The following is a 57,671-nucleotide window of genomic DNA, read 5'->3' on the forward strand; positions in this document are numbered from 1 at the left end:
AATCGATTCTCCATAAAGCTAATTTATTAATTTTATCAGTATTCATCAAGTGCCTATTTCAATTGATTTATTTAGGATATGCCGTAAAGGTGCGCAAGGCTGGCTCCCTGAGCCATGACCGCTATCAAGAGATGGGGTGATGTGAATCAGCTGCGATCACCTACAATTAAGCCTATCTTGTCAGCGTGATAAACCAATTCAGGTCTGTCAATATCAAATAATAAAGTTATGCCCTATCTTCAGTTGGAAGTCATCAGAAACTATTCTTACGCGACTAAAAAATTATTGGCGAAAAGAATCGGCGAAGTATATTCTAAAATAATGAAAGCAGATCAGAACCGTATAACGGTAAGCATCCGTGAACTTGGCGAAGGCTCCATCTGGCGCTGTGGAGATGGGGAACCCATGCCCGCAGCAATTATGATGTGCGATATCAGAAAAGGAAGGAACGAGCAGATCAGAACGGAACTTTCCAGGGCGCTTATTGATATGTGTAATGAGGTGCTGGGACTGGAAACCGGTCAGCTTAATATTGAATTTACCCAGCATAGCGGCGATGAAATGTATCATCAGCGGCTGGGACGCTTTAGTGCGGAATGGACTGCGCATGAGGGATCCCTTTAACGGATCCCCTTAAAACTTATGGCCTTGATTTTCTTATCTGAAGCTAGTAGACGCTCATAACCGTACATGGCCATTTCCAAGGCCCTGTCCTGATTATAGATATCCTTGTAGATAACGAGCTGGCTGTCGATCATTTCACAGGTCAGGTAAGTTATTTTAATCGGAACGGATCTGTTAAGTATAAAATCAGTTGTCTTATCACTTGCAATGGCGGTATGCAATAAAGATCTCACTTTCGGTGAACCATCCTGAATCAATAATAATCCGGCAAGTTTTTCGGCCTGGTCAATCTGGATACAGCCATTACTTAGTGCCCTTTGTGGCAATCGGGCCAACTTGGGTAAGGGCATATCATGGAGATAAATATCGGAAGCCTCGGCAAGGCGAAATAGAATCTTGCCCATTGTATTTCCGCAAGCCTCGGACTGCCTTGCATAAAAGCCTTTTGGAAGCCTTTTTATCTCCAGGAGTTTTTTAGCTGTGATTTCGACGAACCTACCCTTTGTATCATAGATTGCATAATGGTTATTGTCCAGGTAGCCTGGATTCTTTATCGCTCCGGGCAGAACTTCGCCTATAAACATCTTAGCAGTCACGCTGCGATCTGGCACAGCGGTGAGAGCGGCCAATTTACTTTCAAATATTGATGTTGGTGAAGAAGGCTTGCCCACAATAATCTTAAAGATATATACAGCGTCTGCTAGTTTCATCTTTGCGGTAAAGGCAGGAATGTTAATGATCAGACTTGGCGTTTGGCTGGCAGAAAGCCACCTTAAACGCTCCATATTTATCGTCATTTTCTTAACGCTTTCCTCGGGAAACTCATAGCTATCCTCCAGATACTGGCCGCGTACAAGGTGCATATATTTTTGCAGATCATCATATTCTTTTGATAAAGGCTGTACCGCTGCGATTTCGTTATAGAAATCCATGCTTTCCATTAACTGGAGCAAACGGGCTTCCGCATTGAAGTCCCCATATCCTCCATCATCAATCCTGGAAGGGGTAAGCACATTATTAAATTTTCCATAGTGCAGGTGGTTCATAAAAGTGATCATAGCGTCAGTCATCAATACATCGAAAATTGCACGCTGGCCACCCCCTAATATGTCGGGCTCCTTAGATAAAATATTAACTTTTTGATAGACAAGCTCAGCAGCATGAAAATCCTGACGGTTAAGACCAAACTGGGAAACGCAGTCCAGTATCATCATCGCGGGAGCGAGTTGTCTGTTGTGATTTTGCTTTTCCACCCAGACGAGTTTGTAACCTTTTTCTTTGTAAAAGCGTTCTACCGATTTGGGATAGTTCAGCGTGCCCTGGCATGCCAGGAGCTGCGTTTTGGTCTGCTCAGAGATAAACGCATTCTGTTTTTCGCCCTCTTTGGTAAAAGTAATTGCTGGATTCTGCGCCAATACGTTAAAGGATACGTGTGCAAGCAGGCAGATCATCCATATGATGAACACCGTTCTGTGGCTTATTGGGGTGTTTACTGTTTTGAAGATATTTTTCATCTGTTTATTTATTGAAAGGGATGGTGAATTTTATCATAATCTTTGAGCAACAAACTTCAACTTAATCCATTTCTCCTGAAATGATTAAGGTCAGCCTTTCGACTGACCTTGCACATTACCATACTCTGGATAGAAGACGTAAGGCCGTTAATGAATTTATGATATTTCTCGTTGAGCTTTTATAACCTCCTGTATCAGTAAAAAAAGTTCTTTTTTCAGGGTCCTATAAGTTGTTGTTAAATGTGTCATTGCATGTTCCATCTGCTCGTGTTTATCTGCGAGGAATTCTCCACGGTCAAATACCAGGTCCTCAGTTTGCCCTTCCAGATTCTTAAGGTGCTCAATCAGATGGATATCTGCACTATACTTATCCTTTTCGAGCTGTAGCAGTTTAGCACCCGCACTTTTTAGTGCTTCAAGGTATTCAGGCCCCGAAAGGCGTATAAAATAGTCATCTAAAAGGTGGTGAAGGAAAACGGTTTCGATCTTAAAAAAATCTACATCGGATGCCCAATGCCTGGCTATAGCGTGATATTGACGATACGCTGCGGAGGTGCTGTTTATGTCATTCATAATTAGATTATTTTAATTAAAAGGTTTAGGATGGAAAGATCAGGATGGGAACTGGATTATACAGTGAGCACTTATCTTTGAAATATTGCTGAGTGAGGAAATTAAAATGAAAATGCTGATCAACAAGAACCAAAAGGTCGGCCTTCATTTCACTCACCACAACTTCCAGTGTATCCGTAGCCCCGTCTTGATCCAGCATGTTCAGGAAGAGTTTCTTATAGCATATCTGCCGGCTGACTTCTTCATTGAATACTTCTTCTGCCTGACTGGTCTCCATCAATGGCAGGCCACTGGCCGCAGAGTGTGCGATAACCAGATTGGCATCCCAGCAAGTGGCAAGATTTGCCAGAAACTTTACTGTCCCAATGCCACAGAAACGCACATCAGTTAAATATACCATCCGTTTGAGTTCATTCTCAGACCACGAAGAAGGAATGATAAGGAGCGGCACCTGAATCTTATGTAATAGATTATTAATGGCAAGATTTACATTCAGCAAAGCCTGGGGCAGAAATTCATCCAACCCCTTTATAACCATTAAGATTTCGTTTTCACTGGCCAACCTGTACAGATCCCTGGTTTCACAAGAAAGACTCAGCTCCTGAATTACCGGTTTAAATCCCTGATGTAGCATTTTTCTTTCCAAAAGGTTTTTCATCAGCTTGGAATCAACCGCTACAGCATCGTCGATCTCTGGAAACGTTTCTGTCCATCCATATTCATCGGTGGTTAATTTTAGAACCGGTAAATTAGCCAGGATGATATTTACCCCAAGACGTTGTGCCATCACGAGTGCAAATATTGCGGCATGCTCAGATTCCGGACTATGATCGTTAATGATGATAATAGATTTCATTTTGTTATTTGTTTAATCTATACGCTGACAACAAAGGTCGGTATAGCTTAAAGCAAATGAAATGATGTTAGTCACCTTATCGGTTGCGGGTGGTCACGACAGGGCAGTTTAGTAAAGAAGAATATCGAAAGTAATCTTAAAGTTTTTAATCGGCATGGCGATACATTTGCTTATAATAGGCATCTGCCATTCTCCCTGACTCAAATTCGGGGATTACGCCTTTTATACCGTTTTGAACAATATCGAACCACTTTGATGGGTACTCGTAGTAGGTAGGCAAAACTGTTTTTTCAAGAACATCCATTAAGTTGGCATTCTCTTTTTTATCTTTCTCCTCCTGGGATAACGAAGCTTCAGCAGGTTTGATAAGAAAACAGTTTTCGCCATCTATAGCAAACTCAGGAATCCATCCATCAGGAATAGAAAGGTTAATTGCGCCGTTCATCGCAGCGGTCATGCCGCTGGTTCCTGAAGCTTCCCGATACATTTTTGGATTATTAAGCCACACATCAGCCCCTTTTTTTAGTAATGAGGATAAACCGAGTTCATACCCTACCAAAACGGCACAATTAGGGAATGCCTTTATTTCATTAATGATTTGATTGAAGATCTGGTTCGCGCCTATATCTTCTGGATAGGGTTTTCCTGCCCAAATGATCTGTATAGGATGTTTTGAATGCGCTAATAAAATTTCGAAACGCTTCCAGTCATTCATCAGAAGATCTGCCCTTTTGTATCCGGCGAAACGCCTTGCCCATACCAGGGTCAGCACATTTTCATCGAATAGTTTTCCTGTCTGATCGGCAACTTGCTGAAATAGGAGTGATTTTAATTCCTTTTTCCGCTCTAAAAACTCCTGTTCCTTATGCCCGGTCACGCTTTGGGCAATTCCCTTATCCTGCCAATACTTCTGATTCTGTGCATTCGTAATGGAAGTTTGGAAACAGCGTTCGCTTTGCCTGAAAATTTAAGTGCTGCCAATGTATAATTGAATTTTTCACCTTCCAGGCCCAGCACAAATTTAACTTCATGCTCCTGCATATGGTAAAAGAACGACATTTCTCTTAACAGCGAAAAATCATGTTCTTCATTACCCGCAAGCTCAGGAGTATGGGTTGTAAATACCATTCTTTTTTTAATCTCTCCGAGATTTTGATACTTTGAATACAGATAAAAATTAAGTGGCACCGCATGCCCTTCGTTCATATGATAATAATCTGGCTGCAGGTTGAGCTGATCCAACAGCATTCCCCCACCGATCCCCAGAATGATTGACTGCGCAATTCGGGTGGACTCATTTGGGTCATACAACCGGTGAGTAATGCTTCTACTTACTTCATCATTTTCAGCAAGATCAGTACTCAGCAAAAATAAAGGTACGGTACCAAATGTGGCTGGCCGCAATAAAAATGCTTTGACTTTAACGGTGGCACTATGTACCGGAACAGAAATAACAATTCCTGTATCTTCCAGAAACGAATAATCTTTCTGAACGAAAGTGGGAACCATATTGTTATCCTTATCCCTTACCTGATCGTAATAACCATATTTCCACAGCATGCCTATTCCTAATAAATTTTGTTCTTTTTCGAATGCACTCCGTAGATGAGATCCGGAGAGAAAACCAAGGCCTCCGCTATAAATCTTAAGGGATTGATCAATGGCAAACTCCATTGAAAAATAGGCTACACTGGTTTGATATTCTGCATCAGGGCTGTACCCAAAGAGCTCGGTTCTGGTCATAGACAACCTTTTGTTCGTGGATTATTTATTGGAGAATTAAGAAATTGTTAACAAGAACCTATTTATGTATTCAGGATCAAATAATAAGTTCCTTAAAAGTATCTACAAAAACCAATGAAGCCGTCCGCACTAAAGTGTTTCTCATTTTTTAAAGATTTTTTTGATAAACCTTCCCAAAGGCAGATATGGCCAGCGCATCATATTCTTGGAGAGTTCATTAAATAAATACCGGCTGGATATCCAGTTCAATACGCCCAGCCTTAAAAGTAAATATCGATGGGAGAAGCCGATTCCATTTCCCTTCTCATCATTTTCATTTTTACCAGATTTCATTAGTACTCCTTTCAAAGTGAAAATCCGGATGCAGGGGGCCTATGAGATTCATAGGTTGATCGTTGTCGTTTTTATAAGAATGCTTACTGTCCAGGATCAGGTTTGCACCCATGTAAACAATTAGGTTGCTTTTAAATGAAAACATGACCTCTATTTTCTGAATAACATTTTTTACCCCTTTTACAGATTTTGCGGCATGTTCTGCAGCAAGTTTTTTGGCGTAGCTGTCCACCGCTCCTTTAAGGGTAACAAGGCCATCATTCACCGAAATCTCTATTTTCTCTACAGCTATAAAGGAATCGGTCGTGATAGCCAGTCTAACCTCCTCCGCTAGTTTTTTATTCTTTTTTCTCATTATAACTTCCATTATCAATGGGCCAAATTCGCTCCTTCTCATCATAATATTTTGTTTATTTATCGGGCGCCGTTTAATCTCCAGTTTTTTATTTCTGGCATATCATCAAGATGTACACCTATATATTCTTTATGGCTGGCTAATTTATCCTCGCAAAAACGGATGAACTCATCGGCCTGTTGCTGGAACCGGGGAACGCGTTTAACCGCTTCCATAGCTAAATGATACCGGCTCATCTTATTTAATACCACCATGTCGAATGGTGTGGTGGTTGTTCCTTCCTCCATAAATCCCCGGACATGAAACCGTGCGGGATCCGGACGTCCATGAACCAGATCGTGAATAATACGGACGTAACCATGGAATGCAAAAATCACGGGGGCTGTATCGGTAAACAGGTCTCTAAAATATTCATCGCTTAATCCATGCGCATGATATGCCCTTGGAGAAAGGGCCATTAAATCAACCACATTAACAACTCTTACCCGAAGCTTTGGTAAGTGTATACGAAGAATTTCTGCTGCTGCGATAGTTTCCTGAGTGGGTACGTCTCCAGCGCATGCCAGGATCACCTCAGGATCACCAAGATCATTTCCAGCCCATTCCCAAACGGATGCACCGCTTTCACAATGCGCTACAGCTTCTTCCATTCCTAGCCACTGCAGTTCAGGCTGTTTTCCGGCAATCACAACATTAACATAGTTCTTACTACTCAGGCAATGGTCCATTACAGATAGCAGCGTATTGGCATCGGGCGGTAAATAGATCCTGATTACGCTACTTTTTTTATTGACCACCGTATCGATAAAACCTGGCCCCTGATGACTGTAACCATTATTATCCTGCCTCCATACATGAGATGTTAAAAGGTAATTTAACGAAGCGATTGGCTTACGCCAGGGGATTTCCTGAGTGGTCTTAAGCCATTTTGCATGCTGGCTGACCATAGAATCGATAATGGTTACAAAAGCTTCATAACATGGAAACAGGCCATGTCTGCCCGTTAATAGATAACCTTCCAACCAGCCCTCGCAAAGGTGTTCGCTCAATACCTCCATCACTCTGCCATCCGGAGATAATTTCTCATCTGTATCGATAATTTTCTCCATGAAGCAGCGATCAGTCACCTGAAAAACGGCCTCTAATCTATTAGAGTTCGTTTCATCGGGACAGAACAGCCTAAAGTTCTTGTTAGCTGCATTCATGGTAAATATTTCACGCAAAAACTTACCTAGATTACGGGTACTTTCTGCTTCTATTGTTCCCGGATGCACCACTTTGATACCGTAATGTTTGAAATCTGGCAGAATAAGTTCCTTTAACAATATTCCCCCGTTTGCATAAGGTAATGCGCTCATTCTTTTATCCCCAACGGGCGAGAGACTCCTAAGGTCAGCGTTTAGTGTACCGTGCTCATCAAAAAGTTTTTCCGGCTCATAGCTGCGCATCCATGCCTCAAGTGCTTGCAATTTTTCAGGATTCTCCTTAACTCCTGCCAATGGAACCTGGTGCGAACGGAAAGACCCCTCGATAGGCAGATTATTCCCTGATTTGGGTCCGGTCCATCCCTTGGGGGTTCTTAAAATAATCATAGGCCACTTTCTCTGGTGTATCATACCTTCAGCCCTGGCATTATACTGGATTTTCCTGATCCTATCATAAACGATATCCAAAGTAGAAGACAGCTGATGGTGAACATTGTGTGGATGTTCCCCTTCAACGAAAAATACCTCATATCCATAGCCTTTGAATAATTCACTTAATGCTGTATCATCCATGCGGGAAAATATTGTAGGGCTTGATATTTTGTATCCGTTTAGATGAAGTATAGGTAGTACAGCGCCATCTCTGGCAGGGTTTAAGAAAGCAACTGAATTCCAGCTTGCTGCCAGAGGTCCTGTTTCTGCCTCTCCGTCGCCGATCACGCAGGCGGCAATTAGGTTTGGATTATCAAATACAGCGCCGAAAGCATGCATCAGGGAATAGCCCAATTCACCGCCTTCATTGATTGATCCCGGTGTATGTGCACTTACGTGACTGGGAATTCCTCCAGGAGTAGAAAACTGCCTAAAAAGCTTAAGCATGCCTTTCTCATCCATTGTTACCTCAGGAAAAAATTCGGTATATGTACCTTCCAGGTAAGTATGGGCCACTATGGCAGGTGCCCCATGACCAGGGCCGCAGACATAGAGAATATCCGCATTTGTTTCTTTTATCAATCTGTTCAGATGGACATAGATAAGGTTTAATCCTGGAGAGGTACCCCAGTGGCCGAGCAATCTGGGTTTAATATCATCAGGAGTAAGGCGGGTACGCAATAAGGGATTGGCCTGTAAATAAATCTGACCGGCAGATAAGTAATTTATTGCTTGCCAATATTGGTGTATTTTATCGATTTCTGCTTCTGAAATTTCTTGCATGGTATTTTGTATATAAGGCTTGGAACAGATGTACTGAAATAATCTTTGTGTATAATAATTCTATAGGTTGAACCATATGATTAAATAGGTCCGGAAATAAAAAGCATAACCTTATCTGATAAAATCACCCAACAAACCGTTGTTAAATGTATGTACAGTATGTGAATCAAATATCCTCAACTATTCTGAGCCAGGAAATGATAAGGATCATGTATAAAGGAGATATTAACCCCGATATAGGAAATCAGATCTGACAGGTGGTACTATTTACTCGTCCTGATTATAAACGAGCATTGGAACGCTCAGTTGCCCGGCAAGTTTTTTGGTCACGCTACCCTTTAATAACCTACTAAAGAAGCCATGCTCCCGATGAACCACTACCAATAGATCCATGCGTTTTTCGATCATCATTTTTTCAAAAGTGGAAACCTCATTATCTCCGTTTATTTCCCAAAAATGTATACCGGGATAGCCCAGTTCGCGTCTGAGATCATTTATCATATCATAAATTTTTTCTTTTATTATTCCATCTGCTTTCCCGGAAGAAATATGAATTATAAATATTTCGGCCATAAACGGATCTGGATAGCTTAACAAGCTGACTGAGGAAAACGCTGTCCCCTGGAAGGTCACTGAGGTCTGATGCAAAATAAATGCTCCGGATAGGTTCAAATTTTGATCTCAAAGGAATTATTAATACTGGCGCTTGCAGGGAGTCAATCATCTTTCTTGCCTGGTCTATTTTTAAAAAACTATCCATGCTATTATTATCATGGGTGCCCATAGCAAGTAGATCTATCGGTGTATCTGAAATAATTTCGGCAACAACATCATGGAGGCTTCCAGACTGATTTATAATAGTCAGTTGCGGCTTTTTCATATGAGATTGATCCCGTTCCCGCAGGTGTACCCTCAGTTTATTGAGATTTACTTCGCTCCGGTTCTGGATGACCTCCGGGGATTCGACTGGCCACAAAATCAGGCCCGAACTTGGAAGTTCTGACGGAATAGTCACTGCATTACAAAGGGTAATATTAGCCTGGATCTTTTTGGCAAAATCATAGGCATAGGCTGCAATATGGTTTGCATTAGCGGAGAAATCCGTTAACAATAGTATATTTTTAATAGCAGGTATTTTATTCATTCCGTACTTGTTTTATTTTTTGTAAGCACTAACTGTACCGCATACAGTACCACATTTAGCAAAAGTACCCCAACCTATCGTAGTTAGAAATGATATTCCCCACCTTGATTGGTGATGTTTATCACGAGCGGTTGACCATTTTCCATTTTTGAATGACTATCTTACAAGAGTTGATATTCTTTGTTAGAATAAAAACAAAACAATCACCCTTGGTGATCGTTCTACTAATGCTGCTAAAATATTTAGCTGTTAATCAATAAATTATGGAAAATGCCGTATTGTTAAAAGCAATTATTGACAATGCAATTGACGGATTGATCACTATTGATGACCGGGGCGTTGTAGAATCCATAAACCCCTCTGCCTGCAGGCTTTTTGATTATGCTGCAGAAGAAGTAATCGGACAAAATATATCAATACTGATGCCCCAGCCAGATAGATCTTACCATGACCGTTATCTTTTCAACTATAAACAAACGGGCAATGCAAATATCATCGGCATTGGCAGAGAGCTGATTGGCATGAAGAAAAATGGAAGTTATTTTCCATTTCGTCTTGGCGTTAGCGAGGTTAAGTACTCAGGCAGGATAGTTTATGCTGGCTTCATTCACGATCTGACCAGAGAAAAAGAGGCAGAAGGAAAGTTACAGGATTATGCGGCACAACTTGAGGTTCAGGTAGAGGAGCGAACACATTCGTTGAGAATGAGCGTAGATGCATTGAAGCGCACACAGGTAGAACTGAACCAGTCACTTGATAAGGAGAAAGAGCTTGGCCAGCTAAAAAGCAGGTTTGTGTCCATTGCTTCGCATGAATTTCGGACTCCATTAAGCCTTGTTCAACTATCCGCATCCCTGATCGACCGGTATGCAGAATCACTGGATCAAAAGAACATCGGAAAACATGTGGGTAAAATTAAAGATGCGGTACTGAATATCACAGCGATTCTTAATGACTTTTTATCCCTGGAAAAATTAGATAGCGGAATGATCAAGCCATCACTAAGTCACTTTAATTTATCGGAGATGGCAGAAGAAATTACCAGGGAAATGCAGATAGTTTTACGGGGAAAGCAAAAAATCATCTTTAAACACAGGTGTACAGGGCAAAAAATCACCCTCGATCAAAACCTTCTGAAAAACTGTATCATCATTTTAATAGACAACGCCATTAAATATTCGGGGGACGACAGTCAGATTCAGTTTTATACTAAAATAAATGACCATAATTGTACTATCAGGATTTGCGACGATGGGATTGGCATCCCTGAAAGTGATCATAAACATCTTTTCGAAGCCTTTTTCCGGGCACACAATACCGGAAACATATCAGGTAATGGACTGGGATTAAGCATACTATCAAGATATACAGGATTGATGGATGGACAGGTCAGTTTTAAAAGCAGAGTTAACAGGGGAACGTTATTTACACTGACCTTCCCACAAAAGAAAAACCATGAGCAAAAAAGTATTGATAATTGAAGATCATGATGAGATCCGGGCAAATCTGGTTGAAATTCTAGAAATGGCCCGCTATACTGTGTACCAGGCGGAAAATGGTAAGCTGGGCGTTGATATGGCCATCAGTCATATCCCGGATATTATCCTTTGTGATATCATGATGCCAGAACTCGATGGATATGGCGTACTTTATATGCTCAACAGACATGAGCAGACGACAGGCATTCCATTTATTTTTCTAACTGCAAAGGCTGAGCATGCAGATCTTCGCAAAGGTATGGAATTGGGCGCAGATGATTATTTGGTAAAACCTTTCGATGATATGGAGTTGCTAAATGCAATTGATATCCGTTTAAAAAAGAAAGCCGCCAATGATCTGTCCCACAAGAATAAAACTGAGGAGTTCAAAGTTCTGGTTGAGAAAACAGATGGTCTTGCTGAATTCAAGAAGATTATCGGAGAAAAAAAAACCAGGGATTTTAAAAAGAACCAGGTGATCTATTATGCAGATGATCATGGCAAGGGACTCTATCTGGTAACGCATGGTAGGGTTAAAACAATAAAATTGGCAAAAGATGGCAGAGAGCTGATGACCGGGATTTATGCCCAGGGGGATTATTTGGGGATTAATGCCATATTAAATGATAGCGCTTATGCAGATACCGCTACAGCCCTCGAGGATAGTAGTGTTTGCTTAATTCCCTCAGAACAAATGGAAACTATTTTTAATTTATACCCTGAGGTAGCAAGAAAATTTATCCATTTGCTTTCCAGAGACAATAGAGCAAAGGAAGAACAGCTGTTGGAATTAGCTTACCATTCAGTGAGAAAAAAAATGGCCGATACACTGCTCCGACTTTATAAACAGAAAAACTCAAATGACGATTTAATCAACATAACCCGGGAAGACCTTGCCGCTATGGCCTGCATGGCTACGGAAACAGTGAGCCGTACCTTGTCTGATTTCAAGGATGAGCTGCTCATTGATAGAAACGGCACCAAGATTACGGTTCTTAATCATGAGGGACTTTCTAAAATGAAAAATTAAAGTCTTTTAAAGCTAGCATCATAAATACTCTAGCAAAGTATTTTACGGTGTTACTGCTGGCTAATTGTAACCTACCACTAAAAAAGCATTCCTTTATAACCTTCCGGGATGACCATTAAGGGAATATTGGTATGTCTTGCCATTTTTTGAGAGTGGCTGTTATGTAAAACATCCGACGTCAAACTATGTTTTCTATGGATAACAGCCAGGATATTTGAACCGCCATGACTGCTCAACCAGTTTAACCCCTTTTCTATTTTAGATTGGTATACATTTTCGTAATAGATTTTGTTATAAGTAACCTTGGATTTAAGTTCCTTCATAAAAGTTTCTATTCGATGTGGCAACAAATTGTCTTCACGATTGGTAATCACATGGACAATCAGCAATTCTGCATCTAGTTTACCAGCAAGCAGAGCCAAAAGTTGGATAGTTTCCATATCGCTGATATTCAAATCTGTAGCAAAGGCTATCTTTTTAACTGGCTTAAATTCCGAACCCTTTGGAATAAGCATTAGCGGGTATTCGGAAAAATCGATGCTGTCTCTACTACAGCTACCTTCAATTAAGCGTTTCATGTCGCCATTACCGGAAAGGCCAAGGATAACCATTCCGATATCCTTCATCTGAACAATCTCCCTTAGGAGATCATTTATAGGCCCAAGTGAGGAGCTAAAATTAATTTTAGGGATATGCCCCTCACCGTTGCATGAAACAACAAATTCATTATGTAGCTTTTCGGAAAACTTCTCTAACAACGCATCATTGCGATTGATCATTGTCTGGTGGTTTTCTATTGGCCAGATTATCTGTAAGGGAGAGTCAGCATTTAAAGAAGCTGCATGAATTAGTTGGACGTTGGAGCCTAGCTGCTTGGCAAATTTGCATGCATAATCTGCTGCCTGGTTTGCATTTTCAGAGAAGTCGGTTGCTACAAGGATTGTTTTCATCTTTCCATTTATTTAGGGCAAAGTTTGTCAAACCCCTAAAGAGATACCATGATGACCATCACGAAAAAACATGATGTAAGATTTTAAACGTCCATTCAATTTATTATTAATAAATTCAGAACAAACGCCGAAAATGGCACTCAGAAGAACTACACCTGGATGCACCATTGATATTAAAAACACAAAGGCCTTAAAGTTGTCTTATAGAACATGCAGCATAATCGAACTATCACTTACAGCAATACCTATTAACCGGAATTCAAGTAAAGATACAAACATACTCCCCCGAACAACTTGATTTCAGAAACGTGGAACGTCAGCACACCCTTTGCCTCTCCGTCCCGTCCGATATATGCATTAACCCCAACCCTGCCATATATCTGCACTAAACCACCTTTTTTAAGGTATTCGGCAATCCCCTCATTGCGCCAGTACGAACACTCAAAGAATTTGGTAACCTCCCTGCGCTCCTCCCCGCTTCTAAAACTATCATTTACCGCAAGCGAAAAAACCACAACCTTTTTGTCCCCTTGGACAATCCTTGTAACCGCATCTGCGGTCAATCTTCCTACAATTTCCATAACTGCATTTTTTAAGTAAAAACTTGAACCATTTGCTCCCCTTTCCGCCAGTCCAAAAGAATTTTTTCAAAAGAAAAACCGGAAAAAAAGAAAGCAATGAAGACCGTGACCCTTTAAGCTGGTCGGAGAACTAGAATTTACGGGACGGAACCGCGAAGCGGTAAATTCGCTGTTCGTAGCCTGCGGGGGTCACGATATTCGCAGCCTTTCTTTCCGTTTCGATTGAAAAAAATAAATCACCCCCTTCTCTGAAAAAGGCGCTCTGCAATACCCATCACGGCAACTATGGTCGCTGCCTTCGCTTATCGAAAAAAGTTACGTATCTTAATAGCTTATTCGAAAAAATATAGTTTCGTGAAGTAATAGGCGAGCATTTTGGGTAAGGCTTATTGATTTGGACTTTTCTTGTTTATTAGAAAACCAATATCTTAAATGCTTGAGGCAAATTTTGGTTAATTGTTTGATGTTTTATTGATACGTAAAAAATTTATGATAAAAATCTGATGGATGTTATTGGGTAAAAAACAGACGATACTGTTCCCATATATGATGCCGAATTTGAAGAAGAGATAGCAAAAACATTCTTTACTCCTCTTAGAAGCTAGCTTTGTGCTGCTTTGAAAATCAAAGGTAGAAAAATAAATGTTTTTATTGGATGTTAACCCAGAACCTCAGGTTCTTAAAGGCAGTTGAAATTCAATTTCTCCAATGGCTTTGATTTTTAGAATGGATAATCTTCCTCATATTTTTCTTTCAATATAGTTGCCAAAGGTTTTTTAAAAAGCTGACCTTCAGTCCACGCATCAAAATTAAAAATATTTAACACTTGGATTTCGTATTTATCAGTTTTTAGTTTATCAAATGCTTTTTTTGTTTTATTCCAAAGGGCAGTCTTTTCTTTGAAAAGCGTTGGCAAATTGTCTTGTATTAGAAATTTAAACATCAGTTTTTCTAACAAATAAGTTTGATGATTGCTTCCGCTCAAGGTTCTCTTTATAGATCTTATTTCATGTTTAATATAATCATGGTTACCCATTTCAAAATGCACCATTAAGCGTATCAATCTAAAAGTACGGTAAACCGGTAAAGTGTAGTATAATTTGCTCTCCAACAAAATTTCATTTAGTGTAATATGCGCTTTTTCCAAATTGCCTTCTACTAAATAAATTAAAGCGGTATACATGTAAACTTCAGCTTGTTTACTCAGTTCTAACAAATTTAGCTTTTCAAAAAGTATGGTTTTGTTTTGCTCAATCAACAACTTGGCATCGCCAAAATTTCCTTTTTCCAGATAACCAATAGTGATATAAATGTAAATGATGCGGCGCCTGTTAATTTCATAATGATTTCCAATGGATTTTTGTTGTTTCAACTTTTCTATAAAAAAATGCATCTCATCATATCTTTTAATGCTTTTTAAACTGTCTAATATACCTTCAATGGTTAACAGATAATCTATTTCTGTACCTTCAAATACTTGCGAGCGTTCTTCAAAAAGTTGGTTTAGTTCATAAAAAGTTTTCAGTGCCGAGGAGTAATTTCCTATGCTCATAAAATAATATGATTGAAATAGGTAGTGTGTTTTCTTGCTTTCAAAATTTTCTGCAAAAGATTTAGATAACAGGCCTAGCTCGGTAATTAATAAATCGTTCAGTTCTTGCTTTTGTTCTTTTGTTCTTACATTTCCTTTATAAATTAACCTGTGGTGCAATAACTGATAAAGAGAATGATGTTGGAAAGTATGCTGGGAACTTTTCAGCAAACCCTGTAGTTTCATTTGTTTATTGATAAGCCCCTCCTCTGCAATGGTATGAAAGCTTAATGAGTTAATATAGTGCAATTCAAGCGCTGCAGCCCTTAAATGTATGGTCGGTAATTCCGATTTTTCGGCTACAAACTGTATATTTTTTAAACTCTTAAATCCATCTTCATACAACCCCTTTTCAAATAAAATAGGAATTTTTAGTATTTCTATATTTAATTTGATGTTGATATCCTTTTCTGTTCTTACATGCAGCAATGCATTTAAAAGAAGCTTATAGAGGTAATTGCAAGTAACATCAAAAGAAGAATCTAACTGTTTTTGTGAATATGCTTTTTTAGCTTCATTAAGGCTGAGGCCTTTTTGTATTTCATTAAAAAGCCTTAAATAATCTTTCGTTCCCTGTTGTAAATTACTGTACAGCTTAAAATATCGTTTCTCTCCCTTTGACAGTGAATTAATCAACAAAACTAATGATGAAAATTTTGACATAATTATTTAGGATTATTATTTATTGAACAAAAACATAACAAATTTAATATTTAATTTCTACCTAAAATAATTAATATAGATATATTGACAATTTAGGATTATGTTTTTAACCCTATTATTGGTAACGTTGTTAATTGATTTTTTTTTATTTTTATCTATCCGATTATAAACTATTCTATTATTATGATAAAGTTTGAGATTCTCGTTGTGGGAAGTTCCAATACCGATATGGTAATTAAAGCCGGCCATCTCCCATCTGCTGGAGAAACTATTTTGGGCGGTGTATTTTTTATGAACCCAGGTGGCAAAGGTGCAAACCAAGCTGTTGCCGCTGCCCGGCTAGGAGGTAAAATTACTTTTATCTGTAAAACAGGAAATGACATCTTTGGTAAACAATCTGTCCAGCTTTTTGAAGAAGAGGGAATAAATACTTCCTACCTTTTATCTGACCCTAAAAACCCATCTGGTGTAGCTTTAATTACTGTGGACGATGATGCAGAAAACTGTATTGTTGTTGCTTCAGGAGCAAATGCAACGCTAAGTCCTAATGATTTGCAAAAAACACAAGAGGTAATTGGCAATGCAGGAATTGTACTAATGCAACTGGAAATTCCTCTGGAAACAGTAGAATACGTGGCAGAAAAAGCCATAAATGCTGGAGCAAAAGTTATTTTAAATCCGGCACCAGCTTGTAAATTACCAGACTCGCTATTAAAAAAGCTATTTATCATTACGCCAAACCAAACAGAAGCCGAAATGCTTACCGAAATAAAGGTAATAGATATTGATACTGCAAAACAAGCAGCAAAAATTATTCAGGCAAAAGGAGTAGAAAACGTAATTATCACGTTAGGACAAAACGGTGCGCTGGTTTTAACTGAAGATGTTTTTACACACGTTAAAGCGCATAAAGTAAACGCCGTAGATACAACCGCTGCTGGTGATGTTTTTAACGGAGCGCTTACTGTTGCCTTAGCAGAAAATTTAGACTTAATTGCTGCAACCGAGTTTGCCTGTAAAGCAGCTGCAATTGCAGTTACCCGTTTAGGTGCACAATCATCTGCTCCTTATCGCAATGAAATTAGCCAGGTGTTTAATAATAATATTTAACATAAATTATGTTCATCATTCAATCGTACACTACAGCCATCCTATTTTGCATCATCACTATGCTATGTTGGGGTTCATGGGCCAATACCCAAAAATTAGCCAGTAAAACCTGGCGATTTGAATTATTTTACTGGGATTATGTAATCGGTATTTTGCTTTTTTCTATCGTTTCTGCTTTAACTTTAGGGAGTTTTGGTAATGAGGGAAGAAGTTTTATAGATGATTTAAAACAAGCCAGCTTATCAAATATTGGAAGCGCATTATTAGGTGGAGTAATATTTAACGCAGCCAATATTTTATTTTCTGCCGCTATCGCTATAGCTGGCATGTCGGTAGCTTTTCCAGTTGCAATTGGTTTGGCATTGGTACTTGGTGTGCTAATTAATTATTTCGCAGCGCAAAAAGGCGATCCAGTAATGTTGTTTATTGGAGTAGGCTTGGTCATGGTGGCCATATTGCTAAATGCGGCAGCCTACAAAAAGAAAAACGTTGGCGAACAAAAGGTTTCTGGAAAAGGCATAGTACTTTCACTAATTGCAGGTTTGTTAATGTCCTTCTTTTACCGTTTCATTGCCGGCTCTATGGATTTGGATAACTTTGTTTCTCCAGTTGTTGGAAAAATGACTCCTTACACTGCTGTCTTTGTGTTTTCTGTAGGTATATTTTTAAGCAACTTTATTTTTAATACCATACTTATTAAAAAACCATTTATTGGAGAACCAACCAGTTACACCGCTTATTTTAATGGCAATTTTAAAACCCACCTAACCGGCATTGCTGGCGGATTAATATGGGGACTCGGTAATTCTTTTAACCTCATCGCTGCAGGCAAGGCTGGCCCTGCCATTTCTTATGGATTAGGCCAGGGAGCTACTTTAATAGCTGCTTTATGGGGAGTTTACGTATGGAAAGAATTTAAAAATGCGCCAAAAGGAACAAATACGTTGGTAACGGCCATGTTTTTCTTTTTTGTTATAGGATTGGCATTATTAGTTTACTCTGGCTCTTAAATAAAAGTCCATTGATTAAAAATTTCACACATTTTAATGCAAGCTCAAATGAAAATTTCATATTTTAAAACAGCTCTTTTTTTTATTCTCCTATTCTCTTCGGGTAACCTTTTTGCCCAACTTCCTATAAATGGTAAATGGGCATATTCTTTTGAGGATGATAAATCTAGTGCATTGCCCTCTTTTGATGATACCAAATGGAAAACAAAGGAAAGTAAAGACCTAAAATGGGAAAAGACAGATTTACCTGCAAAAGGCAATGTAATATGGATTAGGAAAACAGTTGTTATTCCCTCTTCTCTTAAAAAGGAATTGGATAAAACTGGAGCGCTAGTATTTTACCTTGGCCGCATAAAGCAGGAAGACAAGACTTATTTTAATGGAAAATTAGTAGGAGAAACCACTTCCGGTGATTTAAAAAGATTTTATATCCTTAATGACAAAGATATAATATGGGATAAGCCAAATACATTTGCTGTGCGTATCACGCATTGGGGCGACAGAAGTACTGTTGATGGAGAAATTGCATTGATGGCAGCAAAGCCAGCACAAATATTTGAAATAAAAGCTAATGCTGAAGGTGTAACCAATAAACAGCAGGTAAATAACAAAAAAACTGTGTACAATGCAATCATTAAAAACAATGTAAACAGAAAGGTAGCCGCAAATTTACTGACTAATTTTTATGACTTGAATAATAAAAAAATCAAGACAGAAAGTAAAAATATCACTTTAAAACCAGGAGATAATATCTTCAGCATACCTTTTCAGTCGCCATCAAAATTTTTAAAAACACAGTATTCCCTTTCCATTCCTGTTTATAGTTATCATAAAATATGGAATGCAGAATATGGGTACATTGACATAAGTTATAAAGCTGCACAACCTAAATTGGCGTATAAAGCTAAAGAGACATTTACTCCGGCATTGCTTGGTAAACAAACCATTAATGGCTGGTTAGGCCAAAGGCTTAATGCAAATAAAGAACAGCGTTTATATAAAGTTGATGAGACAGCATTACTTGCCGGATTTATAAATAAACCAGGTGCACACCCATGGATTGGCGAGCATGTTGGTAAATTTTTAGAAGCGGCCTGCAATAGCTATCAAAATAATAAAGACCCGTTATTGAAAATTAAGATAGACCGTACAGCACAGCAATTAATTGCATCACAATTAAATGATGGCTACCTTGGAACTTATGATACATCTAGCCAATGGACAAGTTGGGACGTATGGTCGCATAAGTATGATCTGGTAGGCTTACTTAGTTACTATGAGCTTTCTGGCTATGAACCTGCATTGGCTGCTTCACAAAAAATAGGCGACTTGTTATCTAAAAGATTTGGAGACAAACCTGGCCAGTTAGATATTATCAAAGCAGGTGCTCATGTAGGTATGGCAGCTACTAGTGTAATAGATCCCATGACTGACCTCTACCGTTTTTCTGGCAAAAAGGAATACCTAGATTTTTGCTACTACATTACCAAAAGTTATAACGGGAAAAATGGTCCTCGGATAATTGCCACCCTTGATTCTATAGGCAGAGTAGATAAAACCGCCAATGCAAAAGCGTACGAAATGATGTCTAACTTAGTTGGTTTGGTAAAGCTATATCGAGTTACAAATGACGAGCAATTTTTAAAACCCGTATTAGCCGCTTGGAAAGACATTACTCAAAAAAGATTATATATTACGGGTACTACTAGTTCTTTTGAGCATTTTCAGGATGATTATTTACTACCCGCAAGTAATAAAGACAATATGGGTGAAGGTTGTGTAACCACTACCTGGCTACAATTAAATTTTCAGTTGCTCAGCATATTTGGTAAAATGGAATATGTAGACGAACTGGAACGCTCTGTATACAATCACTTAACCGGTGCAGAAAATCCACAGACGGGCTGCGTTAGTTACTATACTCCTTTAATGGGTACCAAACCTTATAGATGTGTAATAACGTGTTGCATGTCTAGCGTTCCACGTGGCATTGCCATGATTCCCCTTTTCACAAACGGAAAAATAAACGGAAGCCCCTCCATTCTTTTCTATCAGCCAGGCGTATATAAAACAGTAATAAATGGAAATACATCGGTAGAATTTACAACTAAAACTACTTTTCCTGAAAACGGAGACGTTACCATAGAAGTTAACCCTTCGGTAAGTGGTAAATTTGAAGTATTACTTCGTAAGCCATATTGGGCCGCTGACTATAAATTATCAGTTAATGGAGTATCACAACCGGTAACAGCTACAGAAACTGAATCTATAAATCGAGTTTGGAAAAAAGGCGATAAAATAAATGTGAATTTCAGCCTCCCTGTAAAAGTATTAGATGGAGGTATCAGTTACCCTGGTTCCATTGCTTTTCAACGTGGTCCTCAGATATTGGTATTTGATAAAATGTTAAATCCAAACTTGCTAGTAGAATTTAGCGTTCAGAATAATGCTTTTGAAATGCAACAAATTTTTGATGCATTGCCAGCAAAATGGGTAGGTACACAGGCGTATCAGGTAAAAGTAGTAGCAGACGGTAAACCGACTAACATTATTTTAGTTCCTTATGCAGATGCCAGTCAAACCGGTGGCGATGTAACCACCTGGATTAAAAGCAATAATCTTAAATGATAACACAAACACCAGTGAAGTTTGGGGTATACAATTTTAACTTTTAACTCAAAACATCGATAAAATAAGAAATTTTGCAAGGTAAATCAGATAGCCACATAAACTATTATCAAAAAATTGATCACCCAAGGAATGGAATTGTAATAGTAAAGTAGAGAGATTTAAGATAGCTTCTGTTCATTTTTTATCCTCAACCTACATTTTCTAAATCATTGCGAGGCAATTTATAGGGCTAATAACCAAAATAAGTCTTATACCTATCCATTAATAATTGCATCATGTATACATTTATATCCCACTGGTTTGCCATGGGCATTCCTGTAAATGGAATTGATGGCATATATGGGTATGGCCCAAACTCTGGAGTGATGGTTAGTAAGCTTGTATTTTTAACGAGGTGACTTTTGACAATTTTATCCCACCCATTTAAATGGGCAATGAGCTCTGCCTCCCATTCCTTACCTCTTGGATCTGTTACTTGTGCAGATTGTGCATGACCTACCCTAGCATGAATGTGAACAGTTCGTTCAATTGCCACTTCTACGGCATCATTTTGTTGCTCTAACAGGCTTTCAGATACATTACACCAATGCGAAAAATCGGCAGTGATGACAATACTTGGGTTTTGAAAGAGTAATTCCTTGGCGATGTGTGCCGCAAAAAGAGCCTTGTTTCTGTGCGTCTCATGGGCTATTACCACATTTGATTCGTTTGATATCCTCAAGGCAAGCTCAAAAAGTTCTTTATTATCTTGAGCGCTGAAATAATCCTTGCCAGTTTGAGAATCTATTAAGATTGGTTTTAACTCCAATATGTTATAAAGATGCTTTTCAAATTCAATTTTATGAAGTTCTAGATTGTCCTCAAAAGATTGATAATATTGCCCAATAAAACGCAAATCATGCTTTACCAAAGCCGCTCTCATTTCCATCCTTTCGTCTGTCAACATAGATACGGGCGATTCAATTCCACTATAACCGGCTTTTTTCGCCTTATGACAAAACGCATCCCAAGAAAGGTTCTCAGAGCCCCATCTTGGGCAAAAAAACTTAATTAACATATCACTTTAGTTTGTAAAATGTACATGATTTTTTTTATAAAAGTGAAATACAATGATTGTAAGTTGAGTATCCAATTAAAATTTCTATGCGTCTACAATACCATTTGATAGAACCTTGGTACCATGTGTTTTCTAATGGAGCACTACTGTGCAGGAAATTCTTTAGCATATTTCCATAAAATTGAAGGAGAGCTTTTAATTTAATAGAGGTTATTAACTGGTGGCCCAAGCTTTATCTCCCTTTTTGTAGCTAATGCAACCCTTATATTTACCAGGTACTGCTTGGTAACGTCGAGCCTTTGTGGCTCCTATTTCTGATGTAAAGTAACCATCAACCGTTAATTTTTTAAATAAGTCAAAATAGTGGATTGAATTTGAGGCAAGATTATTTCCTTTATTCTTATTATATGTTTCTGCCTGGGTCTGAAGGTTCAAAAATAATTTCTTTTTTTGAGCTGGATTTAGTTTTAGGAAGTTATCCTTAAATTGTTCCATTGCTGAATTTTCCATTAGGGTTAAACCCTCTAGAAAAATCCTTCTGTCTTCTTTTGTAAGGCACTCATCAACCATTAGCCTCATGTATATACCGATCTTGGCAGCCTTTGCTCCCCCACACTTGTCCGTTTCAGGAATAATTGTCTCTCCTATTTGATCCAGCAGTACTATATCCTCTTCAGAAAGCTGATCTCTTGACGCTGATTTTGTACAACTAGGCATTATGCCAGCAGAAAGAAAGATAACTCCTCCGGTAAATATGGTTATTTTTTTTATCGCGTCTCTTCTTTTCATAATGGAGCTATTTATTAAAAGGCGTTGCTGTGATGGATGAAATGTTCAATGAATTTACGATTGACTATAAGGTATTTTTCTTAAGCTCTTCTACCGCAAAACTAGCTGCCCTTGCGGTTAAGGCCATATAGGTAAGGGAAGGGTTTTGGCATGCACCGGATGTCATACAAGATCCATCAGTTACGAATACATTTTCTGCTCCCCATATTTGGTTATTTCCATTTAGCACAGATGTTTTTGCAGAACGTCCCATTCTGGCTGTACCCATTTCATGAATGCCCAATCCCATGGCATTTCCTGTATCAGTGGTCTTTATATTTATAAAGCCAGCCTTATCAAGCATCTCAGCACCACTTTTCAGAATATCATTCATCATATTATGTTCATTATCCCCAAATGCTGCATCAATTTCCAATAAAGGCATTCCCCATTTATCGACTTTGTCTTTGCTCAAAGTAACCTTGTTATGATGTGTGGGCAAACATTCTCCCATGCTCACCAAGGTAACTTTCCAAAGGTCAGGTTCGCTCAAGGTCTCCTTTAATGCCGTACCAATTTCCACGCCTTTATCTTTACCTGTTGGCCTGGAGGCACTGCATGCAAAAGCGTAACCACGTAAAAAATCTACCTGTTTCTCACTTCCTAAATTCCTAAATCTTGGCAGATAAGTCCCAGTAGGTCTTCGGCCTTCATAATATTGGTCTTCATAACCTTTGAATTCTCCCGAAATTCTTCCATTGTAATTATGATCCATCAGATTGTGTCCTAATTCACCACTATCATTACCCATGCCATTTGGGAAACGAGAAGATTTAGAGTTTAACAAAATCAAAGTAGAGTTAAGCGTACCAGCATTCAAAAAAATCACCTTCGCAAAATACTCTTTCGTTTCATTTGTAAGGGCGTCAATTACTCTCACTCCTTTAGCCTTCTGTGTAGTTTCATCATAAATAATAGAGTGAACAACCGAATTGGTAATTAGACTTAAGTTCCCTGTTTTTTCGGCAGCAGGTATAGTGGTAGAATTACTGCTAAAGTAACCCCCAAAAGGACATCCCCTAAAACAAAGATTTCTATACTGGCATGGCCCTCTACCTAATAAGGCTTGAGAAAGATTTGCTGTTCTAGAAATTATCAAGTGTCTATCTGAATAGTTTGATGCTAAACTTTTTTTCAAATGGGTTTCGATGCAATTCATGTCCATTGGCGGAAGAAATTCACCATCTGGAATTTGGGGCAAGCCATCTTTATTGCCACTTATGCCCACAAAACGTTCAACGTAACTATACCACGGCGCCAAGTCGTTGTACCTAATGGGCCAGTCAACTGCAATTCCTTCCTTTGCATTTGCTTCAAAGTCCAAGTCACTCCATCTTTGAGTCCATCTTCCCCACATGATAGACTTGCCACCAACTTGGTAACCTTTTATCCAATCAAAAGGTCTTTTTTGGATATAAGGGTGATCGGCATCCTTTACAAAAAAAAGTGCTGTCGATTCCTCATAAGCATAACAACGGCTCAATATGGGGTTTGCTTCCCTGTCTTTTAACGGTAAGATGTTTCTATGCTTAAATTCCCATGGATTCAAATTGGCCGTTGGGTAATCTTTTATATGCTCTATCATCCGGCCCCTTTCAATCATCAGGGTCTTCAAGCCTTTTTCACATAATTCCTTTGCTGCCCAGCCTCCAGTAATTCCAGAACCGATTACAATTGCATCGTAGCTAATCTCAGCAGCTGCGCTTCCATTAATGTTCATCGCGATTAAATTTATTAAGCTTTAAAAATTTTTTGGGTTACTTTTCCTGTAATCTTGTGCTTCAATATTTTTTTCAAGTCTTTATTGGGCATCACTTCTTCCTTGATTAGAAAGTGTTCATCATCAAATGATGCAAGAACTTCTTCCTGCGCTGTAAATTCCTCTCCCCTCCAATCCTCTATCAGTACAGGTTCCCATTTTTTTGTCTTGGCCGATAAAAAGGCTGCATCTAAAATGGCATTTACTACATAGCCATCATAAAAGGTTTCCAAGGGTTCCCTTTTTTCTTCAATGGCATCAAACATATCGGTAAACATATGTGGATAACCAAGTTCATGGGCTTCATCTCCAACAGGAAACAACCAGCCATTACTTACCTCTGCTTTTTCAGCTACATAAGCATCCGGTTTCCCAACGCTAAAGATTTCAAATCCTGTCCTCAAAAAACTATTGAGCCAAATAGATCCTTCAGTTCCTATAACCTCATCCCTTAAATCCATGCCCCCTCTAAATGTCCAGCTTACCTCAAATTGGCCAATGGCACCATTTGCATATTTAACCAGGCCAATGGCTTGGTCTTCGGCATCGATTGGATGAACCTGTGTAGCTGCCCAGCACATTACTTCCAAAGGCTTTACTTCCTTTCCAATAAAATTTCTACTAATTTCTACACAATGGCAGCCCAGATCTATGATGGCTCCCCCACCAGATTTTTCCTTGTCCCAAAACCAGTCGCTGTGTGGCCCCGGATGTGCTTCCCTAGATTTTGTCCATAATACTTTGCCAATACTGCCTTTTTGAATAGCTTTAACTGACTTCAAGAACTTTGGGGTGTAGCATAAATCTTCAAGGTATCCTGCAAAAATACCGGCCTGCTCAACCATATCTAACATTCGTTTAGCTTCGGCCGCTGTTCTACCCAATGGCTTTGTGCACAGTACATGTTTTTTGCCCTGTGCAGATTTTGCCACTGCTATCTCATGGAGGTCGTTGGGCAATGCTATTAAGACAACATCGATATCGGGATGATTGATCGCCGTGTCCATGTCATCCGTATAATGAGCCAATTGATAATCGTCGGCAAAACGTTTGGCATTATCTAAGTCCCTAGAATAGACGGTAAAAATATAATCCTTACGGCGTTGAGCATGTAAAGTTGTTGCATAAAACCTGGCAATAAACCCAGATCCTAAAATGGCTATTCGCATAATTAATCAATATTTATAGATGATGGGCATTTACCAGCCAAAAGTATTATTAACATAATTCCTACTTAATTTCCAATCCATTGTTAACGGATTTACAGGTTGGTAGTCTTTAGGAAAAGCAAGTTCGATTGCTACATTAGAACCTTTAAAAGGGATTGCTTTTAAAGCATCGGCAATGACTTTAAAATTTGTTGCTCCCTGCCCTAAATATTCTGTCCAGGTTCCATCCGCATATTGGTCCCTGATGTGCATATAAACTATATTATCACCGTACTTTTTTATAAAATCAACTGGGTCAATTCCGGCTCTTATCAACCAGTTTAAATCAGGCCCAAGGTTTATATCTGGTATTCTTGCCAAAGTTCCCTTTAAATCATGCATTCCATTTTCGACTTCGTAAGTATGATTATGAAGATTTGGCTCTATTCCTTCTTCTTTACAAAGCACCAATATTTTCTTTAAAACATCAGCTTGTGCATCTAGCTCTGGCTCAGTTTTTAGTCTATTAGCTTCGCCAACAGTTATTCCAAAAGTTTTTCCTTTTACCTGGGCCAACCTCGTTATTGATCGTGTTACATCTTTTATGATAAGCTCATGCTGGTTTCTATCCCACATTTTTGGCCCAACACCATAAGAAGTTCCAGATACAGGAAAGTTGTATTTATCAATTAAATGTTTAATATTTTTTACCGAATCATCATGTGTAAGATTTATATCCATTAATTCTATACCATCAATTCCCGCAGCACTCATATCCGAGAAAGCTTTTTCGAGATCGGGTGTACTATCCCAATTAGGGGGATATTTACTGGCGTAAATCCATAAATGACCATTCACTTTCACCGTTGATTTTGCCAAGTCCTTAGTTGAGGCACAGGCACCCAAAAAACTTGGAACCAAAAATGCCCCAGTGAGTAACATCCCACTATTTTTAACAAAAACTCTCCTTGAAGAACTTGATTTTTCCATAATTATTTTATTAAAATTAACCTTCCCAACCTGTTGCTTTCAGTGCCGGGTCATTTTCTTTCTTCAAAAAATCGGCATCTACCGTGGGCGCTGACTCCCAATTTAAAATCGCTTCATTTGGCACCACATCTACAGGTGTTTTCCATGAAGTGGACGTTTCATTATAAGCTAAATTAGATTGTGAGCTATAGCAAGAAATGATAGACCATCTTGGATGATCAGAAAGATTTGCCTCTGAGCGGTGCAATAAGTTACTGTGAAAGATAAGTGCATCACCAGCTTCTATTTCTGAATATACAAGTTCCATTGTCTTTAGTGCATTTTCTACCATAGCTATATCTGCCCCTACCTGCTCGCCAGCAAACCCATGGTTTACCCTGCCTAATTTATGTGATCCTTTAATAACCTGTAAACAGCCATTAGCTTTATTTGCTGGAGTTAAAGCCACCATAACACTAATTAACTGATCTGGAAACATGAACTGATTTTTATACCAATACCCATAATCCTGATGCCATTCCCATGCCCCGCCAACTTTTGGCTCTTTCTGCATCAATTTAGAATGAAAATGGCAAACCTGGGCGTCACTATCTAGTAATTCTGCAACTGCTTCTATTACCTTTTTACTACGTGTCAAATATCCAAAAACATCTTTCCCTGGTTTAAACCATAAGGAAAGTTTGGTTTTTTTACCTGTTTGATCGTTTAAATCAAGGGCGTTATTAATTAAATTGCGGTCTTCAATTGCCGTATTAAGAAGTTTTTGAGTTTCTGCTGCACTGCAAAAATTTTTGATAACGATAAAACCGTCACGATGAAAATCTTCAACTTGTTTAGGTGATAAATTTGGCATAATATGATAAGTTTATATAAACGGCGTAGTCCGGTTGCATGAATTCTCCCTAATATCCATTTCATTTAATTACAAATACAAATGAACATTAGCAGTAGAGTACGTCTATTCATTTTCTCTAAATCAGTCCAAATAATTCATTTTTTTTTTGTGAAATAAATGCACCTTAATTTCTGGTTTCCAATTATAGATTTTCAAGAAAAAAGTATCCCTTGGTTTGATGGTTTGTCTTTCAAAATTTATATCATTATTACTAAAATTAATCACTATTTTTTTTCTGAGAAAAAGACTCTATCCTAAACTTGAAGGTCCGCTGTTAGTATTGCATTTTCAAATGCATGTGTATTTATTGAAAAATTAGTGTCAATTTCAAAATATGATCATTTTTAAAAAAAGTCATTATTGAATTAGAGCCTGTTTAAATTTATGTTGTAAAAATGTTTATTGCTTATTTTTGAATAAAACAAGGCTTGTTTTTGAAGAGATAGCAGCGCTTCTACCTATAGAAAACATAATGATATTGCAGTCAAAAAGAAGCATAAAAAAATTATTAGATAAATTTTAAACAGACTCTTACAATATCAATGTTTAATCCATTCGCTGTCAAAACACCTTTTTTAGTAATTTTATGCCTTTATATTTCAAGATAATGTCATAGCTACCAATGAAACCACGAGTTTTAAATGCACCAGTATTTCCATAAACCTTGGTATTCCATATTTTGTTAACCAGTTGAGTATATACTTTGCCATGTGACGTAATATTCCAATCCTTGCCCCATAATGCTACTACAGGAAACCAATGCATTAATATTATAATTGCATCCCTACTTCGGCAGCCTTATCTGCCTTTTCATAAGACAAAGTTAATGCACCGGCAATAGCTAAAAATATGCCTATCATTTCTATACTTTTTAAACTTTCTGATAAGAATATGATTGCCAAAATGATGGTAAAAACTGGTTGCAGCGCACCGGCAATGGTAGTTACTTTAGAAGCTTTACCTTTTGATGCATAAGCGGCAAAACTTGCCAATACACCCAAGCCATTTAACAAGCCTGCTAAAGAACCCAAAAGCAATGTGTTTAGTGAAAAATTGTATTGTACTAAGCCTAAAGCCATCATGATTATTGAAATTAATACAGATGAAGCAATAAAGCTGATGTAAGACCATTCTGCAGAAATATAATTGGTTGTTACTTTTTGGGCCGCACTAAATACACCCCAAAAAAACAGGGCGACAAAAGAATAAATTAACCACGAATTAAGCCCTATATTTTTAATAAATGCACTAGGATCATCAAATAAAAGTGATTGTCCAGAAAGCATAACTACCGCAGGAACAGCAAAAAAAATACCAATTACATTAACAAAATTGAGTTTTTCTTTAAACACCAAAATGGCAATAACAATGGTAACCAAAGGATAAAGATTGGTAACAGGAATAACTACCGCTGCCAAGCCCCCACTTACAAATGCCTGATAAACTGCCACATTGCCAATGACTGCAAGTACACCAGCTATCAGCCCCCAGATAATTCCTTTTAGTTGAGGCTTTGTACCTTTTACTTTTTTAATTACAAAAGGCAGGGTAATCAGCATACCAATGGTGAACAATAAATGGTTGGTATAGGGATTAATATCACTAGAGATAAATTTGGCAACTACTCCCCATATACCCCAAAATAAAGCCGCTAATACTGCATAAATAATCCAAAGATTTTGTTTTAATTTCATTTTTTGAGTGAGATATGAGATGTGAGACTTGAGATGATTTATTTAATTTAACTTATAAAAAATAAGGCTGCACTGCCCAAAATACCGGCTTGCTCTTCTAACTTAGAAACGCCGATGGACACTTTGTAATTTTTATAGGGCCTTAATAGCTCATTACTGTAAAATTTTTCTAAATCATTTGCTAAGCCTTTGGCAACACCGCCCCCTAATACAATTTTATCTGGTGCAAATAAGTTGATATAGGTATCTATTCCTATTTTTAGATAAGCAATGAAATCAGCTACCAACAACTCTGCTTCAGTGTTTCCATTGTTCCGCTCTTTAAAGATGTTTTCTGCGGTAATGGGAATATCAGGGTATTTTGTTCTCCAATTTATTCTTTCCGCAGCGTTGCACAAACCTGTAGCAGAGGCAAGTGATTCTAAGCATCCGGTTTTACCGCAATAACATTTGATCTGGTTTGAGGTAATGGTGATGTTTCCACCCATGTGTGCATAAGCTAAAGCTTCGTTTAACTTACCATTGATGGTAAATCCTAGGCCAAGTCCGGTGCCTAATGTTAAAACCAAAACTCGGTTAAAACCATTCCCTTCTCCATACAATGCTTCACCTAAGGTGACTACACGAGCATCGTTATCTAACTTACAGGGTAACTGATGCTGTCTCTCTATAATTGCTTTTAGCGGATAATCTTCCATGAATTCTAAAAATCCATAGGTAGAATCTACCACGCCGTTTTCGAAAACAAAACCGGGTATGCCGAAACCAATACCGATTAGTTGTTTGTTATTTCTTTCGGCGTAAGTTTTAAACGTATTTATAGCCATTGCAATATTGGCTAAAAACCAGTGGCCATCTTTCGTTTCCGTAGGAGAAATCAGCACGTCAATTACGCTGCCATTTTCAATATCTACCAAACCAATTTTAGTACGAGTACCGCCAATATCAATGCCTATGGCAAGCATCTTTGAAATTGAGATTGGAGATGTTAGATTTGAAATTTGAGACATTGAGTAAATTTTATTAATGTACAAGTAAGCGATAGGTGTTAATTTGTTGTGGGTTAAAACTCGTACTCAGCAATGTATTATCAAATCAATTCTTGCTGTTTTATTAACTTGTACACAAGGTGTTAACCTAGTCTTAGCAAACATTTTAAATCACTTCGGTTACTTTACCACCTACCGTAAAAGTTTCTTTAATATTTAATTTCATGGCCAAATAGTAAGCCATAAAATTGAAAGGGACGATATTATTTAAAACAGAAAAATTTTCATCAACGGCTGGCTCTTCAATATTAAAAACATGGGCTCCTGCTGTTTTAATTTTTTTTATCAAACTCGCCGTGCGATCGTATGATTTACCATTGGCCAGTATATTAATCACTATACTACGATTAGCTGTTTCTTTTGGACCATGATCATATTGTGCCATGGGCATTGCGGTAAAAGTAAGCTTGGTACTTTCACTCAATATTAAAGCGGCTTGATAGGCTGTGCCTATATTTGGCCCACTCGCAGTAATATAAATACCATGGATGTTTTCACTGTTTATCAAATCAAAAATATCATCTGCTAGCTGTTTACCTTTAGCTTCGTAAGCTGACATATTTTTAACCAATACATCAATTGCGGGTGCTGCATTAAAACCAAATCCTTTAAAAAGTACCAACAACGTATTGGTATAGGTATTTGACGACGAAAATTGTTCTATACCAGCCAAAAGCGGAATTACTTGTTCTACATTTTTATTGATGCACAAAGCATTTTCTGGGTAATTGGATATAGCGATATATTTATCAAAAAGCTCACTACACCAAAGGGCTTCGGTACTTCTGCCAGACTGCGATAAAATAACTGCCTGCTCTTTGCTCTGCTGCGCATAATTGAAATACTCGGAAGCAATTTCAGGCTGGATATTTAAACCCATAAACTTAAAAGACAGCGGTGCAAAATAAGACGACCCCATACCAAGATAAGGTACATTTAAAGGAAGCTTAAAATTTTTACTGTTTTGCCAAAACTGTTTTGCCGTTACAGGGATTTCGGAAATTTCTAAATATTGTTGACTCATAATTATTTTTTAGGACTATCTCCCATTTCAAATTCAATTTTAGCACCTTCCATTAATAAAGAACGGCTTATCTTGAAATCATAATATGGTTTGACATTACTTAATTTAAAGACTACCTTATTAAAAGATGGTCCATTTAAATAATAAAAATCTTGCATGGCTGCCCATTACATAACAATCTATATGATTTTAAGATTTAATAGATAAAAAATGAAGTAGCCCCGAGGCAGAGCCTCGAGGAATTAATTGAGCAGAAATGATTGTGATTGGACAATGAATTTTACTGCCTATAACTGCTTTTATTATTTAAAAAGATTCAAAAGCTCCACAATCAGGTGCAGTCCCTTTAGGACGAGCAACTCCGAGATAATCTTTGGCAGCAAAAAAGTTACTTGTGCCATAATTAACAGCCGGACTAGCAGCTTGTAACTGAAAATTAGCGATTGCTGGATCAGATGAGAGGGTCACAAAAAGAGGGTCAGCGATTTTATCATTGGTTCCCATTACCTCTGGTGCAGCCCCTCCATTAAGAAAATAAATATTATTGCTATAAATAACATTTGCACCACCAAAATTATTTGTTGAATTCACTCGACCGCCAGGTTTCGCATACATGATATTGTTCATGATCTTACAATCAGTTGCATAACTCGCAAATATATTTGCATAGCCAACAACTAAGCCATTGTTATAGGTTGTATTATTTACAATATCAACATGTTGCGCATCAAAAGCATGGATACCAGAACCACCATTATTAAAGCTGATATTGTTCTCTACTAAGGTTCTGCCAGTATAATACCCTGTGCCAGTTGTTGCCCCATATACACGGTTGTTCACATCCAATATAATCCCATTGCCATCAGAAAGTCTATCAACCTGAATCCAAGGAATGGTTGTTTTGTTGCCATAACATTTATTACCTCTTACAATATTTTTATACCCTGTTGTGTTATCACTATTAAATGGTGTCAAAATACTCATACCACTAGCACCATAAATAGTGTACCATGCATTATTATAAACGGTATTACCTTCAAACGTAATATAATCTGCTTGTATGGCTCCAATACCTCCTCCTGAAAAATCATGCACTAGACAATTTTTTATTTCTACATGATGAGGGAATTTTGAAGCTGTTCTAGGTCCACCAATAGAAATACCACTGTTATCATAAACCCCATCAGAAGTTTTAGCATTGTAAGCTGCCAAAGCATCAGCATAAGTAAGATTTGCATTATTTCCTTGAAGCTCTAATCCAACAATTCTAATATAAGAGGCATTGATATTAATTGAATCATAGATATTGCCCGAAACAATAAATTTTGGTTTTGATCCTGGTAAAGCGGTATAGGTAATATGTTTATCTGCCAAGCCACTCGTAACAATATTTATTGTTCTGGTTATACTATAAGTTCCATCCATAAAGTAAACTATATCGCCAGGTAGTGTACTAGCAACAGCTTTTTCAAATGTTTTAAAAGGAGTACTTTGACTTAAACCTGTATTTACATCATTGCCGGAAGGAGAAACATAAAAGATTTTATCACCTTGAGCACTAAATACTCTTTGTTTGTTAAAATCGTACTTATCACAGCCAAGAAATGCTATTGACAAGGTTAAAAGGAAAACTGTTATTTTGTTTTTCATTATTTTACATTGATTTGCATAATTATAAGGCGGAATTAATAATTTAACGCCGCCTAATTATTACTTACTGAAACTCCAATTAATTAAGGTATTACTACAGTCATGGTTTTTACCGATTGGTTAATTTGACCATTTACAAGCGGAAGTCCAACTGCAGTAAGCGTAATCGTATAAGTACCGGGAGCATACGTTTTAGTAATTGCAGGCAACACCCTATTATTATTATTTGTAATAGTTAAATCTGTAGTTATAGCAGGACTACCATCTCCAAAATTCCAAGTATAATTAACCCAGTTCAATGAACTATTCACCAACGACACAGTCTTTGTAGCGGCGTTTAGGGTGGATGTAAAATCAGCTGAAGGAACAAGTATATTTGTATTGATTAGCACAATTACAGACTTCAAATCGCTTGTAACGGTTCTATCACTACTAATAATAGTTAAACCAATTGCATACGTTTTATTTGGGTTGCTCTTTAGAAATGCCAGATCAACACCAAAGTTAAATATGGAAGAATTGCTTTGATCTGCAATTTGGACCGTAGCAGGAATTAAAATTTTGTCTTTAGGTAACACCTCAGTTGCGGCTGTTAAAATGCCCTTTGACTTTAATAAAGTTATAGTGTCTGTATCTAAAGTTAAATTAACATTTACGGAACCCTTACTGGTAACACCAGCTCTTTGCACACCCATCAAGATATTAAACTTGCTCGAACCAAGATCAACCGTATACTTTGGAACTGGATTTATTGCTTCTATATTATTAAATCTATATATAGCATTAGTATAAAGTCCATTTGCGTCTGGGCCTTTCTTAACTAATGCAGCAGTTGATAAATAAACTGATTCTGGAGGAAAAGAAGCATCTTCAATATCCTGGTAATCACAACTAGAAATTGTAAATAACAATCCTGTTAAACAAATTAATAGTTTTGCTTTATGAAATGATAGATAATTTTTCATTTTTTTTTTAAATTTTGCTTTAATTAATTACCAATTTGGATTTTGAATAATGCCTTTACCTATGTTTATTTCTGAAAAAGGTATAGGATATAGATACATTTTTGAAGCATCAAAAACTCTTTTTTCAACAATAAAAGGCGTATGAACAAAAGTAGCTCTTGAATTGCCCGTGATATTTACTCCGTATATATCTGTTTTCAATGAAGCCTCATCCATCCAACGTCTTAAATCCCAGAAACGATGATCTTCAAATGCCAGTTCTATTCTTCTTTCATTTCTGATACTTTGACGCATTTGTAATTGGTTTAAACCATTTTGTAATGGTGGCATTACAACCGTTGCTCTATTTCTTATTAGATTAATATATTGAGCAATTCTGGCATCTCCAGGAGAAACTTCATTTAATGCTTCGGCATAATTAAGATAAACTTCTCCTAACCTAAATAATACCCAATTATGAATCCCAGTATTGTTATTTCCTAAATCCAATCCTTCTTGAATATATTTTCTCATGTAGTAACCTGTCTTTGTTGCATTTGCTATAGGTTGCCCATCTAAACCGCCATTGTAAGTTTGTACAAACTTAGCAGGTGTACCAAATTGTACGCCATATGGTATTTGTGGTGAAGTTGTAGCTATTCCATTAGTAGTCACATTGAATCTTAACCTAGGGTCTCTCGTTAACGAGGTCGCTGTAGGGGTCGAAAAATTATAAATATTATCAACATGAGCAAGATTATTCCAATTAAAAGCTACACTTGTTGCAGTGGCACCAGTCCCAAACTTAAATTCATAAGCATCAACTAGGTTTTGAGTTGGTGTAGTAAGTCCAGATGAACCAGGAAAGCTAATTGGATTGTTATTTCTTTCGAAAGTATTATTGGCAGTGGGGTTTGTCATCAAGAAATTCTCACCCCTACTGAAATTATTCGCTATAAAAAGTTGCTGATAATTATTATGTAGTACAACACCATATTTTGCAGTGGTATCGATTAATCTCTTTGCAGCATCTGCTGCTGCTTGCCAGCGCTGCGATCTAGGAACTCCATTTAATGAGATTAATTCTGGTTTAGAAAAACCATTGGCCCATGTTGGTGTATTAAACAAATCACTTGCAGCATAAAGGAGTACTCTGCTTTTAAGTGCCATTGCAGCATATTTAGTTGCTCTTCTGCCAATTGCAGCAGCATCATAATTAGCTAAAGGAGCATATGGAGGCAGTTGAGGCTCGGCAGCGTCACATTCTGCTACTATAAAATCAATACATTCTTTTAAAGTATTTCTTTGGATAGCATTAAAATCAGTTTCTAATGACAAGGATTCTTTTAATAATGGAACACCTCCATATCTTTTAACAAGCTCAAAGTAATAATAAGCCCTTAAAAATCTGGCTTCAAAGCCCCACCTTTTAAGTTCTGCTAATTGAGCAATATATAGCGCTTGAGAAGAGGCAGATGGGTCATTTTTTGAACCATTTAAATCTACCTTATCAAATGAAACTAAAGCTTGATTACATAACCTTATCTGTCTAAAATACCTAGCCCAAACTGGGTCTGGTTGATTATTAGAGTTCCAACTTCCATTATTGAAGGATTGAACTGAATGCCTTTCAAAAGTATGTTCTGCTTCATCAGTTGCGGAGGCCATCATCGCACTGCCATCTATGTATAACATTCCATCTGGCAAGCCCGAATATAGAGCTGCTATTTCTCTAGATTTATTTGGATAGGAAATATCAATTAAATCTCTGCTTAGGCTGGTATTAATCTCCCTATCTAATTTCTGACATCCAATACCCAGGCAAAAAGTAAGGAGTACCAATAAATATGTAATATTTTTCATTTGTTTATTTTTATATCTTAGATAATAATTCATCTTTGCAACTTTTGTTATTAATGATTAATTGACACTAAAATTGAATCCTCGTTCCTAAAACAAGTGTTCTAAGCACTGGGTAGCCAGCTAATGATTCTGGATCCCCATATTCAATATGATCAAATGATAATAAATTATTGCCATTCACAAATAATCGAGCCTGCCCTATTTTAAATTTGTTTAAAAGTTCTTTTGGAAAAGAATATCCAAACTCTGCGCTTCTTAATTTAATAAAGCTTCCATCTTTAATCCAAAAGGAAGAATTCTGGAAATTATTAAGGTCGTTAACTGATGAAAGTCTTGGATAAGTAGCTGTGCTTGCTGTTTCTGGCGTCCATCTGCCAACTGCTATGCTACCAATATTTCCATTATTCTGAAAAGCTTGAAATATACCAGTATTCAGGTTAACAGAATTACCAGTTACGGCTTGCACTACAAAATTCAGGTCAAATCCTTTAAATTTAAATCCTGCATTTAAGCCAAGGGTAGTGCGTGGCTGACCGGTTGGATAGCCATTTGAAACAAGGTCATTATTATCAATAATTCCATCAGGAACACCGTTTAATCCACCAATATCTTGATATTTTAAATCGCCTGGTCTTGCTGTTACTCCAACTGGTATAGGATATTTAGCGGGGTTTGTTGCTCTCTCTGCAATTTCTTGCGCTGTAAAAAATCCAACTGCCATTAACCTTCTTGGTTGATCAATAGAACCTCCTTTAGCAATCAATCCTGCATTTAACTGTGGTAGTTGCGCATTATAAACTATTTCGTTTTTATAATGAGAGAAATTAGCTTCAATAAAGTAGTTTAATTTACCTGTACTTTTGCTGTTATAGCGCAAAGCTAATTCTAAACCTTGATTTGCTGTTTTACCAATATTCAAATCAGGCAATGTAGCTCCAAAAAATTGAGGATAAACGTCAAGAGGCTGCGTAAGTATATTAGATCTATCTCTTTTAAAAACATCAACACTGAACTGTAAATTATTTAACAAAGTAGCGTCAGCACCAATATTTAAGCTCTTCTCTTCTTCCCAAGTAATATTTGAGTTTCCCAAGGCAGCTTCAGCTCCTGTGAAAGTGTTATAATTTGTGATGAATGCATACCTGCTACCTCCAGTATTTTCATTTCCAGCTATTCCATAAGAAGCTCTCAATTTCAAGAAATTAATAACCTTGCTTTTATTCAGGAAATTTTCTTGTGAAACAACCCATCCTAAGGAACCAGAAGGGAAGAACCCATATCTTTTACCAGCAGCATAGTTTTCGGTACCCATATATCCAGCAGAGAACTCTGCTATATATTTGTCACTGTAAACATAAGTTAACCTAGTGGCTACTCCATTGTGCTTATAAGGGTCGCTTTCTGCACCAGAAGAAAAATTTCTAACTTCATTATCGGTATTGAACAATAAAAACGCAGAGAAATCATGTTTATTAATTACCCTGTTATAATTTAGTGCTCCCTGTAATTCGAAATTACGATACTGTGTTCTTGTTGTTTCAACTCCACTTAAAGAGGTTGTTAAACCAATTCCTTGACCTAATATAGGATTTCCATTGGTATCAAACGCTCCAGGTAAAACTGGGAAAAGCGTATAGGTTTTATTTTTTTCAGAACCCGCAATGAAGTAATTATTGATGGAAACAACCCCTGTTGCGCTGAGCCCATTAATAAGTTTATCTAGTTTTTGCGTTAATCTCAATGAGGTTTGCAATGTGCGACCATTTGATTGATCAAATCCGTTCGCTAATAAATTCGCAACTGGATTACTAGCGTATAAATTGTTTCCACCAAAACTACCATCTAAATTTCTTACTGGAAATGCATTTGAAGGTATTCTTTCCAATAAACTAAAAGTGCTTGTTGTATTGTACTCCCAAGGATTAGCTTTATTTTCTACTGAACCAGCCAAATTAAAAGCAACAGCTAAATTATCAGATAAATTAATATCAATATTAGACCTGAAATTATATCTATGGTATGTAGAATTGGTACTTTCTGGATCTAAATCTCCAAAATTCTTAAATAAACCCTGACTACCAAGCGCATTTAACATGACGAAGTACTTAACCGTCTTATCTCCACCTTTAAACCCTAGGTTATAACTAGAAACAGGGGCAGTTTTTCTTAATACTTCATCGTACCAGTTTACGTGTGGAAATGCAAATGGACTATCCCCAGAGCGGTAAGAATTTATAGCTTGCGGAGTATATAACGGTGTTAAGCCATCATTTTGTCTGGCTTCATTAAATAAAGTGGCATAGTCACCTGAGTTTAAAAATTCGGGTAAACTAAACGCTTGACTAAAACCTTGACGTGTACTGAAATTTATTTTTAAAGGTCCGCTACTTCCTCTATTAGTGGTTACCAAAATTACACCATTTGCACCACGATTACCATAAACAGCCGTAGATGCAGCATCTTTAAGCAACGTAATTGATTCTACCTCCTCTGGGATTAATTGAGAAAAAATACTGCCAAAATCATTACCGCCAGCAATAAATCCATCAACGATAATTAATGGCGATAAACTTGCTCCGCCAAAAGTATTTTTTCCACGTACGATAAAACCTGGATTTCCAACCCCTGGTTCAGAATTTCCTTGTATTACAGTTAATCCGGGTAATCTACCATATAATGTATTCCCTAAATTAAGGTTGAAATTTTGTTGAATGTCCTCTCCATTTACAGTAGATATGGAGCTGGTAATATGATTAAATGGTTGTTTTCCGTAACCGATATTCTTTAAATTCTTATCTTTTTCTTTTATATTAATAACCTCAACAGTATCCTTACTGTCTTGAGCATTAGCATTTTTACTAATATTTAGCAAAAGGATTGAGATTAAAAATACACTTGAGCAGTATTTCAATTTCATATATTTTGTTTTAAATTATAATTAACTTAATGGATACGAAAAAAATTGATTCGTATAATAAATAACTATCAAGGATTTACCATCCCGGATTTTGAATTACACCTCCCTTTTGAAATTCAGAAAGAGGGAAAGGATGTAAATACATATTTTTATTAAAAGTTCTTGTTTCTACAGGAATGATTTGCCAATCGTAATTAAAATTAGGAGAAGTACCACCATTTCTTGTTATTTTCATCCCCTCCATCAAACCTTTCATTACTCCTTCCTGCTCTGCAATTAACCATCTTCTTATATCCCACATTCTGTGATCATCAAAGGCCATTTCAATTGCTCTCTCATTTCTTACCCTATCTCTAAAAGCTGATTGAGATAAAAGAGGTAAAGTTGGCATGCCAGAACGAGCTCTTAAGACATTAACAGCATCATATATATTTGCAGTATAGGTACTATTATCTAGGGCGGCGTAAGCTTTTGCAGAACCAAAATGAGCAGCAGCTGCACTTGGGTCAGCTTCATTTTTGGCTTCAGCATAATTTAAATAAAGCTCATTTAACCTTAATATAATATCTAAAGGCACTACAGCTGGAGGTGATACTGCTGGTCTTATATTTATTGGCAACATTTTCCTCATCCAATGGCCTAACGAATTTCTTGCGGTACCATTTGCTCTTGATTCTTCTGACAATTCAAAGATGGGTTGAAAACCACTGTAATAGCAATTGTTGTAAATTAGAGTCTGTTTAAACCTTGGGTCTAGTTCTCTATTTTTCGCAGCTAGGTTTGTACCTGTTGTTGGCCATGTTTGGGGTGTGCCATTTAACTTTTCATATTTCTTAACATGATTCATTAAAGCAGCTAAACCCGACCAAGAAGGTCCCGTTACTGTTGGAGCAATAAATCTCCAAGGATTATTGTTATAATTGCTAGGCGCTATTCCAGCTTGAAAAGTCAAAATAATTTCAGGATTATTGTGAATAGACCAAGACAGTTCATAGTTACCTCGTGTTGGTAAAGTTGCCAAAGGGACAAAAACAGCAGGATTAAGCGGGTCTATATCTCCAGGGTACCTGCCAATACGCTCAATATTACTGGTGCCAAAAACTAATGCAGTACCAATACCTTGTGCCTTTTGAAGGCCGGCTAAAGCAGCTGCCGCCGCTACTTCCCATCGCTTAACATCGTAATTACCATAACAAATCAAATTATTATTTGCAGGATTACTCATAGCTAAATATGGTGTAGCCGTATTAAACATAGGGCTAGCTGCATATAGTAAAGCTCTTGATTTTATAGCATACGGCACTAGGGATGTGATTCTACCTAAAAGGGTAGTTGATTGTACATCTGGCAGTGCATTTGAACTGATCGCAGCATCACATTCTTGTACTATAAAATTAAAACATTCTTCTATCGTGTTTCTTGGTGTAACAACCGTTACACCTGGTTCAAAAATCTCTGTAATAATTGGCACTCCCCCGTATCTTTTCACCATTTCCAGATACATGAATGCCCTGATAGATTTTACTTCTGCAATAACCTGCGCTTTATATGCTGGTGTAATGTTTGGAACCTTATCTATATTTTTTAAAAGGATAGCAATCTGCCTCAGTGCAGTAAAGCGAGTGTAATATCTATTATCACCAGTTGATGCGATGTTGCTGGGCGATATGGTGCCCTGATTCCAGTTAATAGCAGATCCAAAACCCTGCTCATTTAAATCAGATTCGTCTGTCAAATCAGAAGTAGGGTGATATGTTAAATCGCCTACTGATTGGGTTGGAGATAAAGAGGCATCTCCATAATATATTTGAGAATGTAAACCAAATTTGTAAATTTCGGTTATCAATTTATCTAGTTGAGTAACAGAAGTAAATAAAGTTTCTTCTGTTAGGTCTACTCCTGGAGCTTTATCGAGGAAGTTTTTCTTACACGAATTTAAGCTTATACATAAAATTGCTAAAACTGTAACAATTATAAGTCTAAAATTTTTCATATTTTTCAATTAAAAATTTACGTTAATACCTGCGTTAATTGTTCTTACCAAAGGATAGGGTTCCTCATTATTCGTGTCATCCCTCGGTATGTTATTTTCAGGATCTATTCCTTTAAACACTTTACTCCATGTAACCAAGTTGTTGGCCGTTAAGAAAAGTCTCATGTTTGAAATACCTATCCTTTTTACCAATTTTGGATTGAATGTATAACCTAGCTCAACATTTTTTAATCTTAGGTAAGAAGCATCAGCTATAAAATAGCTTGAGTTTCCAAAACTTGTAGTATTGGGACTATTGCTATTACCCGCACTTAGCCTTGGAAAATTAATAGGTAATCCTTGTGCATACCTTTCAGGTGTCCAACTTTCTAATAGGTAGTCTGGAGTACCTGCTGGCACTGAATTCAGCCAACCATAAGTGCGTTGAAAGCCTGTATAACCAATAGAAACATTTCCAACACCTTGGAACAGTGCAGAGATATCAAAAGATTTAAACTTTGCATATAAGGAAATACCATAGGTTTTCTCTGGTGTACGTGAGTAACCAATAGGCACATTATCATCTGCATTAATTACTCCATCACCATTTACATCTTTGAATTTAATATCACCAGGTTGAACTCTTGGCCTACTTTCATAAACTGGACGATTAGCATCATTAACTTCATCCCAGGTATTGTACAAACCTTCAGCAATTAATCCATAGAACTGTCCTAACCTTTGGCCAGTTGTTAACCTATACGGCGTAAGTGGATTATTGATTTCATCCCTAAATAAAACCTTATTACGGGCAAAACTAAAGTTTCCTGAAATTCTATAATTAAACTTATCACCTATTTTATCATTATAGGAAGCATCTAGTTCAAAACCCTTATTACTCATGCGCCCCAAGTTTATGGCAGGCTGCCTTAAACCACTCGTATTTAAGATAGTTTGTGGCTGTGCCAAAATGTTATCTCTGGTTTCGCTAAATAACTCCGCAACAATTTTAATTTTATCGTTAATAAGGTAGGTCTCTAAAGCAAGGTTGGCTTTTTTTGCCTTTTCCCAAGTAATATCAGGGTTACCTGTTAAACCTTCGATAACACCTGTATAACCAACATAAGAACCTACAGCCGCTCCAGAGCCAAAACGATAAGCATTTGCATCTTCAGTATAAGAGGTTGGTCTATATAAAAATCTATTACCTCCCACCCTATCATTTCCAACAATACCATAAGAAGCTCTAATTTTCAAAAATGAGATGAGCTTACTTTTAGGAAAGAATGATTCTTCACTTGGGATCCAACCTATTGAACCTGCCGGAAAAAAGCCAAATCTTTTACCTGGGGCAAAATTTTCAGTACCATTGTAGGCTGCATTAAAATCAGCCAAATACTTTCCTTTATAATTATAGGTTGTTCTAGCTACTAAACTTTGGTAACCTTGAGGGACTAAAAATGCTAAACCTGGATCAAAATTCTTTTGTTGATCATAAACAATTAATCCAGTAACGTTATGATTCCCAAAAGAACGTGTGTAATCAATAGACATCTGGGCAAAGGTCCGTCTTCTATTTCCGCCACTGGTAGAAAATTGAAAAGCAGTTGCTTCTGCTAAAGGCTGCAAAACATATCCGTCTGCAGTTCTTTGAGCTTTATAAGTTGGCACCGTAATTTGATTTGTTATAGCCTGGTTGTTAAATGTTTGTAGCGATACATTACCATGAACAGCCAAACCCTCAGTTATTTTATTTAACAAATAATCTATTTTAACCGTACCATTTAAGTTGTTACGATATTCTCGTCTAATACCACCTGAACCACTATTCGTTAGTAATGCCTTCAATGGATTGTTAGAATTTATATCAATATCAACAAGTTGATCATTAACAACGCCTGGGCCACCTAGTGGAGCCGCTCTTGCAATATCTCCAATAATTCTACTAGTTCCTGAAGCGCTATTATTGAGTTTTCTATTTTCAGTTTGAGCTGAAATATCTAATGCAATTTTAAAACTTTTAGTAACATCGAAATTGAAATTGGACCTGAAATTATAACGTTTAAAAGTAGTGTTTGCATCAAAGGTTTTTGTTATATATGTAAAATCATTGAAAAGTCCAGCCTGGTCAAATAGACCAATAGAGATAAAATACTTCACCTTATTTTGGCCACCTCTGATATTTAAGTTGTGTTGGGATTGGCCTGACGATTTCTTCAGTAAAAGGTTATACCAATCGGTATTCGGATAGAAAATCGGATCAGAGCCGGTTCTATATTTCTCAATTTCTTCTGGTGTATATTTTAAAGGGGTGTTTCCCTGAACAACATACCTATCTAATTCTATACCCCTATTCCATGATGATGCATATTCATAAGAATTCATTGATTTCCTTATATCCGTGAAGGAATTGGAAGCAATATTAAATGTATAATTAATTTGGGGTTTACCAATCTGTCCACGTTTTGTTGTAATTATAATAACGCCGTTTGCACCACGTATTCCATAAACAGCGGTGGCAGATGCATCTTTTAAAATTGATAAAGACTCAACTTCATTGGGATCAATATTATTGAAATTCTCAACTTGGATCCCATCCACTAAAACTAAAGGATCAGCACTACCATTAAATGTACCAACCCCTCTAATTCTTAGTGTTGAAGCATCATTACCTGGTTCACCACTTGTTTGTGTGGCAAACAAACCGGGTAATCTACCAACCAGAGAATTACTGATATTAGCTACAGGTGATTGTGTTAGTTCTTTTGTAGTAATAGATGAAATAGCACCGGTGGTTGTTATCTTCTTTTGTGTACCATACCCAACAACTACAACATCATCTAGCTTATTATCTGAGCTGTTTAGTATGATTTTAAAAGCCTTTTGTGTACCTACTGTTATTTGTTTTGAAGTGTAGCCCGTACTACTAAATATAATAATTGAGTTTTGATCTTTAACTTTAATGGAAAATGTTCCGTCTACGCTTGTAGTTGTTCCATTTTTAGTGCCTTTTTCAGCTATGGAAACCCCAGGTATGGTTTTACCTGTTTCATCTACAACCGTCCCTGTAATTAAAATGTCTTCTGCTTTTTCTAAAAAGTAAAGTGATTTAGGTGTAAATAATTTTTTATTAATAGAATTAAAGCTGCTTTTAAAGTTCCCTTCGTTGCTCAAAGTATTACCTGCAATGGCAAAGTTATATAAGAACAATAAAAAGAAAACCTGCAAAGCCATCATCTTCATTTTGGCTTTTGCAGAAGCAAACAATTTTTGTTTGAATCTCATAAATTTATTGGTTTGGTATATTTGTTAGTTAAAAATTGCGTCCATACATTGATCAGAGGAAATTGATCATCATTGAATTTAACAGAGAAAGTAAATTTTTATCATATTTTTTGATTTAAGAATTAATAGGGGACTATAATGTGGATTGTTTGAGACTAGGTTTTAAAATATCGTACTATATATACATTTTTGGTATGTATAAAGAGTACAAACCGAGTTTAATTTTTTACGTGAATAATTTTATTAGCAACAAAATTTGAACGAATGAAGCAAAGTGCTCTAGACATGTGCGTTTTTACCGTTAATGGAGATATATTTAACTTACAAGCTATCTCACTATAAGACATCTCTTCGTATCTAGCTAATTTAAAAACTGCTAATTGCTGATATGAAAGTGAATTTAATGTGTTTTTTAGTAAAAGTTTGTAATCAGAATCTAAAATAAGGTCTTGCATAGAGTTATCCTCAAAAGAATGGGTTTGCTTAAGCTGATTCATAACTTTCCAAAGATTAGCCTGCCTTTTTAAGATATTAAAAATTTCATTCTTGCCAACCGTATAAAGCCACGCTTCTACTGGTCTCTCTATCTGTAGACAACCTTTTTTTGTCCAGAGTTTTAAAAATACATCTTGTACAAGTTCTTGTGCAGCATCTTCACATTTCAAATACCTTAACGCTACTTTGAAAATTCTACTTTCATACCTATTATAGAAAAAAGTAAAGGCTTTTTCACACCCAGAAATTAATAATTCGAGTTGTTTGTTCTCTTCAAGGTTACACGGAATATTATACATAAAACTTATGTTTTATCTTTTAGAACCTTGTAGAGCTTGAAAATTTTTCGTAAAACGATACGGTAATGTTTCTAGTCTATAAATCCTATAAGAAATCTATATTTGGTTAATAGATCAAATAACCAATTTTAAGAAGTATTTATTTTGCTGTATTCGTTATTTTTTATGCTCTAATCTGTAAACTTTCATTCTAATGTGATAATCTGAATGCAAAATGAGCTGATTTGCTAACTTTTGAAAAAAAAACAGAGATTTTATGACAAGTGCCTTCCCTTCAAGTATAGAGAAATTCTCACCTAATTTGTGGCCTAAAAGATCCTGCTAGTTTATATTAAGTTTTCTGCTTTTTATGGAAAATTTGACTGGCTCAGTGAATAATAATTGTTTAAAGCTCTCGTCAATTTTCATCAGTAGCTGACTATCAAACGCATTACTATTTACTAAGGAGAAAAAATCATCATACTCCTCAATAGAAGGTTTGCCTTCCAAATAAAGTTTAAGTAGTTTATCAAACTTTTTCGACATTTGATATTTTTTTACTAAACATTGATAACAATCATAAAGTAAAGAAAGAGTACGTGTCTGCTATTTCTTCAATTAAACAAAAAAATAGGAGAAATAATTTATTCATGGTACTCTATTAAAGCTATGGATTTGTATTTTAGCAAAATGACACGTAGAAATTACATCCAACAACTGCTTTTATTAATTGGAAGCAGTATGTTGATTCCAGGTTGCGTTGAACCTGGAGGTTTAATTTCTGAAAAATTAAAGTATATCAAACTTACTGCAAACCAGGAAAAAATATTTACACACTATCTAGATAACCTATTGCCTTCTAATCAAACGTATGGTGCTCGTGAACTCAAATTAAACCTCTTTATATTAACAATGTTTGATGATTGCTATTCAGAAAGTGACCAGGAAAGGTTGGGAAAGGGCTTAATGGAGCTAGAAAAAGTATGTGAAAAAAAATCAAAGGATTTTATTGCCATGAATTATGCAGAAAAAAAATCATTCTATCAAATCTTAAATACAAATAAAACACACTCCCAAGATTTTAAGTTTCTTTTAAAAGAAGTTTATAGATGGGCTGTAAAAGGCTATCAAAATTCTGAATATGTAATGACTAAACTTGTTCCTTACCAGCTAGTTCCAGGTCATTTTTATGGCTGTATTAAATTAAAAGCTTAAGTTTTTCTTATGGATGAATTATTTGATGCAATAGTAATAGGCTCTGGGATGACAGGAGGTTGGGCTGCAAAAGAACTTACAGAAAAGGGATTAAAGACTGTTATGATAGAATATGGCAGGGATGTTGAACATATCAAAGATTATCCCACTACCAATATGTACCCTTGGGAATTCCCTCATCAAGGAACGGTTCCATACAAGATCGCGAAAGAATATCCATCGGTAAATAAACATTACATATTTAACGAAAGCACTTTACATTTCTTAAAAAAAGACTCGGAACAAGAATATATTCAAGATAAACCATTTGATTGGATCCGAGGCCAGCAGGTTGGTGGACGCTCATTACTTTGGGCCAGACACACGCAAAGATGGAGTAATTTTGATTTTGAAGGCCCGTTAAGGGATGGATTCGCTGTAGATTGGCCCATAAGATACAGTGACCTTGCTCCCTGGTATAGCTATGTAGAGAAATTTGTTGGGATTGCTGGAAATAAAGATGGATTGGACATTTTACCTGATGGTGAATTTTTACCTCCTTTTGAACTCACCTGCCTAGAAAAGCATTTTCAAGAATCTATCAAAAAAAATTATACTAACAGGCACCTCATTGCATCTCGAGTGGCAAACCTTTCTACACCAAATCCAATTCATATTGAACAAGGGAGAGGGCAATGTCAGCGAAGAAATTTATGTGAAAGAGGCTGCCCATTTGGAGGATATTTTTCTAGTAACTCTTCCACTATTCCTTGGGCAAAAAAGACTGGAAATTTAACAATTATGGCAAATAGCGTAGTTCAGTCTATTATATATGATGAGGGGCAGCAAAAAGCTACAGGTGTACAAGTTATCGATGTTCTTACTAAAGAGATTAAAACAATAACGGCAAAAATCATTTTCTTGAATGCATCTGCCATGAATAGTAATTTAATTCTGCTAAATTCAAAATCAAAAAGATTCCCAAATGGCTTAGGTAACGATAATGGCCTATTAGGGAAATATATTGCTTTTCATAATTATAGAGGAAAAGTTACCGCAGCGTATGATGGTCTTCAAGATTTCGATTCTGAGGGAAGAAGACCTGCTGCTAGTTTCATGCCCAGGTTTACCAATATATTTAAGCAAGAAAAAACTTTCTTAAGAGGTTATCATAACATTATCAATTCTTCTAGGGAAAAAATTCCATTTGAAGGAAGTTTTGGTGATGAATTGAAAGACAAAATAATAAATCCAAAAGCCGGAAAATGGATAATTGGGGCGCAAATGATGGGCGAGACTATTCCTAAAGAGACCAGTAATGTGTCATTAGACCGCACAAAAGTAGATAAATACGGTATGCCTCAACTTCGTTTTTCTGTTGACTATGATGAAAATGATGAGTTAATGATTCAAGATTTTTTTACAGAATTTACTGAAATGTTTACCAAAGCGGGCTATACAGATATTAAAACAATTGACACGAAAAGAGTTCCAGGCAATGAAAATCATGAAATGGGAGGAGTAAGAATGGGGAAAGACCCCGCCACTTCTCTGCTAAATGAATGGAATCAATTACACCTATGCAAAAATGTTTATGTAACAGATGGTGCATGCATGACATCTACCGCATCTCAAAACCCTTCATTAACTTACATGGCGTTAACTGCAAGGGCGGCAAACCATGCCATTGATGCGTTTAAAAAGAGCAAATAGCCTTTAAATATAAACGCTATCCAAATTTATCCCCTTATTTAATCAATACCTTTAGCGGGTGTTTTAATTGCTTACTAAAATTTTCCAGGTAGTTAAACCATGCTACTTCAGAATTGAAATTGCCACTTTTGCTCCAACCTCCACCTTGATAATAAGTTAAATTACGTCTACCAGCCAATTTATCAATGATAAGCAGGTGTTGCTTTGTGTCTTTAAATTCCTGATTTTTAGAAAATGGCACTACCACGCCCACGCCCATAAATCCATTATCCACTTTACCATCTGCCTTATCCCAATAAGCAACTAAATTATTGGAACGGTCAATTCTAACCTTTCCATCTCCAATATGTTTTGTCACACCTATAGAAATATTTAAATCTCCATCAGTTTTGTAGTTATTGGTTATTTTATTCATTTGTGACCCCGCATCTAAAGTGACTATTTTAGTTTCCGTTACCTGTTTTCCATTAACAAGAAAAGGTTTATACATCAATTTAAAAGACACTCTTATCGGACCATTATCTAAAACTTTATAGCTGGAATAATTGATGGGGAAAATGATCTCATCTCCAACAATTGGCTCCGCGTTCCCTGCACCCAAAGTCATGCCTACATGATAGGCATCTACACCCTCTCCATTATCGTTATGATAGTTGTCTAATTTATACCATTTATCTATAACCAGATCAGTAGTTCTTTTAACCCAAAAATCAATGCCTTTGGCCATTCCACTTTGGCTTTCCAAAGCTTCACCATAAAATCTAAATGCAACTTTATCATTTTCCCAAGCGAAATCGTCAAATCGCTCCGGCACTTGTCTGCAATAGGTTTTAACTTTATAAATTGAAGGAATTCCCTTGCTGATAGAGAAGGTCTGACTGGAACTTGCTTTAACATTGGTTTGGAAAATGATTGACTGAGGCGCTGTATTTCCATTGTAAATAACTTGACTCGGAACTTCTTTACCTGTTTTGGCATTTTTCACAATCAGTTCATTACTTTTAAAGCCATTGATTTTTGATAATGAGGTAAGAGGCACTTCAATTGTTTCTGCATTTCTATTATAAGAAGAACTGTTGGTAATTATAACAGAGACCGAAGAAATTTTTGTCTTTTTTAAGGCCTTAAAGGACATTAAGCTACTTAAAATTACAAATGCAAGTAACTGAAACTTAAAAGAATTGGTGAATGATTTTGAAAACATACTGGATTAAATTAATGACTTAGGTCTATTTTTTTTGTAAATTTTAATGTATATGCATTCATAATTGTGCATTTACATTTCTTAAGCATATTGTAGTGCTTTTTTGGTTACTATTTAAATTTAGTAAGTATCGAATTTAAATAAGTTAAGCTTATCGGTACCTGAGTTTTAACATGTTCACTTTCATCTTCAATATAATAATACTTAATACTGGAAGAGTTTAGCGCAGCTTTTATAGCATTGGCGATATCAATTTGTCCAGTACCTAGGGCTACATCATTATTAACGTCTGTACCGCCGCTAAAATTACCTATGACACCTTTTTTAAGATCTTTCACATGCATTAACTTAAACCTGTTACCATACTTTTTAATAAGCTTTACAGGATCAGCACCCGGATGGAAAGCCCATAAAAGATCTAATTCAAAGCTTACGTAATCAGGATTGGTGTTTGTTGCAATGTAGTCAAAATAGGTCCCTTTTTCATAAGGTGCGAATTCGTATCCATGGTTATGGTAACAAAATGTTAACCCAAATTGCTCTTTTAACAATTTGCCACCTTTATTAAAATCTTGGACTGTTTTCTCGGCATCTGCTAATGTAAATCCTGCTTTGCTATCATGAGGCACCCAGGCAACTCTAACAAAAGAAGCGCCTAAAGTTTTGGTATCATTTCCCACCTCATCGGTATGATTTACAAAATCTGGATAAGAAACGCCAAAAGAGGTACAAACCATCCCTCTTTCATCTAAAAGTTTTCTTAACTCAATTGCTGACTTGCCAAATAAGTTAGAGAATTCAATATTGGTTATCCCCAACCCCTTTATATAGTCTAATGTAGCTGGAACATCTTTTTGGAACTCGTTTCTAAAAGTATAGGAGACTACTGCTGGATTGGTTGCCACACTTTTGGTTTCAATTGCTCTGATTTTGATGTTACGATAATAAACTTTATTACCATGATCCTGAAGTAATATGCTTCCACTTTCAATCAGTCCAAAACCAACAATATCCTTATACTTACTACCCGCAACCAAGTCTCTAAATTCTTTACTTCCCCGCTCGTATGCTATTAACTTAACTCCATTTAGCCAATGCTCAACATGATTGCCTATTGCTATAATTTTGGCCGTATTCCATTCTCCAACAGGATTAACAGGCTTGTTCGCAGGAGCCGGAATTAAATCATACAATGAACCCAATTTACGGTTTCCGTTCTTACCTAGTTTAGCATCTGGATGTATTTCATCATCTAATAATTGATACTCTAGTCCAAGAGCAGAACGAGGATTTGCAGGCTTAGCTTGCTTAACATCGACAAAATATTTTATCCCACTATTTGCTCCTTTAGATAATTTGAAATCAACACTTAACTCAAAGTCTTGGTACTGCTTAATCGTAACAATATCTCCACCATTGGTAGATTCTGCTCCTCCTGAAGGTTCTACCATTAAAAGACCATCCATAATTTTCCATCCGTTTTTCGGAAAATCTGTTAAGAAAGCTCCACGCCATTTTGTAGTTGTTTTACCGTCAAAAAGCAATTTCCAGCCATTCTTTTTTTCATCTTTGGTCAACTTATTCTGCGCATTCAAATTCATCCCCAAAAAGGTTAAACTTGCACCTATTAAAATTGATTTTATAAATTGGTTCATTCTTGGTTAATGGTTAAGTTAATAAGAGCCTGTTTAAATTTATGTTGTAAAATGTTTATTGCTTATTTTTGAGTGAAACAAGGCTTGTTTTTGAAGAGATAGCAGCGCTTCTACCTCTAGAAAACATAACGATGTTGCAGTCAAAAAGAAGCATAAACAAATTATTTAGATAAATTTTACACAGACTCAAAATATCGAAAAAAATATTTAATACACTATGGATTTTTAGACTTTACGACCCAAACAACAGCATCATTCCCATTTATTTTTAAAGTAGCGTTCTCTGGTTTTAATCCATACAAGGTGTTACTCAATTCCCATCCTTTTTTAATGGTCATTTCTGTACTTACTGCTTCTGGATTGTAGTTGATGGCAATAATCAATTTTTCATTCTTCGATAAATCATGTTCAGTTACCCCTATTTGTGCATTGTTTTGGTTAATAACTCGTTGACTAATCAAAGGTTCTGCAATAATTTTATACAATTCTCTGTATGAAGGGGCGTTTGCATCCAAAGAACCAACCTCTTCAGCAACATTCATTTCTAAAGGAAAAGTTAAAAGAAAAATCTTTCCTTTTCCGTAGGTTGACATTAAAAAAACAGGATTACCATCTTCTTCCTTTGCAAAAACTTTCGCTTGTTTGCTATCAATAGTGTACTTTCTATCTGCTGAGGTGCTAAAGTTTAAGCTGGAGGACAACAAATTGGTTGAGTTAAAATTTAGTTTCCCTCTTCTAGAAACATTGGTCAATATATTAATTCCCAAGGGGTCATTAATAGTTGGCAAGTATGCATCATCTATTGAAATATATAGCGTTGCACCTTTATTTACTTTCTCTAACAATTTAGACCAATAATCTTTGAACACTGGATCTATCCCTTTAATAGAAGGTAAAAGGTATAATGGAGCATCCTTAAGTTCTTGTCCAGCTTTTTGATAGGTAAAATCGAACCCCGCTTGCTTGGCCAAAATAAAGCTTGCATAAGCCACAGGCCAACTGTCTTGTCCTTCTGTTAAAATACAAACAGCTTCAGTTTTTCGTTGCGGAAGTGTTTCGAAGGGTAATTTACCTAAGAATTCACTAAATTTTTTAAACTCCTTAATTACTGGCTTTGTAGTTCTATCTTCCTTAATCAACCCCAATTCAGCTTCTACTGAGGCATAGTCATAAGGAGGGTAATTAAGTTTTAACTGATCATAAGCGCACCACCAAAAAGTACCGCGACAGTCATAAGCCCAATTCGTAAACAATGCGGTTCTGGCAAATGCCGATTTCTCGTTCTCCCCACCCGTCATTGGACCCATTACACCAGTTTCCTCCAATAATGCAGGCTTCCCTCCAATATCACCATACATTCTTGTTTCTGCTGCGCCATGAAGAATGGTTCTCATGGTATTAATGCCGTCATAACTTGCGTAGGGTGTCCATAAAGAATAAGGGTGGGTTGTCAATACATCAGTGGTAGCTGCTTGGTCAATAATACGCCATGGGGCATTGTTTGCAGCACTTAAACTATGCATACCAGATACAAGGGGCCTTGATGGGTCTATGCTTTTAATAGTGCCTGATAGTAAGGCCGACCAAACATAAGCTTGTTGAAAATTTTTCACTTTTTCCATTACATTGCATTCGTTGCCAAAATCCCAAGCAAGAATAGCTTGATGATTTTTAAACCTACCTACAAATGTTGAAACGAATTTCTGTTGCCAGTATAAAGATTCAGGATCTGTTAAAATATTTTTTCCTTCCAAAGCAGGTGGAACATATAACTGTCCACTCATCCAACCGGTAATTAACCCAACAACTAACTTAAGTTTATATTTACTGGCCAAATCGGCCATGGTTTTAAAGTGTTGCAATTGCTCTTCACTCATTCCATTTAAACCCTCTGGTGTTTGTGGCAAAGGACCATCTTTAAATCCTATGTATTTTTTTTCTCCCTCCCCGGCATATATTTGATGAATAGGTTGAAAATCTGGCCATAATGGAAATACCCTTAGCACTTTGATTCCGTTTTCAGAAAGTTGTTTAAAATCAGCTTCTATTACATCTGGTCTCCAATCACGCCAAGTATGTGTACCTGCGTGTGAAGCCCAGTAGTTTACGCCAATAGAAAAAGAGCCAGGTGTAGTTAAAACATTTGATTGCCCGAAGCATTGATTAAGAAAACCTGCAAACATTAACAGAACAGCAATTGTTATCATTATACTTTGCTTTTGAAATTGTTTCATTTTAATAGGTGTTATTGTATGAATTTGTATGTTGTATGGTTTATTTTTTAGTACATGACAATTTTTAGTATTGATCACATAGGCCACATAGACCCACGTAGTTGGTGTCTATATGCCTCCTATATTAGCTTGATGTAAATTGCATCATGTCTCAATACTCATATCTCAATACTCATATCTACATGGTTAATTTCTGTAGTGTACTTAGGTTTTATTTATAGTTATTAAGATTTTTATTTATTCATGATTTCCCATTTCCCGCTGTAATAGGCCTTATCGAGTTTGTTAATCAGCTTATTGTTGCCCTTTTGCATGTAAAGTTCTCTCATGTCTTTATAGATGTAAAAATTAAGCCAATAAGCATATTCATATTTTTGATGAAGGCTAAGCGGACTTTTGTAAAAGCTATACCAGTGGGTGCTTAGCCCAATTTTTTCTGAAAGGGCGATAGCCTCTTGAGCTCTTTTCCAGTTATTTTCGGTAATTGTTTTAAAAATTTCCTGACCATTTTTTAAAGTAAAAGACTCACTTTCCATTGTTGCTTGTCGATCATCAATACCGAGCTTCGTAAATGAAACGCTATCTTCAAATATCTTATCTCCATCAAGATCATAAAGAATTTTATCAAAAAATCCGTTGTTATCTGTATCCTCATATTTTAATAGCGCAAACTTGTCTGGCTCTGTTTGCATCCTTCCCTTACCTTTCCATCTGTCGTATAATCCGCCATAACCTTGAAACGAATTTGCAAGCTGATCAACTCTCCAAGCGCCCCACTCCGCTCCATTTAAATGAATTTTACCATCAAAGGCTCCTACATAAAGTTTCCCTTTTCCAGAAAAATCGGTATCAAATTCCCCTCTATCACCAATTACATCTGCCTGTGGGTTGTTATCTAAACCACCGTTACTTTTACCCATTTTAAATAGGTCTTTAGGCTCATAAAATTCAACCCTTTCCCACCGGTTACAATCATCATCTTCATCGAAAACCAGGCTGCAATAGTTCCAATCTCCCTTTTTAAAGGTTAAATCCCATGCATTTTCTCGGTTTGGAAAAATCAGTTCATCTAATGCTCTCCAACGTTTATCATAGAATAAAAAATCAGCTTGTTTTCCTATGCCTTTTAAGGTTTTAAATCTATTTATCTGCTTAGAATAATCAAAGCCCTTCCCTTTTAGCAGCAAGCTCATGTCAAAATCAAACTCGTTTCCCGGCCCATTATCATTGTCCAAATCCCAAGTAATACCTACATAATCCATCAATCCATTAAAATGGAGGTCATACTCTTTATTGATGTTGTTAAAAAGTGGGTTTAAATTATCGGCAGGTCGAAAAGTAGGTGTATTTAAAAATCTAATTGCCATTTCTGAAAGATGGTCTCCATCGTTATCATAAAAAAGAAATGGGTTTTCCCATCCAAATTTCAAATCCTCAATCCTAAAACTTGAGGCATGGGTTTTTATAAAAGACGTATTTCCATGATAATCTTCAAAAAAATTGGCTTGGCCATTATGCTCCCAAGCAAGCATAGATATGGCATTCCAATCAATATAATTCATGATCTGATCTTTATCTGTATCTAATACGTACATAATTTCAGAATCAAAATCAAAGGCATTTCTTTTTGTAATAGCTCCATTATTAACAATTACCTGCAAATCGGCTTTGCCATCCCCATCTTCATCACACCAATCCATACTAAAATCTAATGGCCCGGCAAAAATTCCATCCTTATTCCTATCTATTAAAAGACAATCACTATCTGTATCACCCTCTACAGCTGTCCATATCATATCATCATCATCATCTATCCAAACTACAGGTATATCTTTATTAACGGTGTAGTATAGTAGGTCAGGGTCTCCATCTTTATCCAAATCAACCATTTTAAGCTTTGATTTTTGAACACTAAAAGGCATTCTCCATGGAATTAGCTGAGTTTTATTATTCCAATAAGTTTGCTTTTGAGAGAATACAGGCGCTGCGTTAAAAGAAATGAGCAACACTAAAATGATGTTAATTTTAAGAATGTTACGCTTTAGAAAAAAATACATGAAACAGCGAATAGATTAGGGGTTAATATGTTGAGATTTAACTTGCGTACAGCAAATTGTTTAAAAACTTAACTAGAGATTATACAATTAACAGGAACGTTTAGAGTACAACGCAATAAAGAGATTTAAACAATTCCTAATTAGATAGGAAACCTTTATTTTAGCATAAATTAAAAGATCCAAATTTAACCGATGTATTCTCGTTTTAGCTATTTCTCGCACTTAATAAAGATTTTTGCTTTTTTAATTATTTGGTTCATTCCTTTATTAGGTTTTTCCCAAATAGATAAAGTGAAGTTCAAATATCTTACACGGGAAGAGGGCTTATCTAGTAGTACGGTTAGCAATGTCTTTCAAGATAGTCAGGGCTATATTTGGCTGGGAACAGAGGATGGATTAAATAGGTTTGATGGGTATAACGTGACGGTTTATAAGAATGAACCTCATAATGAGTCTAGTTTAAGCAGCAACTTTATTAATTATATCTTAGAAGATAAGCAGCACAGAATTTGGGTCGCAACTAGTTATGGTTTAAATCTATATGATAGATACACTGATAGCTTTACACGATACATTCATGACCCTAAAAAAAAAGGGAGCATTAGCAATAATCTTGTGTACACTTTATACCTGGATGTAAATGGTGACGTATGGGTAGGAACAGATTTTGGTTTGAACAAGTATAATGAAAAACAGAATAATTTCATTACTTACCTCCGGAATCCAAATGCGCAGAGAGAATCACTTGAAGACAAAATAAATAGTATAAATGAAGATGAATTTAATAACCTCTATTTAGGGACTGATGGCGCAGGAGTTAAAAAATTTAATAAAAAAACCAAATCGTTCATCAACCAACCTTCTAATTCAGCATTATCAAAATTAGATGGCAGTAGAGTAATTACGATAAAAAAAGATAATCAAAACCACATCTGGTTAGGGACGAACGGAAAAGGACTTTTTGTTTTTGACCCTCAAAAAAATACCATTAAACATTATCAAAATGAGCAATATAATACCAAAAGCTTATCTAATAATGTAATTAGAAGTATAATTTTTGATAATCAGAAAAATGCTTGGATTGGAACTGAAAATGGCGGACTAAATTTAAAGCTTCAGCATTCTGAAATATTTAATCGATTTGAAAATGACCTGAGGCAACCCATGTCTTTCTCTAGTAAAACAGCTTTATGCTTATTAGAAGATTCACAAGGAAATATTTGGGCTGGAACACATCATGGAGGCGTTAATACTTACTCTCCTAAAATAACAAATTTCAAAAATTATACTAAAGGAGTTTGGAACGGTGCACTTGCATATAATGATGTAAAGGCATTTATAGAAACCGATAAAGGAGAAATTTGGGTGGGTAGTGATGGAGGTGGTATTAATGTGTTTAACAGTAAAACTAGCACATTTACTCAAAAGAGATTTTCTACAACCAATAAGAAAACTATTGGTTCTGATGCTATTCTTGATCTCATGAAAGATAAAAATGGCACTATCTGGGTTTGCACCTGGGGTGGTGGACTTAACCGTTATGATGAAGGCAAACAAGAATTCTATCGTTTCCTACACGATACAAATGATAAAACTACGATCAGTTCTAATTACCCTTATGTTATTTGTGAAGATAAAACTGGCCTATTTTGGGTGGGAACGTTTTACGGTGGTTTAAATACTTTTGACCCTAAAACAGGGAAGTTTAAGCGAATTATTTATGCTGCTGATGGAAAATCAAAATTTACTGGCATATATGTAGAAAGTATTCATCAGGATAATGATGGTAATGTTTGGTTTGGCACACTTGACGGAGGTTTGAATTGTTTAACAGCTAATAAGAATTCTTTTGTCCATTATTTTAACAATACCCACCAGGATTTGGCAGATGTAGTGTGGGCAATATATACAGATCATAAAAATAGACTTTGGATTGGTAAAAAAGGCCTTTTCCTTTTTGATCAGAAAAGAAAGAAATTTTCAACCTTTTTTAAACATCCGTATTTAGTTAATGAACAAATCCAATCTATCATTGAGGACAAAAAAGGAAATCTTTGGTTGGGAACCACCAATGGTATCATAGCTTTTAATCCTGATACCAAATATATTAAAAGATATACCCGTGCTGATGGATTGCAAGGCTTAGAATATGGTCAGAATGCTGCCTTTATGTCTAGTAAAGGAGAGTTGTACTTCGGTGGCTTTGAAGGATTTAACACTTTTTATCCAGACAGCATTAAATCTTTTGACTACAGCTACCCTATATATATCACAGATCTTTCCATCTTTAATAAAAGTATCAATTCAGGAAAAGACAAAACAACAATTGCTAAATATATTAAAGACAATAAAAGTGTAGTGTTAAGTTATGATCAGTCTGTAATTTCATTTGATTATGCTGCCCTTAACTACGTATCACCCAAAAAAACAAATTATGCGTACAAACTAGAGGGCTTTGATAAAACCTGGAATTATGTTGGAGATTTACGTAGAGCGACTTATACCAATTTAGACCCCGGCAAGTATACTTTCTATGTTAAAGCAAGTTCTCCGAAAGGTATTTGGAATACAAAGCCAGCTTTTGTTAACATTGTGATTACCCCTCCTTTTTATTTAACATGGTGGTTTAAAACATTAGGATTTATTTTAATTTCGGTAAGCATATTTGTTATACTCTATTTTAAAAGAAGGCAAGAACTTCGTGTTATCCATGAAGAGAATAAAGAAAAACTTCATCAGGTACAATTGCAGTTTTTCACTAACATCTCTCATGAATTTAGAACTCCTCTTACCCTTATTATGGGCACATTAGAACAGGTTTTTAAAATGAATGAGGATTCCTTATTTATAAGGCATTTCCATACCATTAACCGTAATGCGAACAGGCTTTTACAACTCATTAGTGAATTAATGGATTTCAGAAAGGCCGAATCGGGGGCTTTAAAACTAAGAGTAATGCCAGGTAACTTTTCTGCTTTTATGAGAGAAATTGCCGATGACTTTAAAGATCAAGCTATTTTACATGACATAGATTTTAAACTTGACCAGGAAAAAGAATTTTCGAAATTATGGTATGATCGTCAGGTATTGGAAAAAACCATTTTGAACATCTTAAATAATGCATTTAAATACACGCCTGATAAAGGTAAAATTCACATCC

General features: G+C 36.5%; 42 protein-coding genes (1 of these 42 running past the window's edge). 9 read left to right on the top strand and 33 right to left on the bottom strand.

From position 1 onward, the window contains the following. The first annotated feature begins 228 nt into the window (after positions 1 to 228). The gene (locus tag ACFOWA_RS17760) at positions 229 to 624 is read left to right on the top strand and encodes a tautomerase family protein (protein ID WP_378987765.1); all 396 of its coding nucleotides are present in this window, start codon (positions 229 to 231) and stop codon (positions 622 to 624) included. On the opposite strand, the gene ACFOWA_RS17765 is transcribed toward ACFOWA_RS17760, so the two are convergent. The 9 genes from ACFOWA_RS17765 to ACFOWA_RS17805 form a co-directional block, all read right to left on the bottom strand. Continuing rightward, positions 621 to 2,138, bottom strand: coding sequence for a L,D-transpeptidase family protein (locus ACFOWA_RS17765; protein WP_378987768.1), 1,518 nt, complete (start codon positions 2,136 to 2,138; stop codon positions 621 to 623). The genes ACFOWA_RS17760 and ACFOWA_RS17765 overlap by 4 nt on opposite strands. Positions 2,139 to 2,294: 156 nt before the next feature. Then, a complete protein-coding gene (locus tag ACFOWA_RS17770; RefSeq protein WP_154283247.1) occupies positions 2,295 to 2,711 on the bottom strand; it encodes a hypothetical protein in 417 nt (138 codons plus the stop codon). A gap of 25 nt (positions 2,712 to 2,736) precedes the next feature. Beyond that, complete coding sequence (locus ACFOWA_RS17775) at positions 2,737 to 3,567, bottom strand: hypothetical protein (protein WP_378987771.1); 831 nt, start codon at positions 3,565 to 3,567, stop codon at positions 2,737 to 2,739. A 145-nt stretch (positions 3,568 to 3,712) separates the two neighbouring features. After that, positions 3,713 to 4,444 (bottom strand): alpha-glucan family phosphorylase, encoded by a 732-nt coding sequence (gene glgP / locus ACFOWA_RS17780; protein ID WP_378987774.1) that lies wholly within the window; start codon positions 4,442 to 4,444, stop codon positions 3,713 to 3,715. Further along, on the bottom strand, positions 4,441 to 5,310 hold the full coding sequence (gene glgP / locus ACFOWA_RS17785; RefSeq protein ID WP_378987777.1) for an alpha-glucan family phosphorylase: 870 nt from the start codon (positions 5,308 to 5,310) through the stop codon (positions 4,441 to 4,443). The genes glgP (ACFOWA_RS17780) and glgP (ACFOWA_RS17785) overlap by 4 nt, the downstream gene beginning before the upstream one ends. A gap of 319 nt (positions 5,311 to 5,629) precedes the next feature. Continuing rightward, positions 5,630 to 6,043: a BON domain-containing protein gene (locus ACFOWA_RS17790; protein ID WP_378987780.1), complete on the bottom strand. Its 414-nt coding sequence runs from the start codon at positions 6,041 to 6,043 to the stop codon at positions 5,630 to 5,632. A gap of 14 nt (positions 6,044 to 6,057) precedes the next feature. Further along, positions 6,058 to 8,418 carry a phosphoketolase family protein gene (locus ACFOWA_RS17795; RefSeq protein WP_378987783.1) on the bottom strand — a complete coding sequence of 787 codons (2,361 nt, stop codon included), beginning with the start codon at positions 8,416 to 8,418 and terminating at the stop codon, positions 6,058 to 6,060. A 267-nt stretch (positions 8,419 to 8,685) separates the two neighbouring features. Next, positions 8,686 to 8,919 (bottom strand): universal stress protein, encoded by a 234-nt coding sequence (locus ACFOWA_RS17800; RefSeq protein ID WP_378987786.1) that lies wholly within the window; start codon positions 8,917 to 8,919, stop codon positions 8,686 to 8,688. Position 8,920: 1 nt separating this feature from the next. Beyond that, on the bottom strand, positions 8,921 to 9,562 hold the full coding sequence (locus tag ACFOWA_RS17805; protein WP_378987789.1) for a universal stress protein: 642 nt from the start codon (positions 9,560 to 9,562) through the stop codon (positions 8,921 to 8,923). A gap of 263 nt (positions 9,563 to 9,825) precedes the next feature. On the opposite strand from ACFOWA_RS17805, the gene ACFOWA_RS17810 reads away from it, so the two are divergent. Continuing rightward, positions 9,826 to 11,043, top strand: coding sequence for a PAS domain-containing sensor histidine kinase (locus tag ACFOWA_RS17810; RefSeq protein ID WP_378987792.1), 1,218 nt, complete (start codon positions 9,826 to 9,828; stop codon positions 11,041 to 11,043). Further along, positions 11,018 to 12,070, top strand: a complete 1,053-nt coding sequence (locus ACFOWA_RS17815; RefSeq protein WP_378987795.1) for a response regulator — start codon at positions 11,018 to 11,020, stop codon at positions 12,068 to 12,070. The genes ACFOWA_RS17810 and ACFOWA_RS17815 overlap by 26 nt, the downstream gene beginning before the upstream one ends. 77 nt (positions 12,071 to 12,147) lie before the next feature. On the opposite strand, the gene ACFOWA_RS17820 is transcribed toward ACFOWA_RS17815, so the two are convergent. The 3 genes from ACFOWA_RS17820 to ACFOWA_RS17830 all read right to left on the bottom strand — a co-directional run bounded on the left by ACFOWA_RS17820 (position 12,148) and on the right by ACFOWA_RS17830 (position 15,855). Next, positions 12,148 to 13,020 (bottom strand): universal stress protein, encoded by an 873-nt coding sequence (locus ACFOWA_RS17820; RefSeq protein ID WP_154282413.1) that lies wholly within the window; start codon positions 13,018 to 13,020, stop codon positions 12,148 to 12,150. Positions 13,021 to 13,268: 248 nt separating this feature from the next. Next, positions 13,269 to 13,601, bottom strand: a complete 333-nt coding sequence (locus tag ACFOWA_RS17825; protein WP_154282414.1) for a single-stranded DNA-binding protein — start codon at positions 13,599 to 13,601, stop codon at positions 13,269 to 13,271. Between the two features lie 721 nt (positions 13,602 to 14,322). Next, positions 14,323 to 15,855 (bottom strand): hypothetical protein, encoded by a 1,533-nt coding sequence (locus ACFOWA_RS17830; protein WP_378987799.1) that lies wholly within the window; start codon positions 15,853 to 15,855, stop codon positions 14,323 to 14,325. 183 nt (positions 15,856 to 16,038) lie between these two features. Here ACFOWA_RS17830 and rbsK point away from each other — a divergent pair, with 183 nt between their 5' ends. The 3 genes from rbsK to ACFOWA_RS17845 are packed head-to-tail and all read left to right on the top strand — an operon-like array spanning position 16,039 to position 20,603. Further along, a complete protein-coding gene (gene rbsK, locus ACFOWA_RS17835) occupies positions 16,039 to 16,965 on the top strand; it encodes a ribokinase (protein WP_378987802.1) in 927 nt (308 codons plus the stop codon). Between the two features lie 8 nt (positions 16,966 to 16,973). After that, complete coding sequence (locus ACFOWA_RS17840; RefSeq protein WP_154282417.1) at positions 16,974 to 17,975, top strand: GRP family sugar transporter; 1,002 nt, start codon at positions 16,974 to 16,976, stop codon at positions 17,973 to 17,975. 48 nt (positions 17,976 to 18,023) lie between these two features. Then, entirely contained in the window at positions 18,024 to 20,603 is a 2,580-nt protein-coding gene (locus tag ACFOWA_RS17845) for a beta-L-arabinofuranosidase domain-containing protein (RefSeq protein WP_378987805.1), read from the top strand. 232 nt (positions 20,604 to 20,835) lie between these two features. Here the strand turns inward: ACFOWA_RS17845 and ACFOWA_RS17850 are convergent, their stop codons facing one another. From ACFOWA_RS17850 to ACFOWA_RS17930, 17 genes are all read right to left on the bottom strand, one after another. Continuing rightward, positions 20,836 to 21,663, bottom strand: a complete 828-nt coding sequence (locus ACFOWA_RS17850; RefSeq protein ID WP_378987808.1) for a sugar phosphate isomerase/epimerase family protein — start codon at positions 21,661 to 21,663, stop codon at positions 20,836 to 20,838. Positions 21,664 to 21,876: 213 nt separating this feature from the next. Next, the gene (locus tag ACFOWA_RS17855) at positions 21,877 to 22,452 is read right to left on the bottom strand and encodes a gluconate 2-dehydrogenase subunit 3 family protein (protein ID WP_154282420.1); all 576 of its coding nucleotides are present in this window, start codon (positions 22,450 to 22,452) and stop codon (positions 21,877 to 21,879) included. Positions 22,453 to 22,516: 64 nt separating this feature from the next. Further along, the gene (locus ACFOWA_RS17860) at positions 22,517 to 24,211 is read right to left on the bottom strand and encodes a GMC oxidoreductase (RefSeq protein WP_154282421.1); all 1,695 of its coding nucleotides are present in this window, start codon (positions 24,209 to 24,211) and stop codon (positions 22,517 to 22,519) included. Between the two features lie 14 nt (positions 24,212 to 24,225). Then, entirely contained in the window at positions 24,226 to 25,419 is a 1,194-nt protein-coding gene (locus ACFOWA_RS17865) for a Gfo/Idh/MocA family protein (protein WP_154282422.1), read from the bottom strand. Between the two features lie 30 nt (positions 25,420 to 25,449). Next, the gene (locus ACFOWA_RS17870) at positions 25,450 to 26,388 is read right to left on the bottom strand and encodes a sugar phosphate isomerase/epimerase family protein (protein WP_154282423.1); all 939 of its coding nucleotides are present in this window, start codon (positions 26,386 to 26,388) and stop codon (positions 25,450 to 25,452) included. 16 nt (positions 26,389 to 26,404) lie between these two features. Next, positions 26,405 to 27,241, bottom strand: coding sequence for a phytanoyl-CoA dioxygenase family protein (locus ACFOWA_RS17875; protein WP_378987813.1), 837 nt, complete (start codon positions 27,239 to 27,241; stop codon positions 26,405 to 26,407). 603 nt (positions 27,242 to 27,844) lie between these two features. Then, positions 27,845 to 28,048: a hypothetical protein gene (locus tag ACFOWA_RS17880; RefSeq protein ID WP_378987816.1), complete on the bottom strand. Its 204-nt coding sequence runs from the start codon at positions 28,046 to 28,048 to the stop codon at positions 27,845 to 27,847. Between the two features lie 5 nt (positions 28,049 to 28,053). Beyond that, a complete protein-coding gene (locus ACFOWA_RS17885; RefSeq protein ID WP_154282425.1) occupies positions 28,054 to 28,977 on the bottom strand; it encodes a DMT family transporter in 924 nt (307 codons plus the stop codon). Between the two features lie 47 nt (positions 28,978 to 29,024). Next, positions 29,025 to 29,987, bottom strand: coding sequence for an ROK family protein (locus ACFOWA_RS17890; RefSeq protein ID WP_378987819.1), 963 nt, complete (start codon positions 29,985 to 29,987; stop codon positions 29,025 to 29,027). 145 nt (positions 29,988 to 30,132) lie between these two features. Continuing rightward, a complete protein-coding gene (locus ACFOWA_RS17895) occupies positions 30,133 to 31,050 on the bottom strand; it encodes an SIS domain-containing protein (RefSeq protein ID WP_154282427.1) in 918 nt (305 codons plus the stop codon). 306 nt (positions 31,051 to 31,356) lie between these two features. Continuing rightward, a complete protein-coding gene (locus tag ACFOWA_RS17900) occupies positions 31,357 to 32,700 on the bottom strand; it encodes a choice-of-anchor Q domain-containing protein (RefSeq protein ID WP_378987822.1) in 1,344 nt (447 codons plus the stop codon). Between the two features lie 83 nt (positions 32,701 to 32,783). Then, positions 32,784 to 33,665 (bottom strand): PKD domain-containing protein, encoded by an 882-nt coding sequence (locus tag ACFOWA_RS17905; protein WP_154282429.1) that lies wholly within the window; start codon positions 33,663 to 33,665, stop codon positions 32,784 to 32,786. 27 nt (positions 33,666 to 33,692) lie between these two features. Then, a complete protein-coding gene (locus ACFOWA_RS17910; protein ID WP_378987825.1) occupies positions 33,693 to 35,507 on the bottom strand; it encodes a RagB/SusD family nutrient uptake outer membrane protein in 1,815 nt (604 codons plus the stop codon). Positions 35,508 to 35,574: 67 nt separating this feature from the next. Next, positions 35,575 to 38,424, bottom strand: coding sequence for a SusC/RagA family TonB-linked outer membrane protein (locus ACFOWA_RS17915; protein WP_378987828.1), 2,850 nt, complete (start codon positions 38,422 to 38,424; stop codon positions 35,575 to 35,577). A gap of 76 nt (positions 38,425 to 38,500) precedes the next feature. Continuing rightward, the gene (locus ACFOWA_RS17920; RefSeq protein WP_378987831.1) at positions 38,501 to 40,417 is read right to left on the bottom strand and encodes a RagB/SusD family nutrient uptake outer membrane protein; all 1,917 of its coding nucleotides are present in this window, start codon (positions 40,415 to 40,417) and stop codon (positions 38,501 to 38,503) included. Between the two features lie 9 nt (positions 40,418 to 40,426). Further along, complete coding sequence (locus ACFOWA_RS17925) at positions 40,427 to 43,681, bottom strand: SusC/RagA family TonB-linked outer membrane protein (RefSeq protein ID WP_378987834.1); 3,255 nt, start codon at positions 43,679 to 43,681, stop codon at positions 40,427 to 40,429. Between the two features lie 218 nt (positions 43,682 to 43,899). Next, positions 43,900 to 44,475: an RNA polymerase sigma factor gene (locus ACFOWA_RS17930; RefSeq protein WP_154282433.1), complete on the bottom strand. Its 576-nt coding sequence runs from the start codon at positions 44,473 to 44,475 to the stop codon at positions 43,900 to 43,902. Positions 44,476 to 45,123: 648 nt separating this feature from the next. Here ACFOWA_RS17930 and ACFOWA_RS17935 point away from each other — a divergent pair. Then, on the top strand, positions 45,124 to 45,669 hold the full coding sequence (locus ACFOWA_RS17935) for a gluconate 2-dehydrogenase subunit 3 family protein (RefSeq protein WP_209437686.1): 546 nt from the start codon (positions 45,124 to 45,126) through the stop codon (positions 45,667 to 45,669). Between the two features lie 9 nt (positions 45,670 to 45,678). Next, complete coding sequence (locus tag ACFOWA_RS17940) at positions 45,679 to 47,361, top strand: GMC oxidoreductase (protein WP_378987838.1); 1,683 nt, start codon at positions 45,679 to 45,681, stop codon at positions 47,359 to 47,361. A 34-nt stretch (positions 47,362 to 47,395) separates the two neighbouring features. Here ACFOWA_RS17940 and ACFOWA_RS17945 read toward each other — a convergent pair whose 3' ends face one another. The 4 genes from ACFOWA_RS17945 to ACFOWA_RS17960 all read right to left on the bottom strand — a co-directional run bounded on the left by ACFOWA_RS17945 (position 47,396) and on the right by ACFOWA_RS17960 (position 54,511). Further along, positions 47,396 to 48,565: a DUF4861 family protein gene (locus tag ACFOWA_RS17945; RefSeq protein ID WP_378987841.1), complete on the bottom strand. Its 1,170-nt coding sequence runs from the start codon at positions 48,563 to 48,565 to the stop codon at positions 47,396 to 47,398. 110 nt (positions 48,566 to 48,675) lie between these two features. Further along, entirely contained in the window at positions 48,676 to 50,220 is a 1,545-nt protein-coding gene (locus tag ACFOWA_RS17950; RefSeq protein ID WP_378987843.1) for a family 16 glycoside hydrolase, read from the bottom strand. Between the two features lie 215 nt (positions 50,221 to 50,435). Beyond that, complete coding sequence (locus tag ACFOWA_RS17955) at positions 50,436 to 52,454, bottom strand: glycoside hydrolase 5 family protein (RefSeq protein WP_378987846.1); 2,019 nt, start codon at positions 52,452 to 52,454, stop codon at positions 50,436 to 50,438. 233 nt (positions 52,455 to 52,687) lie between these two features. Then, the gene (locus ACFOWA_RS17960; RefSeq protein WP_154281171.1) at positions 52,688 to 54,511 is read right to left on the bottom strand and encodes a hypothetical protein; all 1,824 of its coding nucleotides are present in this window, start codon (positions 54,509 to 54,511) and stop codon (positions 52,688 to 52,690) included. A 291-nt stretch (positions 54,512 to 54,802) separates the two neighbouring features. On the opposite strand from ACFOWA_RS17960, the gene ACFOWA_RS17965 reads away from it, so the two are divergent. Further along, positions 54,803 to 57,671: the 5' portion of a two-component regulator propeller domain-containing protein gene (locus ACFOWA_RS17965; protein ID WP_378987849.1), read on the top strand. 1,208 nt of this gene lie beyond the right edge of the window; the window shows 2,869 of its 4,077 coding nt (coding positions 1-2,869); the start codon lies at positions 54,803 to 54,805; its stop codon lies off the right edge, out of view.

The organism is Pedobacter lithocola, assembly GCF_042650845.1.
Classification (GTDB): Bacteria; Bacteroidota; Bacteroidia; order Sphingobacteriales; family Sphingobacteriaceae; genus Pedobacter; species Pedobacter lithocola.

Bases quoted from the DNA above. Each gene is read 5' to 3' on its own strand.
- ACFOWA_RS17760 (WP_378987765.1), top strand. From the start codon at position 229: ATGCCCTATCTTCAGTTGGAAGTCATCAGAAACTATTCTTACGCGACT.
- ACFOWA_RS17765 (WP_378987768.1), bottom strand. From the start codon at position 2,138: ATGAAAAATATCTTCAAAACAGTAAACACCCCAATAAGCCACAGAACG.
- ACFOWA_RS17770 (WP_154283247.1), bottom strand. From the start codon at position 2,711: ATGAATGACATAAACAGCACCTCCGCAGCGTATCGTCAATATCACGCT.
- ACFOWA_RS17775 (WP_378987771.1), bottom strand. From the start codon at position 3,567: ATGAAATCTATTATCATCATTAACGATCATAGTCCGGAATCTGAGCAT.
- glgP (WP_378987777.1), bottom strand. From the start codon at position 5,310: ATGACCAGAACCGAGCTCTTTGGGTACAGCCCTGATGCAGAATATCAA.
- ACFOWA_RS17790 (WP_378987780.1), bottom strand. From the start codon at position 6,043: ATGATGAGAAGGAGCGAATTTGGCCCATTGATAATGGAAGTTATAATG.
- ACFOWA_RS17795 (WP_378987783.1), bottom strand. From the start codon at position 8,418: ATGCAAGAAATTTCAGAAGCAGAAATCGATAAAATACACCAATATTGG.
- ACFOWA_RS17800 (WP_378987786.1), bottom strand. From the start codon at position 8,919: ATGATAAATGATCTCAGACGCGAACTGGGCTATCCCGGTATACATTTT.
- ACFOWA_RS17805 (WP_378987789.1), bottom strand. From the start codon at position 9,562: ATGAATAAAATACCTGCTATTAAAAATATACTATTGTTAACGGATTTC.
- ACFOWA_RS17810 (WP_378987792.1), top strand. From the start codon at position 9,826: ATGGAAAATGCCGTATTGTTAAAAGCAATTATTGACAATGCAATTGAC.
- ACFOWA_RS17815 (WP_378987795.1), top strand. From the start codon at position 11,018: ATGAGCAAAAAAGTATTGATAATTGAAGATCATGATGAGATCCGGGCA.
- ACFOWA_RS17820 (WP_154282413.1), bottom strand. From the start codon at position 13,020: ATGAAAACAATCCTTGTAGCAACCGACTTCTCTGAAAATGCAAACCAG.
- ACFOWA_RS17825 (WP_154282414.1), bottom strand. From the start codon at position 13,601: ATGGAAATTGTAGGAAGATTGACCGCAGATGCGGTTACAAGGATTGTC.
- ACFOWA_RS17830 (WP_378987799.1), bottom strand. From the start codon at position 15,855: ATGTCAAAATTTTCATCATTAGTTTTGTTGATTAATTCACTGTCAAAG.
- rbsK (WP_378987802.1), top strand. From the start codon at position 16,039: ATGATAAAGTTTGAGATTCTCGTTGTGGGAAGTTCCAATACCGATATG.
- ACFOWA_RS17840 (WP_154282417.1), top strand. From the start codon at position 16,974: ATGTTCATCATTCAATCGTACACTACAGCCATCCTATTTTGCATCATC.
- ACFOWA_RS17845 (WP_378987805.1), top strand. From the start codon at position 18,024: ATGAAAATTTCATATTTTAAAACAGCTCTTTTTTTTATTCTCCTATTC.
- ACFOWA_RS17850 (WP_378987808.1), bottom strand. From the start codon at position 21,663: ATGTTAATTAAGTTTTTTTGCCCAAGATGGGGCTCTGAGAACCTTTCT.
- ACFOWA_RS17855 (WP_154282420.1), bottom strand. From the start codon at position 22,452: ATGAAAAGAAGAGACGCGATAAAAAAAATAACCATATTTACCGGAGGA.
- ACFOWA_RS17860 (WP_154282421.1), bottom strand. From the start codon at position 24,211: ATGAACATTAATGGAAGCGCAGCTGCTGAGATTAGCTACGATGCAATT.
- ACFOWA_RS17865 (WP_154282422.1), bottom strand. From the start codon at position 25,419: ATGCGAATAGCCATTTTAGGATCTGGGTTTATTGCCAGGTTTTATGCA.
- ACFOWA_RS17870 (WP_154282423.1), bottom strand. From the start codon at position 26,388: ATGGAAAAATCAAGTTCTTCAAGGAGAGTTTTTGTTAAAAATAGTGGG.
- ACFOWA_RS17875 (WP_378987813.1), bottom strand. From the start codon at position 27,241: ATGCCAAATTTATCACCTAAACAAGTTGAAGATTTTCATCGTGACGGT.
- ACFOWA_RS17880 (WP_378987816.1), bottom strand. From the start codon at position 28,048: ATGCATTGGTTTCCTGTAGTAGCATTATGGGGCAAGGATTGGAATATT.
- ACFOWA_RS17885 (WP_154282425.1), bottom strand. From the start codon at position 28,977: ATGAAATTAAAACAAAATCTTTGGATTATTTATGCAGTATTAGCGGCT.
- ACFOWA_RS17890 (WP_378987819.1), bottom strand. From the start codon at position 29,987: ATGTCTCAAATTTCAAATCTAACATCTCCAATCTCAATTTCAAAGATG.
- ACFOWA_RS17895 (WP_154282427.1), bottom strand. From the start codon at position 31,050: ATGAGTCAACAATATTTAGAAATTTCCGAAATCCCTGTAACGGCAAAA.
- ACFOWA_RS17900 (WP_378987822.1), bottom strand. From the start codon at position 32,700: ATGAAAAACAAAATAACAGTTTTCCTTTTAACCTTGTCAATAGCATTT.
- ACFOWA_RS17905 (WP_154282429.1), bottom strand. From the start codon at position 33,665: ATGAAAAATTATCTATCATTTCATAAAGCAAAACTATTAATTTGTTTA.
- ACFOWA_RS17910 (WP_378987825.1), bottom strand. From the start codon at position 35,507: ATGAAAAATATTACATATTTATTGGTACTCCTTACTTTTTGCCTGGGT.
- ACFOWA_RS17915 (WP_378987828.1), bottom strand. From the start codon at position 38,424: ATGAAATTGAAATACTGCTCAAGTGTATTTTTAATCTCAATCCTTTTG.
- ACFOWA_RS17920 (WP_378987831.1), bottom strand. From the start codon at position 40,417: ATGAAAAATTTTAGACTTATAATTGTTACAGTTTTAGCAATTTTATGT.
- ACFOWA_RS17925 (WP_378987834.1), bottom strand. From the start codon at position 43,681: ATGAGATTCAAACAAAAATTGTTTGCTTCTGCAAAAGCCAAAATGAAG.
- ACFOWA_RS17930 (WP_154282433.1), bottom strand. From the start codon at position 44,475: ATGTATAATATTCCGTGTAACCTTGAAGAGAACAAACAACTCGAATTA.
- ACFOWA_RS17935 (WP_209437686.1), top strand. From the start codon at position 45,124: ATGGATTTGTATTTTAGCAAAATGACACGTAGAAATTACATCCAACAA.
- ACFOWA_RS17940 (WP_378987838.1), top strand. From the start codon at position 45,679: ATGGATGAATTATTTGATGCAATAGTAATAGGCTCTGGGATGACAGGA.
- ACFOWA_RS17945 (WP_378987841.1), bottom strand. From the start codon at position 48,565: ATGTTTTCAAAATCATTCACCAATTCTTTTAAGTTTCAGTTACTTGCA.
- ACFOWA_RS17950 (WP_378987843.1), bottom strand. From the start codon at position 50,220: ATGAACCAATTTATAAAATCAATTTTAATAGGTGCAAGTTTAACCTTT.
- ACFOWA_RS17955 (WP_378987846.1), bottom strand. From the start codon at position 52,454: ATGAAACAATTTCAAAAGCAAAGTATAATGATAACAATTGCTGTTCTG.
- ACFOWA_RS17960 (WP_154281171.1), bottom strand. From the start codon at position 54,511: ATGTATTTTTTTCTAAAGCGTAACATTCTTAAAATTAACATCATTTTA.